This window comes from Saccharibacillus deserti, from assembly GCF_013618475.1.
Classification (GTDB): Bacteria; Bacillota; Bacilli; order Paenibacillales; family Paenibacillaceae; genus Saccharibacillus; species Saccharibacillus deserti.
This window is the reverse complement of the sequence record NZ_JABJVN010000008.1, coordinates 1-57,671: the sequence shown is the minus strand read 5'-3', so window position 1 is coordinate 57,671 and position 57,671 is coordinate 1. Positions and strand designations below refer to the sequence as shown.

The window sequence follows — 57,671 nt, the reverse complement described above, 5'->3', positions numbered from 1 at the left end:
CCCGCGGATACAGCCTTGTCCGCGGGAGTGCCCGTAGGCGCGGACGAAGCGCCGCGTTCGCCGGGCATGAAGTACACGCACTACGCGCCGAGCGGCCGGCTCGAAGTGGTGCTGGGCGCCGAAGAAGCGGCCGCGGACGAGATCCGCGAACGGCTCGCCGCCGCCCGGGAGCGCGGCGAGAAAACCGGGGTGCTCGCGTTCGACGAGCACCTGGAGTCTTACCGCGACCTGGCGGACGTCGCGCTGCCGTTCGGCAGCCTGCTCGATCTGCGGCAGGCGGCTTCGCGGCTGTATGCGGCGCTGCGGCGGTTTGACGAAGAAGGAACCACGTACATGCTGGCCGAAGGCTGCAGCGAACAGGGTATCGGTTCGGCCGTGATGAACCGGCTGAGCAAGGCCGCGGGCGGACGGATTCACCGGGTCTAACCCCGGGGAGTCTGTCCGCTGCCCGGAGACTGCCCGGCCGCTGTTCGCACCCAGATACAAATCCGCATTTTCATTTTCGGGTAAAGGAGACGGTTCGCTTGAAACGCATATTATTCGTATGTACCGGCAATACCTGCCGCAGTCCGATGGCGGAGGCGCTGCTGCGGCAGATGGCGCGCCAACGCGGTGTGGAACTGGAGGTGCGCTCCGCGGGCGTATCCGCTTCCCGGGGCGTACCGATGTCCCGCCATGCGGAAGCGGTGCTGCGCGATCACCGCATCGCCGATCGATTGACGTCTTCGCCGCTTGATGCGCAGTTGGTCGAGTGGGCGGATCTGATCCTTACGCTCACCGGATCGCACAAGAGCCATGTGCTGCGGCATTTTCCGTCCGCTTACGAACGGACCTACACGCTCAAGGAATATGTGGAAAACGATCCGAACGTACTCGGGGACCTTGAAGAGTTCGACAGCCTGACAGCGGCTTCCGAATTGTCGCGTGCCCTGGGCCAAGAACCCGAACCGGCGGCGCTGCAGCGAATGATCGAACTGCGGCAGCGTATTCCGCTGTTCGACATTTCCGATCCTTTCGGCGGCTCGCGCGACGATTACGAGTCGACGGCTGCCGAAATCCGTACCGCGCTGGACCGGCTGCTCGACAAGCTCGAACTAGAAGGCAGGCTGTAAAGAGGAAAAGCGATAAGCTTTAAGACTCGACGATATCAAACGAACTCCGGTACGTTTCAATACGCTTGAACGAAGCTTCCTGCTTCCTGACGGAATAGAAAGACGCCTAACGAACCCTCGTCACGCTATTTGAGGGTTTTTGGCGTTTTTGCCTTTTTAACGAATCGTAGTCACTCTATTTGGGAGTAAAACCGGTTTTTGAAGCTGATCGTGGCGAATAAGAGTCTGACGATTCGTTAGAAATCGGAGAAGCGGCTAAACCCGTGTTTAGCGTGATGGGGATTCGTTGGCTTTTTGAAACGGGGCTGCAGCGCTTACAAGTCCTTCAATCGGCTTCTTGCTCCCGGTCTCTCTCGATCGCCTGCTTGATCTCTTAAGCATCTTCCGATGCCTTCTTCCGAACGCCAAACGACCTCCGACGGTTTTCGTCCGGGTTTTCCTCGATTTTTAAGTTGATTTTTGCCGGTTGTTCCCTTATGATGAACTTAAATTTACAGATCCGGTGTAACTGGCGACAAATGTGGGTTCAACCACGATGGAGCACCGGAGTTATCGGCCGGTCGCCTGGGCAAAGAGCAGCTTCGCGTATTTTTTACGCGAGGTCGCTCTTTTTGTTTTTTTAACGGCGGGTTTCACCTGCACGGCGGCTTTCCTTTGTTTCCATTCGGCGTTATGATCGGTAGAGAAATGCCGGATACACCTGCGGCCGGTTTGACGGCGAATGCGACAGCGAAGGAGTGGGAGCATGGAGAAGAAACAAACAAGCGGAGATACGATCCGGGAACAGGCGGAGCTTGCGGTCCGGGAATTGGCCCAGACGGCGGGACTCAAGCCGGGCCGAATATTGGTTGTCGGCACGAGTACCAGCGAGGTAGCCGGACGTCATATCGGAACTTCGGGAGCGCTGGATGTGGCGCAGTCGCTGCTTGAAGGGATCGGTGCGGCGCAGGCCGAGTTCGGCTTCGACGTCGCTTATCAATGCTGCGAACATTTGAATCGGGCGCTTGTCTTGGAACGGCCGGTGCTTGAGCGTCTCAATCTGCGCGAAGTCTCGGCGGTTCCGGTTCCCAAAGCCGGCGGTTCGATGGCTTCCGCCGCTTACCGCGCCATGGCCGATCCGGCTTTGGCCGAGACGATCGAGGCTCATGCCGGAATCGATATCGGCGAGACGCTGATCGGGATGCATCTGCGGCGGGTAGCGGTTCCGCTGCGCTTGTCCGTGCGGCAGATCGGCGAAGCCCGCGTCAATGCCGCGCTGACCCGTCCGCCGCTGATCGGCGGAGAACGGGCGATGTACCGGATCCCCGAGGAAGCGGATTCGACTTTTTGCGAATAGCAGCAGCAAACCGGGCAGGTTCGGTGCAGAGCCTGCCCGGAAGATAAGCGTAGGCTTCGCCGCGGCGCGGCAGTGAAGTGAGCAGACACTTGTCCGATTTTATCCGATGACCCGTACAGACGATACTTTTCAAACCCAGGGAGGAACACGTAAACATGGAGAACTTGAGAAAAAGCGACCCGGCCGTACTGAAAGCAATGGGACTCGAACTGGACCGTCAAAAAGCCAACATCGAGCTGATCGCATCCGAGAATATCGTCAGCGAAGCGGTGATCGAAGCGATGGGCTCGGTGCTGACCAATAAATATGCCGAAGGCTACCCGGGCAAGCGCTACTACGGCGGCTGCGAGCATGTCGATATCGTGGAAGATCTGGCGCGCGACCGTGCCAAAGAACTGTTCGGCGCGGAACATGTCAATGTACAGCCGCACTCCGGCGCGCAGGCGAACCTCGGCGTCTATCTGGCCGCGCTCAAAGCGGGCGACACCGTTCTCGGCATGAACCTGGCCCACGGCGGTCACCTGACGCACGGCAGCCCGGTTAACGCTTCGGGTATCCTGTACAACTTCGTGGCGTACGGCGTACGCGAAGACAACTTCCGTATCGACTACGACGAAGTGCGCAAAGCGGCGTTCAAGCACCGCCCCCGCATGCTCGTAGCCGGCGCAAGCGCTTATCCGCGTACGATCGATTTCGAAGCTTTGGCTTCGATCGCCAATGATGTCGGCGCGCTGTTCATGGTTGACATGGCGCATATCGCGGGCCTCGTGGCTGCGGGTCTGCACCCGTCGCCGGTTCCTCATGCCCACTTCGTGACGACTACCACGCACAAGACGCTGCGCGGACCGCGCGGCGGCATGATTCTGTGCAAAAAGCCTTGGGCGCAGGCGATCGACAAAGCGATGTTCCCGGGCACGCAGGGCGGACCTCTGATGCACGTGATCGCGTCGAAAGCCGTCGCGTTCGGCGAAGCGCTGGACCCTTCGTTCAAAGTGTACGCGCAGAACGTGATCGACAACGCCCGCGTGCTGGCCGAGACGCTGATGGCGGAAGGCCTCGAGATCGTGTCGGGCGGTACCGACAACCACCTGATGCTGATCGATACGCGCGGCGTGGGCATCACCGGCAAAGAAGCCGAGCATGTGCTCGATTCCGTCGGCATCACGGTCAACAAGAACGCCATTCCTTTCGACACGGCAAGCCCGTTCATCACGAGCGGCATCCGTCTCGGCACGCCGGCCGCCACTTCGCGCGGCATGGACCAGGACGCGATGAAATCGATCGGACGCATCATCGCTTCCGTGCTGAAATCGCCGAAAGACGAAGCCGTTCTGTCCAAAGCAAGTGCGGAAGTCAAAGAATTGACCGACCGCTTCCCGCTGTACCCGAATCTGCAGTACTAATCTTACGTTTCGACGCGGTCTGTCCGACCCGCCCCGGCTTTTCCGAGCCGGGGCTTTTTGGCGTTTTTTTCGTGCATAACAACAGGAAGCGGTGGGAGAGATTCGAGGTTCTTGCCCGAAATTGAAAGAAATCCGGTAAAACGGGGTATATAAAAAGTACGTTTGATATTGCTCTATTGCTCGGAGATCGACAACATGCTGACAGAGGAGGGAATTTGGTTGAGCCGCAAAAAACTTTCGCAGCTGACACAGCAGCTCGTATTCGTGGGACCCACGACGATCTTTTTCGCTCTGATCGTCCTGATTCCGTTCCTGCTCGGAATCTATTACTCCATGACGAACTGGAACGGCGTCTCGCGGAATCTGGAATTCGTCGGGCTGAACAATTACGTTCATGTCTTCACGGCGGACCCGGAATTCCGCAACGCTTTCTGGTTTACGGTACGCTTTACGGTGGTAGCCGTTCTGCTGACCAATCTGCTGGGATTCTTCCTGGCCTATTTTCTGACCAAGCCGCTCAAGAGCAAAAATGTGCTGCGAACCGTCTTTTTCATGCCGAACATGATCGGAGGCCTGCTGCTCGGGTTTATTTGGCAGTTCATCTTCGTCCGCGGTTTCGCGGCGATCGGCGAAGCGACGGGGATCGGGTTTTTCAACCTTCCCTGGCTGGGAAATGAACCGACCGCTTTTTGGGGGATCGTGATCGTGTTCGTCTGGCAGTATGCCGGTTACCTGATGGTCATCTATATCGCTTCGTTGAACAACGTATCCAAAGACGTGCTGGAATCGGCCGAGATCGACGGAGCCAACCGCACGCAGGTACTTTGGAAGATCATTTTCCCGCTCGTCATGCCGGCCGTTACGGTCTGCTTGTTCCTGACGATCTCCTGGTCGTTCAAAATGTTCGACCTGAATCTGGCGCTGACCAACGGCGGACCGTTTAACGCAACCCGCTCCGTGGCGCTCGACATCTACCGCGAAGCGTTCACCAACAGCCGTCTCGGCCTCGGTACCGCCAAAGCGGTCATCTTCTTCGTCATCGTCGCGATCATCACGGCCATTCAGGTACGGGCTACCAAGAGCAGGGAGGTTGAAGCGTAATGGAACAAGAATCGAGATACCGCATAGGGACGCTGATCCTCGAGATTCTGCTTGTGCTCGTCGGCCTGCTGTTCCTGATTCCTTTTTATTTCCTGCTGTCGAACTCGCTCAAGACGTTCGGGGAGATTCTGTCCGATGCCGCGGCTCTGCCAAGCGCCCTGCAGTGGGAGAATTACAAAGCGGGCTGGGAAGCGATCCATTTCCCGTCGGCATTCAAAAACTCGCTCATCATTACCGTGGTCAGCAATCTGCTGCTCGTCCTGCTCAGTTCGATGGCCGCTTACCAAATGGTACGCCGTCCTTCGATGTTCAACCGGATTCTGTTCGGCGTGTTCGTCGCGGCGATGGTCATTCCGTTCCAGTCGATCATGCTTCCGCTGACGGACATTACGAGCCGATTCGGCCTCAGCGACAGCCTATGGGGACTTATCGTCTGTTATATCGGTTTCGGCGCCCCGCTGTCGGTCTTCCTGTTCCACGGCAGCATGAAGGCGATTCCGCTGGAAATCGAGCAGGCGGCGCGGGTAGACGGCTCCGGCACATACGGCGTCTTTTTCCGGATCGTCTATCCGATGATGCGCCCCATGTACGTGACGGTCATTATCTTGAACACGCTTTGGATCTGGAACGACTACCTGCTGCCTTCCCTGATCCTGACGAGCGAACATCTCCAGACCATTCCGATTGCCACCTACATGCTGTTCGGTCAATATACCAAGCAGTGGGACCTGGCGCTTCCGGCTCTTGTGCTCGGGATCGCTCCGGTCATCGTCTTTTTCCTGGCTATGCAAAAATACATTGTGTCCGGCATTGCGGCCGGCGCCGTGAAAGGGTAAGGGGGAGAATACAATGTCGAGCAAAAAACGCATGCTTCTGCCCGCTCTCGCCCTGGCCGTGACAGCCGCGCTTTCCGGATGTACGCAGGGCGGCAGCGCCGGCGAAGCCGGAACCAAAACAATCAATATCTATCAGGGCAAAGTCGAAATCTCGGATCAGCTGCAGGAAATGAAACAGGTGTACGAGAAGTCGCATCCCGGCGTGACATTGAATATCCAGTCGGTCGGCGGCGGCACGGATTACGCGGCTTCGCTCAAATCGCGTTTTTCCGCAGGGGCCCAACCCGACATCTTCACGATCAGCGGCTTCCAGGAGCGCGATCTGTGGCTGGAGTATCTGGAAGACCTGTCGGATCAGCCCTGGGTCGCCCACATGGATCAGGTGTCCAAAGACCCGATGAGCGCAGAAGGCAAACTGTACGGATTTCCGCTGAACTACGAGGGCTACGGTTTCCTGTACAACAAAGATATTTTCAAGGAAGCGGGCGTGACGGAAATTCCGAAAACGCTGAGCGAACTTGAAGACGCGGCAAAAAAGATCAAAGACGCCGGCTATACGCCGTTCGTCAACGCGTACGCGGAGTGGTGGGTGCTCGGCAACCATAACGTGAACGTTCCTTTTGCCCGGCAGGACGATCCCGAAGCGTTCATGACCAAGCTCGACGAAGGCAGCGCGGATATCGTGAACAACAAGATTTTCGACGGCTGGCTGGATCTGCTGGATCTGACGCTTAAATACGGCAATGCCAATCCGCTGACGACGGACTACAATACGCAGATGTCCACGTTCGCGAACGGCGAAGCGGCGATGACGCAGCAGGGCAACTGGGTGCAGCCGACGCTCGACGGAATCAATCCCAATCTGAACGTGGGGATGATGCCGATGCCGATCAGCGACGACGCGCAGGCCAACGACAAACTGTTCGTGGGCGTGCCGACCTACTGGGTCATCAACAAGGATTCGCCGGTCAAGGAAGAAGCGAAAGAGCTGCTCGATTGGATGGCCGGTACGCCGGAAGGGCAGCAGTTCCTGACCGAGAAATTCCAGTTTATCCCGGCGTTCAACCATATCAAGACGAACTCCGAAGAAATCGGACCTCTGGGCAGCGATCTGACCGCTTATATCCAAGGCGGCAAAGCGCTCAACTGGTACTTCCAGCAGCTGCCGATCGGAACGCCCCAGGACTACGCCAATCAGATGCAGTCCTATATTGCGGGCCGCGATACGCGGGAGCAGCTGCTGAACAACCTTCAAGCTTCCTACGACAATCTCAAAGTCCGATAACAATCCCGGGCCCAAAAAAGTTCCGCACAACGCCTTCGGCCGATCTTTTCGGCCGGGGCTTTTTCTGTGGGCGGCGGCGTTAGGGGAGGATTGGGGAAAAAGGACACGTTTTTGTGTCGGACCGTTTAATGCGGATGCACAAGGAGCGCCGGAGTGCTATAATGGACAAGATTTACGGTGCACCCAGGCCAGTCTTGTGCCGCGGGACCCTGCACCCGAAACGGAATTCGAGACGGATTTTCCGAAACCGGCGCCGGATAGACGGAGCCTAACCTTGTACGGAGGGACGAACCTTATGAGTAAACTGGTGATCTGCGATCATCCGCTGATCCAGCACAAACTGACTTTTATCCGAGATGTGAACACGAACACGAAAGATTTCCGGGAGCTTGTCGACGAAGTCGCAACGCTGATGGCGTACGAAATTACGCGCGAAATCCCGCTGGAGTCGATTCCGGTCGAAACGCCGGTTACGCAAACCGAGGGCAAAGTCATCTCGGGCCGTATGCTCGGCCTGGTACCGATCTTGCGCGCGGGTCTTGGCATGCTTGACGGCGTGCTGAAACTTCTGCCTGCCGCAAAAGTCGGTCACGTGGGTCTGTTCCGCGATCCGAACACGCTGCAGCCGGTCGAGTATTACGTCAAGCTGCCGACGGATGTCCAAGAACGCGAGCTGATCGTGATCGATCCGATGCTGGCAACCGGCGGTTCCGCAATCGCGGCGATCGACGTGCTGAAGAAACGCGGCTGCACCCAGATCAAAATGATGAACCTGATCGCGGCGCCCGAAGGCGTGAAAGCGGTGCAGGAAGCCCATCCGGACGTGGATATCTATGTGGCCGCGCTCGACGAAAGACTGGACGACCACGGTTACATCGTGCCCGGTCTCGGCGATGCGGGCGACCGTCTGTACGGCACCAAGTAAACGCAGGGAACACGAACTGCACCGGACTGCTCTTGTCTCAGGCTTCGCAGGAAACGCCTTATCGGCAGTCTCCCGCGTAGGCCGTGAAAAGCGGTGCGGTTTCCGTATTTGAAAAAGCGCTTTATTTAATGAAGGAATTCATTTGAGCATCGACCGGACCGGCTGCCCGAACAGCCGGATACCGAGCGGAAAGGTGAGCAAACAAACCGATGAAGAAAATCAAAGTCATGACCATTTTCGGCGTGCGCCCGGAAGCGATCAAAATGGCTCCGCTCATTCTCGAGCTGGAGAAGCATCCCGAAGAAATTGAATCGATCGTCTGCGTCACGGCCCAGCATCGGCAGATGCTCGACCAGGTGCTGGAAGTGTTCAAGATCACGCCCGATTACGATCTGGACGTCATGAAAGACCGCCAAACGCTGAACGAAATTTCGATCCGTGTCCTGCAGGGCCTCGAGCCGGTACTGCGCGAAGCGAATCCGGATATCGTGCTTGTGCACGGCGATACCCTGACAACGTTCCTGGCGAGCTACTCGGCCTTCATGCAGCAGATCAAAGTCGGCCACGTGGAAGCGGGTCTGCGTACCTGGAACAAACTGTCGCCGTATCCGGAAGAAATGAACCGCCAGCTGACCGGCGTTCTCGCGGATCTGCATTTTGCGCCGACCTCATGGTCCGGCGGGAACCTTGCCAGAGAGAACAAGTCAAAGTCAAGCGTTTTTGTCACAGGCAACACGGTTACGGATGTGTTTCAATATACCGTGCGGCCCGATTACACCCACCCGGTGCTCGATTGGGCCAAAGGCAAGCGATTGATTCTGATGACGGCCCACCGCCGCGAGTCGCAGGGCGAACCGCACCGCAATATTTTCCGCGCGGTCAAGCGGATCGCCGACGAGTTCGAAGACGTGGCGATCGTGTATCCCGTCCATCCGAGTCCCGCCGTCAAAGAGCCTGCCCACGAAATTCTCGGCAATCATCCGCGCATTTCGCTGATCGATCCGCTAGACGTCGTGGACCTGCACAATTTTTATCCGCATACCCATTTGATCCTTACCGACTCCGGCGGTCTGCAGGAAGAGGCGCCTTCGTTCGGCGTGCCCGTACTTGTTCTGCGCGATACGACGGAACGTCCGGAAGGCATCGAAGCCGGCACGCTTGAGCTGGTGGGAACGGAAGAAGAGAAGGTGTATCAACGGACTCAAGCCCTGCTTAGCGATTCCACCTTGTACGACTCCATGAGCCGGGCCGCCAACCCGTACGGAGACGGCAAAGCGTCGCAACGTATTGTCAATGCGATTCTTCACAGTTTCGGATTTAAAACGGAACGTCCGGAAGAATTTCACACAATAGACACAAATGGTCCCGAAGTTGCATTGTGATTTACCGGGTAAACAGTATACAGTATAGCTGTACGGTTAATACGCTTTCAAAAAAATGTTCCGTCGCGTTTCGGACGATCGCTTTCCCTTTGCCGGTATGCCGGATTTCGATTTTTCGCAGGTGAAGACGGCTTCTTTTGGGCAGAACAAAGTCTTGATCTGCAAGGGATTTCGGCAAAAAAGGAAAAGTTCGGCGAATTGACAATAACTCTTACTTTTCAGTAAAATGAATGAGGATTATGAGATTGACAAGCGATGGTGAAGTGTATGGCACCGGAAAGAAAAAGCGGCCCTTGGAAAGCGATTGGGCTTGTCAGCGCGATCGGTTTCGAACTTGTTTCGTTTACACTGCTCGGATTTTTTTTCGGGCGTTGGATCAACGAAAAAGCAGACGGTTCAAGTCTATGGATCGGTCTCGGCGTCCTGGCTGGATTGGCCGGTGGAGCCTTTGGCGTAGTCGTGCTTGTCCGTAAAGTTTTGGAGGGAAGCGATGACTAGCGAATTACCGAAATACATGCGGTGGCTTACACGCGTTACATATACACTCCTGGCGATCGGCGCTTGTTGGATGCTGATCGCTCCCCATCACCACCCGGTGGTATTGGGCATAGTTTTCGGAGCGAGCGTAAGCTGTATGAGCGCGTATTATTTGGGTCACCGGGTTCGTAAAATTACGGACGCGGTGTCGGAAGGAAGAAAGGCTCGGGGCGGTCTGGGCTTTGCCTGGAGAGCGATTGCGGCGATTGCGGCTCTTGTCGTCGCCATCGAATTTCCGCATGAGGTCAATTTGATCGCGCTGATGGCAAGCCTGGTTGCAGCCCCGATCATCCTGCTGATCATAGGCATTCTGGTCACGCGCAAGGATACCAAGGCAGAAGCCCTCTACTTTGAGGAAAAGCGGAGGGAGAAAGAGAAACTGGCTGAAGAAAGGGGTGAAAAAAATGCATGAAGCTCCAATAATTATGCTTGGAAATATGCGCTTCGATCTTTCCATCATTTTGATGTTGGTCGTAAGCTGCACGGTCGTGTTTCTGATTGCCAAGCTGGCAACCCGTAACATGTCCGTCGAAAATCCGGGCAAGCTCCAAAACTTCATGGAATGGGTCATCGAATTCGTTCAGAATCAGATTGCCGGAACGATGGACATGAAAAAAGGCAAACCTTTCGTGACGCTGGCCGTGACGCTTATCATGTTTATCTTTGTCAGCAACATGCTGGGCCTTCCGTTCGGTATCGTAATGCATCCTCACAGCGCGGAAGAAGCGACAATCTTCGGCCAACCGATCATTACCGCCGTGGAAGCGTTCAACACTGCAGCCGCCGCAGGACAGGAAGCTCACGTGGAGATCGCGTTCTGGAAATCTCCTACCGCCGACGTTTCCGTCGCAATGGCTTTGGCAGCGATGATTTTCATCCTAGTGCACTTCTTGGGCATCACAAAAAATACCAAGGCTTATTTCAAACACTATTTCGAGCCGTATCCGGTATTCTTCCCGATCAACCTGATCGAGCAGTTCTCTAGTCTCCTGACGCACGGCATGCGTCTCTACGGCAACATTTTTGCCGGCGAGGTTCTGATCAGCGTGATTTTGAAACTGGCAGCCGTCAACGTCGTAGGCATGATCGCTTCCATTCCTTTGATGGCAATCTGGCAAGGATTCAGTATTTTCGTAGGCGCAATCCAGGCTTTCGTTTTTACGATTTTGGCGCTTGTCTACATTTCCCAAAAGATCGAAACGCACGACGAGCATTAGCCTGATTCCAAAGGTTCACCGTTTTACGGGTCCAACGCAAGGATAAGGGGTACATAACCGCTGTCCAAGCTGGCTATATAAACAATTATTTTTCTAATACTTAAGGAGGCTTACACAAATGGATTTGGGAGCTATGGCATTGATTGCCGCTGCAATTGCAGTCGGTTTGGGCGCACTCGGCGCAGGTATTGGTAACGGTCTGATCATCAGCAAAACGGTTGAGGGTATCGCACGTCAGCCGGAAGCGAAATCGACTCTGCAAACGACAATGTTTATCGGTGTCGGTCTGGTTGAAGCCCTGCCGATCATCGGCGTAGTCCTGGCGTTCATCTTCTACGCCGCGGCATAACTTAAAATTAGTAGGGCGGGGATGGCACAGCCTCCGCGCCTTCTTTTTGGAATGAGTACTTTTTACGTATTGAAATAAACTTATCTATGTTCCGTTTATTGAACTGGGAAGGAGTGACTCAGATGGATATTGTATGGTCTTCTATATGGATTACGCTGCTCGCGTTTCTGATTCTCTACTGGCTGCTCAGCCGCTACGCGATCGGACCTCTGATGTCCGTCATGGAGAAGCGCCGGGAGTTAGTGCTGAGCCAGTTGAACGAGGCATCGGCGACGCGCGAAGAAGCGTCCGCATACGTGGAACAACAGAAAGAAGCTCTCCAGCAGGCGCGTAAGGAAGCTTACGACATTATTGAACAATCCAGACAAACCAGCGGCAAGCAGGCCGATCAGATGATCGCCTCGGCCAAGGAAGACGCGGTTCGCCTCAAAGACGAAGCGCTCCGCGACATCGAGAGCGAGAAGAACAAAGCCATGGCTGCCCTGCGCGGCGAAGTGGGACGCGTCTCTGTACAGATCGCTTCCAAGTTGATCGAAAGAGAGATCGACGAAAAATCGAACGAAGGCCTGGTCGATCAGTATCTGAAAGACGTAGGAACGAAGTCGTGAGCCGCGATACGCGGGTCGCGAAACGTTATGCGCGCGCGCTTTTCGAAGTGACTTTCGCCGAAGGCAAAGTCACCGAGACTCAGGCCGAGCTGCGTGCCATCGCTGAGGCTTTCGCGTCCGATCCGGCCCTGCGCAAGTTCGTATCTTCGCCCGGTGTATCCGTGGAAAACAAGAAAAAAGTGCTGAACAGCGCTTTTGAAGGCCGCGTATCCGTGCCGGTCATCCGTACGGTCGATTTGCTGATCGAACGGGGTCGGACACAGCTGTTCGGCGAACTGCGCGAGAGTTACGAGCAGATCTCCAATGAGGCGCTCGGCTTGGCCGACGCTATGGTATATACCGCTTTCCCTTTGACCGAAGAAGAAAAATCGGCAGCGGCTGTACGGTTTGGCCTGCTGACCGGCAAGAAAATCACGATCAAGAATATCGTGGACAAAAGCGTGCTTGGCGGCGCGAAAGTCGTTATCGGCAATACGCTCTACGACGGAAGTCTGGCGGGCAAGTTGGCCCGTCTCGAAAAGTCTTTTGAAAGACAAGCATAGTGACAGGGGGGAAACCACTTGAGTATCAGACCTGATGAAATCAGCACGCTGATTAAGAGCCAGATCGAACAATATCAAAATGAAATCGAAGTCGCCGAAGTGGGTACCGTTATTCAAATCGGCGACGGTATCGCGCGTGCGCACGGACTCGACAATGTATTGTCGGGAGAACTGCTTGAATTTTCCAACGGGGTAATGGGCATGGCCCTCAACCTGGAAGAAGACAACGTCGGTATCGTTATCCTCGGTCCTTACACGGATATCCGCGAAGGCGACCAGGTTAAACGTACGGGCCGCATTATGGAAGTTCCGGTTGGCGAAGCCATGCTGGGACGCGTTGTCAATCCGCTCGGACAGCCGGTCGACGGCAAAGGTCCGATCGATACCCCGCACTTCCGCCCTGTAGAAGGTTCCGCTCCGGGCGTTATCGACCGGAAATCGGTTCATGAGCCGATGCAGACCGGGATCAAAGCCATCGACTCGATGGTACCGATCGGCCGCGGTCAGCGCGAGCTGATCATCGGCGACCGTCAAACGGGTAAGACGACGATCGCAATTGATACCATCCTTAACCAAAAAGGCAACAACGTGAAGTGTGTCTATGTCGCAATCGGACAAAAGCAGTCCACCGTTGCCCAGGTCGTGGAAACGCTGCGTCGTACCGGCGCTCTGGAATACACGGTTGTCGTTACGGCATCGGCTTCCGATCCGGCTCCGCTCCAGTACATTTCCGCTTACGCGGGCTGCGCAATGGGCGAATACTTCATGTACAAAGGCGAGCATGCGCTGGTCATCTACGACGACTTGTCGAAACAGGCTGCCGCTTACCGCGAATTGTCCCTGCTGCTCCGCCGTCCTCCGGGCCGGGAAGCTTACCCGGGCGACGTCTTCTACCTGCACTCCCGTCTGCTGGAACGCGCAGCCAAGCTGAGCGATGCCCGCGGCGGCGGTTCGCTGACGGCACTGCCGTTTATCGAAACGCAGGCTTCCGACGTGTCGGCTTACATTCCGACAAACGTGATCTCGATCACCGACGGGCAGATCTTCCTGGAATCGGACCTGTTCTATTCCGGTCAGCGTCCGGCGATCAACGTCGGGATCTCGGTATCGCGGGTAGGCGGTTCCGCGCAGATCAAGGCGATGAAGAAAGTTGCCGGCACCCTGCGCCTGGATCTGGCTCAATACCGCGAGCTGCAGGCTTTCTCGCAGTTTGGTTCGGACCTCGACAAATCGACGCTCTCCCGCCTCAACCGCGGTGCGCGTATGATGGAAATCCTCAAACAGGGCGTGAACCAGCCTCTGTCGGTCGAACAGCAGGTCGTAAGTTTGTACACGGCCGTCAAAGGCATGCTCGACGATATTCCGGTTGCCGACGTTCGCCGTTTCGAACGCGAGTTCCTCGCGTACATGACGACCGAACATCAAGCGATCCTGGACTCGATCATCCAGACCAAAGACTTGACGTCCGACAACGAGAAGGCACTGGTTGCCGCAATCGAAAAGTTCAAAAAAGGATTTGCGACATCGGCGTAATCGCAGCTGCGCAGGTCTTTAAGATAAGCCCTCGGGCTGCGAATGGGTAAAGCCGCATCCTCTCCGCAAGGGGAGAGCGGCTTTGCGCGTACGTTTCCTGATCGGGCATGATGCTTACGAAGTGACTTTGCTTCGCAAAGTCTGTGGTAGATGCTTACGAAGTGACTTTGCTTCGCAAAGTCTGTGGTAGATGCTTACGAAGTGACTTTGCTTCGCAAAGTCTGTGGTAGATGCTTACGAAGTGACTTTGCTTCGCAAAGTCTGGAGGTGAACAAAATGGCAAAAGGAATACGCGAGATCAAGCGTCAGATCAAGAGTACCCAGAATACCCGCCAGATCACCAAGGCGATGGAGATGGTAGCAGCTTCCAAGCTGCGCCGTGCGCAGGAGAAGACGGAAGCGGCTCGTCCGTACTCCGAGAAACTGCGTGAAGTGGTAGCGAGTATCGCATCCGCAAGTACGGGAATCCGTCATCCGATGCTGGAGAAACGGGAAGCCCGCAAAACGGCTTATCTCGTCATCACTTCGGACCGCGGTCTGGCCGGCGGTTATAACGCGAACGTTCTGCGCCGCGTATCCAACGAGCTTCGCGATCGGCATACGTCTCCGGACGAGTACGTGCTGTACGTGATCGGCCGCAAAGGCCGCGATTACTTCCGCAGACGCGGGATCGAGATCGCGGAAACGGTAACGGAATTGTCCGATTCGCCTTCTTTTGCGGATATCAAAACGGTGGCCGCACGTGCGGTACGGGATTACGAGCTGGGACATACTGACGCCCTATACTTATGCTATAACCAGTTCGTGAATGCACTTACTCAAATTCCGCAGGTTGAAGCCCTTCTGCCGATGGAGCCGGTCTCCTTCGATGGCGGCGCGCTGCAGTCCTACGAATTCGAGCCTTCGGCGGAAGTCGTACTTGGCGAGCTGCTGCCGCGTTATGCGGAAACGCTCATTTACAAAGCCGTATTGGAAGGCAAAGCGAGCGAACTTGGAGCCAAGATGACCGCAATGGGTTCGGCAACCAAGAACGCATCCAAGCTGATCAACGAATATACATTGACTTACAACCGGGCGCGCCAGGCGGCCATTACCCAGGAAATTACCGAAATCGTGGCGGGCGCGAGCGCCGCACAAAGCTGAAGCTTGTAGGAGGGAAAACCAAGCATGAATACAGGACGCATCATCAGCATCACGGGTCCGGTTGTCGACGTGGAATTCGAACGTGGTCAGCTTCCGGAAATCCTCAATGCGCTCAAGGTTCAAAAAGCGACGGAAAACGGCCAGACGATCGAACTGACTCTCGAAGTTTCCAACCATCTGGGCGACAACACGGTGCGCTGCATCGCGATGTCTTCCACCGACGGATTGACGCGCGGAAGCGCGGCGGTCGATACGGGTGCTCCGATCACCGTACCGGTCGGCGAAGTTACACTGGGCCGCGTATTTAACGTTCTCGGTCAGCCGATCGATGAAGCGGGCGAAGTGGTAGCTGCCGTCAGCAACCCGATCCACCGTGAGCCTCCCAAGTTCGACGAACTGTCGACACAGGCTGAAATGCTCGAAACCGGCATCAAGGTTATTGACCTTCTGGCTCCATACGCAAAAGGCGGTAAAATCGGTTTGTTCGGCGGCGCAGGCGTAGGCAAAACGGTTACGATTCAGGAACTGATCAATAACATTGCCCAGGAACACGGCGGTATCTCGGTATTCGCAGGCGTTGGCGAGCGTACGCGCGAAGGCAACGACTTGTACCACGAAATGAGAGAGTCCGGCGTTATCAGCAAAACGGCGATGGTGTTCGGCCAGATGAACGAGCCTCCGGGCGCGCGTCTTCGCGTCGCTCTGACGGGTCTGACCATGGCGGAATATTTCCGCGATCAAGAAGGCCGCGACGTTCTTCTGTTCGTCGACAACATCTTCCGCTTCACCCAAGCCGGTTCGGAAGTATCCGCCCTGCTGGGCCGGATGCCGTCGGCCGTAGGTTACCAGCCTACGCTGGCCACCGAAATGGGTCAGCTGCAGGAACGGATCACTTCGACCAAAACCGGTTCCGTAACGTCGATCCAAGCGATCTACGTACCGGCGGACGATTATACCGACCCGGCTCCGGCGACGACTTTCGCCCACTTGGATGCAACAACCAACCTGGAGCGTAAGATTTCCGAAATGGGTATCTTCCCGGCCGTCGATCCGCTGGCTTCGAGTTCGCGGATTCTGGCTCCGGACGTCGTAGGCGAAGAGCACTACGACGTTGCCCAAGGCGTTAAGCAGCTGTTGGCCCGCTATCGCGAGCTGCAGGATATCATCGCCATCCTCGGCATGGACGAGCTGAGCGAGGACGATAAAGTCATCGTATCGCGCGCACGTAAAATTCAGCGCTTCCTGTCGCAGCCTTTCCACGTTGCCGAAGCTTTTACGGGCCTCAAAGGCCGTTATGTGCCGGTTAAGGAAACGATCCGCAGCTTCCGCGAAATTCTCGACGGCAAGCACGACAATCTGCCGGAAGCGGCATTCCTCTTTGTCGGCACGATCGAAGAAGCCGTTGAAAAGGCGAAAACCCTGTAAGCTTCCAAGCTTCGGGTGAGGAGGGATAGAAGTGAGCACCTTTTTGCTGGAAATCGTCACGCCGGAGCGTCTGATTTACTCCGATAATGTCACCAGTATCATCGCCAAAAGCGTAGAAGGCGATATGGGCGTCCTGCCGGGCCACGTAGCCACGGTCGCTCCGCTTCAAATCGGCGCGCTTACCGTGCAGCATGACGGTAAACGTTCGCATATCGCTGTGCACGGCGGATTTCTTGAAGTCCGCCGCGACAAGGTCGTTGTACTGGCCGAAAGCGCCGAACTGCCGGAAAGCATCGATGTCGATCGCGCCCGCGCAGCGAGAGAAAGAGCCGAGCTGCGTCTCGAAAGCGGCAAAATGCACCAAGACGAAGTTGATTTCCGCCGTGCGGAACTCGCTCTCAAACGTGCCATGACTCGAATCGGAGTCACTTCGACGGATTCCGTCAACCAATAAAGCGAGGCCGGTCTCTTCGGAGATCGGCTTTTTTTTGCCTCAAGTCTTATTTCCCCGGAAATACCAACCGATAAAAGAAAAGGACTCCGGAACCGCTTGGTTCGGATGTAACGCTTACATTTTTTAAGCGAGCAAGCAAAAGGCAAAGAACGGGCATCTATGGGAAGTTATGGGCGTCTTTTTGTAAAAATTGTTTGAAATGTGCTGGATTCTTCGCTCACTTCCCAGTATTATAGAGGAGTCCGCAAAAATACAGATGTGCGGATGCAAAGCAAGGCCAGACGAATGAAAGGAGTGAAGAAGATGGGGAGAAGCGCCCTCGAATCTTTCTCGCAAACCGGGGTCTCCGGCATTCTGTCTATGGTCGTATCGCTGGGCTGTATCATTCTGGCCTGGTGGGCACTGCAGAATTTGAAGCTCGACTTGATTACCCGTCATCCGCAGAGTCCGCAGGGGAAAATGCTGCATGTACTGCTGGCGATTGTGCTCGGGCATTTCGTCGCGAAATTCATGTTGGATTACATCGGATGGTCGCAGCTGCTTAGATTGGGCTTTTAAAGTCATGAAATTGTTTTAAGTCGGAACGCTTGGGTTAATCAGTGATTAGGTTTGTTTGGCCCCATTAATCAAAAGATGTACCGGTTTTTCTAAACCGGCATGTGCACAATACCACAAACACAAACAATTAAACGCAAATTAAACGCGCGGAGGGAATACGTAGATGAGCAAATTTATCGTCCGCGGCGGCAAACGATTGACCGGAACCGTCAAAGTTAGCGGTGCCAAAAATTCGGTGCTTCCTATCATCGCTGCCAGTCTATTGGGACAAGAAGGAGTTAGCGTCATCTCTGATGCGCCTCCTCTTGACGACGTTATGACCATTAACAAAGTTTTGGAATCGTTAGGAGCGGGCATTACATACCAGGATGAAGTCATCCGCGTAGATGCACGGAATCTGACTTCATGCGAAGCGCCTTACGAGTGGGTAAGCAAGATGCGCGCCTCCTTCCTCGTAATGGGGCCTTTGCTTGCGCGTCTGGGTTCTACGCGAATCTCGATGCCGGGCGGCTGCGCGATCGGAACACGTCCGATCGATCTGCATCTCAAAGGATTCGAAGCGATGGGAGCGACCGTTACATTGGGCGAAGGATATGTCGAGGCCAAAAGCGACGGCAGACTCCGCGGCGCGAAGATTTATCTCGACGTAGCCAGTGTAGGCGCGACAGAAAACATTATGATGGCAGCTACAATGGCTGAAGGCACAACGACGATCGAGAATGCGGCGAAAGAGCCGGAAATCGTCGACTTGGCCAACTATCTGAACGCTATGGGTGCAGTGGTTCGCGGCGCAGGTACGGGCACGATCCGTATCGAAGGCGTCGAGAAGCTTATCGGCGCTCCGCACACCGTTATTCCGGACCGGATCGAAGCGGGTACCTACATGGTAGCGGCTGCGATTACGGGCGGCAACGTCTATGTGGAAGGCGCTATTGCCGACCATCTGGGACCTGTCGTAGCCAAAATGGAAGAAATGGGCGTTACGGTCCTGCCGGACGAGAACGGAATCCGCGTGATTGCCGACAAGCCGCTTCGGGCTGTCGATATCAAGACACTTCCGTACCCGGGCTTCCCGACCGACATGCAGTCGCAGATGATGGCTCTGCTGCTCAGCGCAACCGGAACAAGCGTCGTGACCGAAACGGTATTTGAAAACCGCTTCATGCACGTCGACCAGTTCCGTTTGATGAACGCCGAGATCAAAGTCGAAGGACGTTCTTCGTTCGTCAGCGGCGAAACGAAGTTTGTCGGCGCCAAAGTAACGGCGACGGATCTTCGTGCGGGTGCAGCTTTGATCTGTGCCGGTCTAGTGGCGGAAGGTACGACGGAAGTTGGCGGTACGCATCACATCGACCGCGGCTACGTCAATCTGACCGAAAAGCTGGTAGGTCTTGGAGCGGATATCTGGCGCGTTTCGATGCCGGAAGCCTCCAAGGAAGCGGCAGCGGTACCGGAAACGGCTGTACGCAGCGAGTCGCCGGCTTTCACCGTTCAACCGACCTGGGCTTAACCTTTCCCGTTCATTCCTTTCGCTTTGCAAATCCAAGTTCTCTTGAACTTGGATTTTTTGCTTTTTTAGCCCCGATTTCCGCGGAATGCCCGTTGATGTAGGACCTATAAATATGGTATGTTAAAAGCTGGTAGTTTCTAGGGCGCCGACGGAAGCGCGCAGTAAAAAAAGCCGAATAACAAGGATGCTGGAGGCCGCGAAAAGACATGTTGAGCAAGGATATCGGGATCGATCTGGGCACGGCGAACGTGCTGATTTACGTGAAGGGCAAGGGAGTCGTGATCGACGAGCCGTCGGTTGTGGCCGTGGAGAGAGAATCGAAACGCGTTCTGGCTGTCGGCGAAGAAGCACGCCGCATGGTCGGACGTACGCCCGGCAATATCGAAGTGGTGCGTCCGCTGCGCGACGGCGTCATCGCGGACTTTGATATTACGGAAGCGATGCTGCGTTACTTTATCAATAAAGTAGGCGGACGAAGCTGGTACAGCAATCCGCGGATTTTGATCTGCGCGCCGACCAATATTACTTCCGTCGAACAAAAAGCGATCCGTGAAGCGGCCCAGCGTACCGGAGCGAAAGACGTTTACCTGGAAGAAGAACCCAAAGCGGCGGCAATCGGCGCAGGCATGGATATTTATCAGCCAAGCGGCAATATGGTCGTCGATATCGGCGGCGGAACGACGGATGTGGCCGTGCTGTCGATGGGGGACATCGTGACATCTTCCTCGATCAAAGTGGCAGGCGACACTTTCGACGAATCGATTATCCGTTACATTAAAAATAAATATAAGCTGTTGATCGGCGAACGGACGGCGGAGGATCTCAAGATCAATATCGCTTCCGTACATCCGGACGGCCGTCAGGCGGAAGTGGATATCCGCGGACGCGATATGGTCAGCGGTCTTCCTCGCACCGTATCGGTGACTTCGGCCGAGGTCAAGGAAGCGCTGGACGAATCGGTTGCGCTGATCGTCAGTGCCGCCAAATCGGTACTGGAACGCACGCCTCCGGAATTGTCCGCCGACATTATCGACCGCGGCGTCGTTCTGACAGGCGGAGGGGCCCTGCTGCACGGCCTGGACGATCTGCTCGCACACGAGTTGAGAGTGCCGGTCTGGACCGCGGAAGATCCGATGCACTGCGTGGTCAAAGGTACGCAGAAGATGCTCGACCACCTCGATCAAAGAGCCAAAAAAAAGTTTTGAAATTCGCTTAACTATTTCCCGGATCTGCCGATATATAATACAACAAGGCCGGGGGCTTTTTTTACGGAGCCCCAGCCGCATGGACACGGACGATGACAGCCTGACTATTGCACCTCCAGAAGTCAAACCGCATCCGCGATATCGGAAAGGGGAACACATCGAATGCTTAGAGGATTATATACGGCTACCGCAGGTATGATGACGCAGCAGCGCAGACACGATACGGTTACACAGAACATTGCCAACCTGAACACCACAGGCTACAAACAGGTGGAGAGCACGGCACGTTCTTTCCCGGAGGTAATGGTCGCTCTGCAAAACGGTGATGAAGGCCGCGATAACCGTCAGGTCGGCAAGCTGAATACCGGTGTGTTTGCCGAAGAGAGCATTTCGATGATGGTTCAGGGCGACGTGACGGAGACTCTGTCTTCGGACGATTTGGCGCTCGTTTCCGATATGCAGGTCGTGAATCCGCAGGGCGGAAACGTGGTGTTTGATGCTTCAGGCAAAGCGATTCAGGCAAACGGCGATATCATTTACAAGCCTCAGGCTTTCTTTAACGTAGAAAACCCGCAGGGCGGCGTAAGCTATACACGCGACGGTGATCTGCATTTGTCTTCGGACGGGCGTTTGGTGACTTCGATGAATCGTAACGTACTCGGACAGGACGGACAGCCAATCGTGCTGACCGGTTCGATGGACGACTACTGGGTGAGAGAGAACGGAACGATCTTCAACAAAGCGACAGGCGCGGCATCCGGACGGGTCGGCATCACGGTTGCGGAACAGGCGAACGGACTGACCCGCGACGGCGAAGGGCTGTTCACGGAGAAAACGCAGGGAGCGGCTTCGCTTCGCGCAGCGACGGACGCCGATCAAATCGATGTGAAGCAAGGGCATCTGGAGCGTTCAACGGTGGACGCGGCGCAGTCGATGGTCGACATGACAGCGGCACTCCGGGCTTACGAAGCCAACCAGAAGGTTGTGCAGTTCTACGATAAGAGCTTGGAAAAAGCGGTTAACGAAGTCGGAAGAGTATAACTAAGGAGGCACATTCATGAATAACTCGATGATCAGCGCTGCGGTGACAATGAACGGCCTCCAGCGCAAGCTCGACCTGATTTCGGACAATATCGCCAACGTCGACACGGTCGGCTACAAAGCCAAACAAGGCAGCTTTCAAGACACGCTGACCCGCGTACAGAACCAGGGCAAAGACTTCCAACTGGACGGCCGCCGTACGGATGCCGGTTTTAACCTCGGTTTCGGTGCCCGGATGAGCGAAGTGACGATCGACCTGACCCAAGGACCGCTCAAAGAAACCGGCAGTTTGTCGGATATTGCGATTGAAGGCAACGGGGTTTTCGAAGTTCAAGTCAATGGAGAGAAAGCCTGGACCCGCGAAGGCGGATTCCAATTGGCTTCGCTCGGCGACGATGCCCGGAACGTCTACCTGATGACCAATCAGGGACACCCGGTTATGGGCACTAACGGCCAGCCGATCCGGATTCCTGCCAATTCCAAACTGCAGGTTGACGGCGACGGTACGGTACGCGCTCTGAATCCCAATGGTACGAGTACACCGGCCGGCCGGATTTCCGTGGCACGGGTAGACCGTTCGGAAGGTCTCGTACAGACCGACGGCAACGTCTTCGTTCTGGCGGAAGGCGCAAACGAAGCGGAAGTGCTGACGAATACGGGAGTGACCGCTCAGGTCAGACAGGGTTATGTGGAACAGTCGAACGTCGATTTAACCGCGCAGATGACCGATCTGCTGCAGGTTCAAAGAGCGTATCAATTGGCTGCCAAAGCCCTCACATCCAGCGATACGATGGCGACACTCGCCAACGGGATCCGTCAATAACGGAATTCCAAGTCAATAAGCTTCATTATGAAAGAGTCCGAAGCTCCGGATTGATTCCGGGGCTTCGGACTTTGCGGCAAGGAGGAGTCGAAGTGGAAAAGGTGATGGATGAGCAAAGCGAAGTTCCCGTACGCCGCAAAAGAACGTTTGGCAGACGGATGCTTCGGTTTACTCTTTTTCTGCTTTTTTTCGTGTTGTGTCTGGCCGGAGGTATGGTGTTCGGTTATGTCTATATGGGAAAACAGGAATGGCAAGAAGCGCTTCGGCCCGAAACGTGGAGACATGTGTTCGACCTCGTTTTCGCTCCCTAGCCTTATGATTTTCGCCCTTGATCGGGATTGATGGAAGAAAGAGCCGTATCCAAACGCGAATCCGAGCCGTTCTTCGGGTCTTTGCGACCGGACGGCTCTTTTTGTGCTGCGGTTTTCCGCGATTTCTTTTTGCTGCTGGAAACTGTATAATGATGGGGGAAATTGCCGAAGGGAGTTTTGCATGTGATTTTGGATTCGCAGCAGATTCAAGAAATTATTCCGCACCGCCCGCCGTTCTTGTTGGTGGATCGGATTCTGGAGGTCGAACCGGGCAAAAGTGCGGTCGGCATTAAAAACGTAACCGTGAACGAACCTTTCTTTGCCGGGCATTTTCCGGGTTATCCGGTCATGCCGGGGGTATTAATAGTGGAGGCTCTCGCCCAGGTCGGAAGCGTCGCGATGATGATCGTGGAAGAAAACCGCGGCAAGCTCGGTTTTTTTGCCGGCATCGACGGGTTCCGTTTCCGCGGCCAGGTCAAGCCCGGCGACACGCTGCGGCTTGAGGTCGAAATGACCCGCTTCAAAGGAATGATCGGAAAAGGACACGCCGTGGCGAAAGTGGACGGGAAAGTAGTAGCCGAAGGCGACATGATGTTTGCGCTCGCGGACCGCGAATAATCGTACGGCTGCCTCTTCACCCCAACAATCCGGACAGGGAGGTACAAGAAATATGTTAAACGAAAAAACCGCGGCGGTAGTCAGCCAATGGCTGGAAGACCCAAGCATCGACGAACAAACCAAGCAGGAGCTGCGCGCGCTGGAATCGCAGCCGGATGAGCTGGAAGATCGTTTCTACCGGGAGCTCGAATTCGGAACGGGCGGACTTCGCGGCGTAATTGGCGCGGGAAGCAATCGCATGAACCGGTACACGGTCGGCAAAGCGACCCAGGGTCTGGCGGAGTACATACTCGAAACGGCGCAGGGCAAAGACGGGCAACCGTCTGTTGTCATTGCGCACGATTCACGCCACTTTTCACCTGAATTTTCTCTGGAAGCGGCTCTTGTCTTAGCGGCTAACGGAATCGTAGCCAAGCTTTATCCTTCTCTTCGCACAACGCCGCAGCTGTCGTTTTCGGTGCGTCATCTGCAGGCCGATGGCGGCATCATGGTTACGGCGAGCCACAACCCGCCGGAATACAACGGCTACAAAGTCTACAATCATGAAGGCGGACAGCTGATTCCCGACGAAGCGGAACGTGTGATCAGTCTCGTACAGGGCGTGCAGTCGTTTTCCGCAATCAAACGGATCACCCGCGAAGAAGCGGAAGCGCAGGGACTTCTGGTCTGGCTCGGCGATGCGGAAGACGAAGCCTTTATCGGGACCGTAGCCGGTCTGTCCTTGAGCCGCGAGCAGTTGGCCGCAGGCCAGGGAGACGATCTTCAGATCGTCTTTACGCCGCTGCACGGTACTGGCAACCTGCCGGTGCGCCAGGTATTGGAGAAAATCGGGTTCAAGAATGTGGCGGTTGTGCCGGAGCAGGAGCAGCCGGACGGGGATTTCCCGACGGTCAAATCGCCGAATCCGGAAGAACGTGAAGCCTTTACGCTCGCCATGAAGCTCGGCGAAGAGCTGAATGCCGATATTTTGATCGGCACTGATCCCGACTGCGACCGGATGGGCGCTGTCGTACGCAACAAAGAAGGACAGTATGTCGTCCTGAGCGGCAACCAATCCGGGGCGATCATGGTCGATTATGTGTTGGGACGTATGCAGGAAGCGGGTACGCTGCCCAAGAACGGAGCGGTAATCAAGACGATCGTAACCAGCGAGATGGGTGCGGCGATTGCCCGTCATTATGGAGCGGAAGTGCTGAATACCCTGACCGGGTTCAAGTATATCGGAGAAAAAATGACCCAGTTCGAACAAACGGGCGAGCACACTTTCCTGTTCGGTTACGAGGAAAGCTACGGTTATCTGGCCGGCAGTTATGCCCGCGACAAAGACGCCGTGCTGGCATCGATGCTGATTGCGGAAGCGGCGGCCTATTACAAAACGCAGGGCAAAACGCTGTACGATGTGCTTGAAAGCCTGTATGCGCAGTTCGGGACGTTTATCGAACGTCTGGAATCGCGCACGATGAAAGGCAAAGACGGTCTGGCCAAGATTCAATCGATCATGTCCGACTGGCGCGAGAATCCGCCGACGGAAGTCGCCGGCGTCAAGGTCGTACAGACTCTTGATTATGCGCAGGGTATCGACGGCCTGCCGTCGGAGAACGTGCTGAAGTATATCCTGGAAGACGATTCTTGGTTTGTCCTGCGGCCTTCGGGAACCGAACCGAAGATCAAAGTCTACTTCGCGGTACGCGGCGATTCGCTGGCGGGCGCGGAAGAATCGGTACAGCGCCTTGTTACGGCAGTGACAAGCCGAGTAGACGCCTAAACTCTATGATTCTGTTTGGCAGTTGATATCAGCCCGGCCGCACTCCGGAATTTGTAGGGAAGCGGCCGGATTTCCGGAAGTCCCGACGATGCCTCTTGCCGAAGCGCGCCGAAGCGGCGCGTTTCGGCAGGAGGCGTCTGACTTATCAACTTGAACAATGCCGGGATTTAACGCCCGGCAAGGAGGTATATCGAACTTGAGTCAGAAATGGCGGCAGTGGAATAAGGCTGCAGTAAAAGGATTATGGATTCTGGTGATTTTGGGGATCGTCGCATCTCTCCCGGTGGCTTATGATCGGATCCGGACAGAAGGAACGTCCAAAAATGTGGAAATGGTTTTCGATTACCGGGATCTGATTCAACTTTCGTCTTATCAAGGAAATCCCAACGCATTTATCAAAGAGCAGCTTAACGTATTGAAAGATGCCGGGATTCATACCATGGCGGTCTACGAAGCAACCCTGACCGAACTGTCCAACGCTCGCAGAATCACCGTATACAGCGAGCAGGATATGGCCCGTCTGACCGGCAAGATACTGACGGCCAACGAAAATGCTACATACTTGCTGTTTACGGATGCGGAATCCCAGCAGCAGATCGAACCGATCATTCGCAGCGCTTTTGACAGCCAGGAAATCGCGGTCGAAGATTGGACGTTTAACGATCGAAACGGTCTGAAGATTGCGACTCCGCTGCAAAATGCCGTATTGAAACCGATGGAGCCGGATCCAATCTCCATGAAGCAGATCGAAGCGGCCGGATTCCAACTGCTTCCGCGTCTGGGTAACAGCTCGGTTTACAACGAGGAGGCGCTTGCGTCTCTGCTGGATCGCTTCAAAGCGATGGGCGTTGACCGCATCTTGTTCGAAGGCGAAGAAGTGCCGGGATATGCGGAAGAACCGGATGAGCGGCATCTGGATCATTTTGCGGAACTTCTCAACGAACGCGGAATCGGCATTGCCGCGATCGAGAATCTGCGGGGCGCACAGCGCGGTTTCGAGACGCTGGCCAAGGAAACCAATTATAATGTGGCCCGTCTGTATTCGCTCAGCGGACGAGACTCGGCCCTGGATCCGGAAATTCTCTCCGATCGTTTCGCACTTGCGGCGAAAGACCGGAATATTCGTATGATGTTCATCCATACGGCGGTACAGACGAATAGTGTCGAAGGCCGGATTACCGACACGCTCGAGAATATCGTCGAAAGTCTGGAAGGACCGGAAGGCGCGATCCAGCGTATTCAGAATTACGGTTTCGAGATGGGAACGGCGTCTTCGTTCGAAGTGGCCGAAATGGCCGGACAGAACTATTTCCGCTGGATCTCCATCCTCGGTGCAGTTGCCCTGATTGCGCTGCTCGTATCGATTTTTGTTCCTCCGCTTACGCTGCTTTCTTTTGTAGCGGGATTGATCGGAGCCGTTGGGCTGTATGTGCTCCGTCCGCATATCATGGAACAAGCCCTGGCTTTGTTTGCGGCCATCAGCGCTCCGACGATCGCGATGGTGTTCGCGATACGCAAAATCGACCGTCTCCATGAGAACGGACGGAACTTTAGCGTGGGCAGACGATTGACGCACAGCATCCTGCTGTTCCTTCGTACAAGTGCCATGGCTTTGATCGCAGTTCCTTTTATTATCGCGCTCTTGAACCACGTCACCTATCAGTTGGTACTCGATCAGTTCCGGGGAGTCAGTCTGCTGCACTTGGCACCGATCGCGCTGACGGCTCTGTATGTGTTCTTCTATCGTAAAAACTCGGCTTTCGGAAGCGTCGGCAAGATTATGCGCATGCCGATTACGTTCGCTATGGTAGCCATCGCTCTGGTCGCGGCCGTTGCCGGCTGGTACTATCTGTCCCGCACAGGCAACAGCGGCAGCGCCAGCGGACTTGAGAAAACGTTCCGTACCCTGCTTGAAAATACGGTAGGTGTTCGGCCGCGCTTCAAAGAGTTCCTGATGGGACATCCGATCTTTATTGCCGGAGTATTTATCGCTCTGAAATATCGTCATGCGATCTACATTATGATTATTGCGTCTATCGGCCAGCTCTCCATGGTTGATACGTTCGCACATATTCATACGCCGGTCTGGATCTCGTTGGTCCGCGACCTGCTCGGCATGGGACTCGGCATTATTGTCGCTCTTGCCTTTGTGCTCGTATGGCAAATCATCGAAAGGTGTTGGAAGAAATGGTCGCCGCTGCTCGCAAAATTGTAATCTCGGGCTACTACGGATTCCGCAACAGTGGGGATGAAGCGGTACTCAAGTCGATTCTGACCGCTTTGGAGCAAGAAGGAAAAAGAAGCGGTATCGCGTTTGAACCGATTGTCCTGTCCGGGGACCCTTCCTGGACTTCGGGCATATACGGCGTCAAAGCGGTACACCGGATGAGCATGAAGGAAGTACGCCAGGCCATTCGGGAAAGCGACGGGTTGATCAGCGGCGGCGGAAGCCTACTGCAGGATGCGACCAGCTCGAAAACAATTCCTTATTACGTCGGCATTATCCGATTGGCTCAATGGATCGGCAAACCGGTCTTCATCTATGCGCAGGGGGTAGGCCCGGTCAGCCGCAAGCTTTTTTATCCCCTGATTCACGGTGCTTTCAAACGCAGCCATTATATCTCGGTTCGCGATCAGGAGTCGGCGCAGCTGCTGCAATCCATGCGAATGGACGGCAAACGCATCGAAGTGGTTCCGGATCCGGTCATGGGACTGCCGCTTCCGACAGGCGCCGTTTCGAAATTCCCCGCCGAAAAACCGGGAGATCTGCCGAAGATCGGGGTCTCGGTCCGGTTTTGGAATTCGGACCGCGCCGAGCTTTCGGGAATCGCCGAAGGCCTTCGCAAATTGGCAGAGAGCCGGAATGTCCATTTTTGTTTCCTGCCTTTCCATCTGCCGGATGATGAAGCGGCTTCCAACTACGTGATTGAGCGTATGGGCGACGTCGCTTCGCTCGGCTCCAAGATTACAACGCGCCAGACGGAAGATCCGCAGGCGATGCTGCTCGAAGTCGGCCGCTGTTCGGCGCTTGTCGGAATGCGTCTGCACAGCCTGATTTATGCCGCATCGCAGCGTGTGCCGCTGGCAGGTATCTCGTACGATCCGAAAATCGATAATTTCTTGAGCCGTCTGAAGGTTAAAGCGATCGGTACGAGCGAAGAAGTTCGTCCCGAACGGTTGTCCGAAGAATTGGCCCATCTGCTGGATGAGGCCGAGAGCTGGAAAATGGACCGGGAGCCGCTGATTGCCGCGCTGCAGGCGGAAGCGGCTCGTCCCGCGCGGGCGATCGCCGAATATTTTGCACAAAAAGGATGAGCGAAACCTATGAGTCAAACCCAGCGTGAGGATGGAATCGGACAGGTGCCGGTTACCCGAATCCTTGGAGTGAATGTGTCGAAGTTGGATATGGCGGGAACCGTAGAGGTTCTCGAACGCGCCGTGGCTTCCGGCAAACCGCATCAGGTCATTACCGCAAACCCTATCATGATTATGGCCGCACTCGAAAGTGAAGAGAATATGCGGGCCATGCGTGAAGCCGAACTGATCGTACCGGACGGTGCGGGGGTAGTCTGGGCGGCGGAAGAACTCGGGGATCCGGTCGCCGAACGCGTCGCCGGCTTCGATCTGCTGCACGAACTGATGAAGCGAGGCGAGCAGTTGGGATGGACCGCTTATTTGCTTGGCGCGGCGGAAGAAGTGGTTCAGGAAGCGGCCAGCCGGTTACAGAAACAATATCCGAAAGTTCGAATCGTGGGCGTCCGCAACGGTTACTTCGGAGAATCGGAGAATGCCGAAGTCATCGGGAATATTCGCCAAGCCAATCCCGATCTGCTGTTTGTCGCAAGGGACGCCAAGACGCAGGAACCCTGGATTGCCCGCCACAAGCATGAACTTGGAGCTGCGGTCATCATGGGAGTAGGTGGAAGTTTCGATGTCATTTCCGGCAAAACGAAACGCGCTCCGGTCTTCATGCAGAAGATGAGACTGGAATGGTTCTATCGTTTGGCCAAGGAACCTTCGCGTCTGCCGCGCATGATGGCACTGCCGCGGTTCATGCAAAAAATCAAAAAAATGAAAAAAAGCGTCAAATAAGCAGGGAACTACGGATGAATCCGTATATTCGTGCTGGTATTCGGCCGCGGGGCGCGGTATAATGATTCCCGGTTGAAACACATTGGAGGTTTGAGACAATTATGTTCATCGTCTATATTCTCGGTTTCGTACTTGCGCTCGGATTGGCTCTCGGTCTGACGCCGTTGGTCAAACGCTTCGCCATTAAGGTGGGAGCCGTAGACGTACCGAACGCCCGTAAAGTGCATACGCGCATCATGCCAAGACTTGGCGGACTCGGGATTTTTCTCGCTTTTGTCATCGCGCTGCTGGCCGTCATGCCTTTTCTACCGTTCGAATTGTCGCAGCGAGACGGGAACTTCATCAAAGCCTTCCTTGCGGGCGGTGCGATCATCGTACTGACCGGCGCCCTGGACGATCGTTTCGATTTGAACGCCAAACTCAAATTTCTTATTCAGATCGCCGCGGCTTCTGTCGTCGTATTCGGATTCGATATCAAAGTCAATTTCGTGAATATCCCTTTTATGGATGCTTATTCTTCGCTTGAAAATTGGATCGCCATTCCGCTGACCATCTTCTGGATTGTCGGCGTGACGAATGCGGTCAACCTGATTGACGGTCTGGACGGCTTGGCAGCGGGTGTATCCGGTATCGCGATCGGTACGATCCTGGTGATGGCACTGATCAACGGCAATCTGCTCGTTGCTCTGCTCTGTCTGCTGCTGCTCGGCGGGATTATCGGATTTCTGTTCTTCAATTTCCATCCGGCCAAGATCTTCATGGGCGATACGGGCTCCTTATTCCTGGGATTCAGTCTGGCCATGCTTTCGCTGCTCGGTTTTAAACAGATCGCCGTATTGTCCTTCATCACGCCGCTAATCATTATCGGCGTGCCGCTGTCGGATACCTTCTTCGCAATTGTGCGCCGCAAGCTTCAGAAGAAGCCGATTTTTGCGCCGGACAAAGGCCACCTCCATCACTGCCTGCGCGAACTCGGATTCAGCCATCGCCAGACGGTGCTGATTATCTATGGAATCGCGGCATTTTTCGGAGTCCTGGCCGTCATTCAATCGGCTTCGGCCATGTTCGAGGCAAACTGGGTGACTTTCGTCGTCATCTGCGTGATGATGTTCTTTATGCAGATCGGCGCGGAGGTCATCGGGCTGGTCGGACAGACCAAGCGGCCCGTTCTGCAGTTCCTTTCCCGGCTGCGGGTCAAACCGGAAGACCGCACGGAACCTTAAGCGAATGTTTAAGCGAAAAAGCCTTACTTCATCGTTCAATCGATGGAGTGAGGCTTTTTTAATTCATAAATTAAGGGGTTTTTATAACATATCGCGTCGACCTGGCCGATAAAAAATATAATGACGCATAGTAACAGGAAATGAGGGAGATCCATTGGAGAATGGCAACAACAACACGGCGTTCACTGAACGTACGTCGAAAAGGGGAGCTGTACACGTGGGTAAACAAGGCATTAAGTCTCTGCTGAGCTTAATGATGGCAGTCGTATTGATCTTCACGCTGCTTCCGGTCTATCCGGCAGCCGCTGCAGGGGGAAGCCTCAAGATAACGAACCTTAGCCCCGATCGGAAAGCGCCGACAAACAGTGCGAACGGCAAAGTGGATATCATCGGTACTTTCCAAGATGTAAATACTTCTACAATTACTTATGTAATCGAGTCCATGGTCGGAGAGAAAGTTGTAGGAAGCAGCAGCGGCGGCGACCGTCAACCCGATACAGGAGATAACAAAACATTCAAATTTTATCAAGTCAGCGTGAAATCCGGACTTAACCGGATTACGGTTAAAGCGACGACGACAACCGGCCAGGAAGTTTCCAACCAGGCCTATGTTACTTTCATCGATGCGCCTAACCTCTCTTCGGTAAAAGTTGGAGCCGATGATACGCAGGAAAATGTACCTTTTGTCGTGTCTTCGCAAACGCCTTCCATTACGGTGGAAGCGCCGAACGCGATAGACGTTCTGCTGAACGGCAACTCGATGTTCAGCGGCGGGGCGGGAACATTCTATGCGACGCCTACGTTGACACAAGGATCGAATAAACTGACGTTTGAGGTAAAGTCCACGACTTCTTCTTATGCAGAAACGCGTACCTTGGTTTATTACGACGGGAACGCACAGGTTTACAACACGAGTATCGGAACGACTTCGATCGAACCGAATACGACCGTATCCGGTGCTCCGGCGGGGCAGATTTCCGGTGAAGTGGTACTGGCTATGCCGGCCGGAGGAGCGCCGACCGGTCCGATCAGCGGGAAGATCACATTCAGCAAAATCGTTTCCGGCGCAGCTCAAGTGTATCCGGATTTCAATGAAGCTACAGTCACATTGAACAAAAAAGATACGGTAGGTACGTCGTTGGTTATTTACAGCTTCCAGACAACGGACAGTTTGCAGGCGCTGGATTCCGGTGCCTATCAGATCGACCTGAACGTAAACGGACAGCGGGCCACTGTGAATTTCAAAGTTCGCGGAACCAACGATGCCTACATCAAGAATATTTACCAACTTTACGGAGTAACGAACACGGACAGCAGCGTCAGTGCCTACAGCAGTAAAGTGGCTTTTGATGCGGGAACAACGCCATACGTTTCCGTACCGGAACTCCCGCTCTGGATTGCGGTGGATATAGCCAATGCGGCTACAGTAAATATCAAAGTCGACGGTACTGCTATTCCCGCGAGTAACTATAAGCCGTTTACCGATGCAAGCGGCACCAGCTATAACATTTATCAAATCTCTAAACTCAAAAGCGGACGTCAAACGCTGACCTTCGAATCCGGCAGCGACTCGATCTCCGTGCCGATCAACTATCAGTCGGCTCCGTATATCCAGGTAACGAACCTTTATAATGAACAGGTCTTTACGAGTGCGGACGAAATCGAATCCGTACAGGGCCGCCTGATCAACTTTACGTCCGATACCAATACGATCACCGTCGGCTACAGCGGACGCACCAAAACGGTGACTTCCACTGACGGAACCTTCTCGCTCAACTCGAAGGAATTCCCGCTGACTCTGACGCCGGGGTCCAACACGCTGACGCTGTCGGGCACAACGGACGGCAAGAAAATCACGACTACGTTGAATTTGTTCTTTATCGAGAATGACAGCATCCAAATCGAGAACTTCCATCCGCTTCCGGTCGATGCGCTGAAACAGGATAACGCTTTGTTCATCCCGGGCGAAGCCGATCAGTACACCACCAACGAACTGTCGATGGACGTGGAATACTCGATCGCTCCGGCCGATACGGCGGACGAGATGATTATCCGTTTGGATGGCAACAAGAAAGAAACCCGTTTGACCCGCGGAACAGGAACTTCCTGGTCGCAGTCTACGGGAGAACTGAAGATCAGCCCCAAAGCGGGAACCGTAAACGGCTTCATTATTGAAGACCTGGCCCTTCCGACAACAGGTGATCTCAAAGTAACGGTATATGTCCGCAAAGGCACATCGACGACTTCCAAGACTTTGACCGTAACGCGCGAACTTCGTCCGTATACGATCTTGTCCCCGAAACTGCCGAACGAGAGCGTCATTACGCAGAACTTCATTGACGTCAGTATTCAGGCAGAAGGGGCAACAAGCATCTTGGTAGGCAAACAGGCTTTGGAAAAAGGCGAGAAAGACATTTTCCGCGGCCGTTTGACAGGCTTGAAAGCGGGCAAAAACACAATCAAATTTACGGTAACTTCCGGAACGACCAAGACAAACGGTTCGTTCGACATCAATTACTCTTCCGAGATTGTGCAGGGCGCACAATACAGCACGGTTATGCCTTCGGGCGGAAAGCTCAAGCTCTTCAAGGGCGATCTGCAAATTTCGCTTCCAAAAGGCACGCTTCTTAGAGAAATCAATCCGATGCCGGGCAGCCAGTCCCCGACAATCAGCTTGTTCGACAAACAGGAACTGCTGGTCGGAATCGCAAGTCCGCTCGACGGACGCACGCTTAAAATCTACAATCAAGTCAATGTAAGCGACGGCCAGGGCGGATACCGCGACGGCCAGCTGAAACTGTTGGAATCCAACGGTACGATGGTCAGCCGCATGGTGCCGAAGCCGCACTTCGGTTATGCTTCCAGTCTGTACTGGACCGACGCCGGATATTTCGCCTCGACTGCGACCAGCGACGATTACAAGACCATTCCGGGCAACCAGCCGTACACGACTCCCGGTTTTGAAAGCCGTTCGGCCAAACAATGGCTGGAACCGACACAAACGGGTACCATCACGATCAAGTATGATCCGAAACTGGTCAATGCTTCCGCCGGAAACCTCGGCATCTGGAAATTGAACGGGAACGAATGGGTCAACCTGGGGGGGACTGTCAACAAATCCGCCAAGACGGTTACAGCTCCATTTGACGGATTTGGGTACTACGCGGTATTCGGTCTGCGCTACAGCTACGGCGATGTCATCTCCCAAGCCGATCTGCGCGAATCCGTAGAAGTGATTATGTCCCGCGGCGTCATGAAAGCAAAAGACGCCAATGAATTCGGAGTCAACGAAGTCATTACACGCGGAGAATTTGCAACGATGCTGGTCAAAATGCTCAATATTCCTCTCGACTACGATGAAGACATCACCAAGCGTACCTTTGACGATGTCGGACCTGTAACGAACCAGTACATGGATTACCGGTATATCGAGACGGCTGTACGTAAAGGGATCATCCGTGGTACGGGCCCGAGGGTATTCATGCCTTACAATACGCTCAGCCGCGAAGATGCGACCATGATGATCGCAAGAGCGATGAATCTTAAACTTACAGATAACAAGAAAGCCAAAGCCGGACTCGAAAAATCGTTCACGGATGCAACGACGATCAACGCGAGTTATGCAGGAGCCGTTCTTGCCGTAACCAAAGGCAAGTACATGGAAGGAAAAGCGAATAAACTGGAAGAAGGACAAAAGAAGGCAACTTACCGCTTCGACCCGAAAGCTACGTTTACACGGGCCGAAGCTGCGGATATTGCCGTCCGAGTCATGACCAAGATGAAGTCTTTATAAACCGTAAATCGGAATAAACGCAACTAAATCAAGGAACGGAGCGTCTCTATACTTTGGAGGCGCTTCGTTCTTTTTCATGCCGGCGGGCTTCCGTGGAAACATTGTCCAAAATGGTTTTTGTAATTTGAAGCGTTTTACGTTAAAATAGCGAATAACAATACTATCTGTGAGGGTGAATATGGGTACGATGAAACCGATTAAGTCGAAAGCTCAGATTGATTATATGAAGGCCAAAACGAAATTCGAAGAGCGTTCCAAGGTATTGGAAGCTCGCGTAGCGGAAGAGCAGAAGGAACAGGAAGTTGAACAGGAGATCATGGAAAAGCTTGTGTTGGAGACCGGATTCCATGATGCCTTCAACGAGCTGGCCGAAGCGGAGAACGAATTGATCTCCTGGTCCCATTCCACGATCAAGCATGACAAAACTTACAAAGACAACAAAAGGCCGATCGACGAAATGTACGAGAAGCTCGACTCCGATCCGCAGATGCGGGCAAGAATCATTCAGCTGGCGCTTCGTATCCGATAAACGCCGGAAATCTTCTATGGGGTATAGAAATTGTAAAAAGCGCCGGCTTCGGCGCTTTTTGCGTTTATAGAGACGATGGAAGGTTTAAGTAAAAAAGTAGGCAGGCTTGAAATGGAGTTCGTTTATTCGTTTTATAGACAGCTTCAAAAAAAACGAAAAAAAACTTTTAAAAGATCGCAACTTTTTTGTAACCTATTGCGTCTAAGTCATTGAGTGTCAAAACAAGGCGGTTAAAACTCCTGGTTTTCCAAACTTTGGCCGTAAATCCGTAAAGTTGTGTGCGCTTGTGCGAAATTGGACTTTACGAGGGTTAGCGACCAATGTATAATACGGGAAGCGGGATTGGGCATCCTTTGTTTTGGGCTTACTTATCCGACACCATCGTTTTTAAGTTTCTGTGATACCCGTCACAGACCTCATTTATACTTAAACCTGCTCAACTCTGGAAAGGGGGTGCAATCAGCTAATGAGTAACATGAGCGAATGCGAACCAACTACAGACAAAAAAAACACAGTTACACTCCAAGGAGGAGAACACAAAGGTATGAAGAAAATTGTATCCCTGGCCCTTTCTACGGCTATGGCTCTCTCGATGTTCGCTTCGGTCAGCTCCGCAGCAACAATGACTACGCAAGAAAAGTATGACGCACTGGTAACTCAAGGAATCTTCGCTGGTTACCCTAACGGCCAAGCTTACCTGGACAAAGACATGACTCGCGCGGAATTCGCAAAAGTCGTAGCTCTGCTCACTAACCTTGACACTACGGCTACTGGTACTAACTCTTACCAGGACAAAAACTATGCGAACGCTTGGTACAAATCTTACGTGGAAGCCGTAACTAAAGCCGGCTACATGAAAGGTACAACAACTGGAGCTAAAAAACTGTTCAACCCGAACGGTAAAGTAACCGTTCAAGAAATGGCGGCTACACTGGTACGCGCAGCTAAGCTGGAAATTCCTACTACAGGAATCAACAACACAGCATCGGCTTGGGCTAAAGGTGAAGTACAAGCAGCAATCAACGCTGGCCTCGTAAGCGGAACAGCTAACTTCTCGGCAGCTGCAACTCGCGGCCTGCTGGTTGACACGGCTTACGCTTACCAAACTGCAGTAGTTAAACCGGCTGTAACTTCTTATGAAGTAACAGACAACGGCGCAACTGTAGTGTTCACACTGGTTAACGGCGAGAAAGTAACAGTTAAACCTGCTACTGCTCTTAAGCCTAACGTAGCCACAACAGTAACATTCACTTACGCTGGCAAAGAGTACAGCGAAAGCGTAACTTGGAAAGTTACTACTGCAACTGCAGCAACTGCAGCAGCAGCAACTAACCTCAAAGAAGTTGACGTAACGTTCAACGGTGAAGTTAACGCATTGACTGCAGAAGATGCTGGCAAATACGCGATTACTTCGTTGGCTTCGGACGCTGTTGAGTCCGCTGACCTGCTCGAAGGCAGCAACGTTGTTCGCCTGACACTGAAAGACGGAGTTAAATTCGTCAACCAAAACGATTACACAGTCACAGTTACTGGTGTTACTGCCGGTACGACTACACTGCCTACAGCTAGCCTGACGTTCCGTCCTCTGGACAACGTTCTGCCTACTGTCCAAGCCGTTAAAGGCCTGGGAACAAAAGCAGTTAAAGTAACCTTCTCCGAGCCAGTAGACGTTGTAAACTCCAACAACTTCCAAGTTAACGGTGTTGCATTCGTAGGTTCGGTAGCAAAAGCTGGTAACGATCGTGAAGTTATCCTGCGTCCTTACACTGCATTCCCAGTTGGAACGCACACTCTGACTTCTTCGCTCGTAACTGACTATGCTGGCCTGAAATCGTTGAGCGGAACTAACGAATTCACAGTTGCAGTAGACACTGAAGGTCCTACAGTAACTGAAATCCAAGCTACATTGGAAAAAGCAGTAATCACTTTCAATGAAGATGTGGATATGAATACAGTAGCAAGAACTGACTTCTACTGGGTATCCGGTACGACTAACCACTATGCTAACAGCGTAAAACAAATTTCGGGCAACAAATACGAAATTACTTTCAACGAAGCTGATCGCCTTCCAGCAGCCGCAACTACACTGTTCATCGACAGCGTAAGCGACTACTCGGGCAACGTGAACACAGTGAAGCAATTCACAGTGAACGCAACAGTTGACCAAACTCGTCCTGTTGTAACTGAAGTTAAGTTCAACAACACAAACGACGATACGCTGACTGTTAAATTCAGCAAAAAAGTACAACTGCCTGCTAACGGCAGCTTCGTAATCACAAATGCAAGCGGTACGGTTCAACCTGTTGAACTGGTGAGCTTGGATGCAGCTGGCACTACTGCAACTGTAAACTTTGTGAACGACAACCTTGCTTCCGGTTCGTACACACTGAACGTCTCCGGCGTTAAAGATACGACTCTGCTGCAAAACACAATCGAGCCTTACAAAGCTAACTTCTCCGTAGGCGATACAGTTAGACCTAAGGTATCGGGCGATGTTTACGGCGTAAACTCGACTACAGCAAACAGCACGATCACTATTTCGTTCAACGAAGCTATGGATCCTACAACTCTGTCCGATCCTAACAACTACCTGCTGACATTGGCTAATGGTGGCGGACAAGTTAGACTGCCTAGCACGTCGAACATCCGTATCGCTAACGATTACAAGTCGGTAGTAATCACACTGCCTTCCACAATCAACAACCAACCGGCAAAAGTAGGCGCAGTTACTCCAGTTGTTGCAAATACAACTTACGTAACACAAATCAGCCTGATCGGTTTGGAAGATGCTGGCGACAACCTGATTGAAAATGCAGGAACTGCTCTGCCGGTCGTAATTACGGCTTCTGCTACAATCACTGGCGTTAAGCAAACTAACGAAAACACGATTGAAGTAACATTCAATCAAGCTATCGAAAATGCTAGCACTAACGCATTCGCAGTAACAGGAACAACAGTTAGCGGAGTAACGGTTAGCGGTAATACGGTAACTCTGACTACAGCTAACCTGGGTACAAACAGCAACGTTACTGTTAACGTAGCTGATCCTACACGCATCCAAACAGTTTCGGGTATTGCAGCTGCAGCTAGTGCTACTCCTGTAACTGCAACAGATGCTGTTGCACCTAAGGTTCCGACTACTGTAACGAGCCTGGTTTACACAGCAGCTGGAATTCAGCTTCCATTCTCGGAAAATCTGTCCGCAACTAACGCTGGACTGATTGCTGAAGACCTGATCGTTCTTAACACAGTTACTGGAGATCGTGTAAGTCCTCAAGATTACACTACTACAGTAGTACCTGCTACAGCGACAGCTTCCGCTTACGTAAACATCGTACTTGATGCAGACGTAGCTGGACGTCAATTCTCCGTAGCGGTTCGTGCAAACGCAGTGTACCTGAAAGATGCTACTGGCAACGTTGCAGCAGCTCAAGGACCTTTCGTAACACGCGCTTTCCAATAATAATTTCTAATCATCATTGAAAGAAGCCCCCTGACGAGGGGGCTTCTTTTTTTGTTTTATTTGACACTTCCCTTCCGATCCGCTACGATTACAAGCGAGGATGGAATCATTGACCTTTCCCGATCTAAGGAAAAGGTTCGTTTTTTGTATACGGGAAATTTTGAAATGGAACTTAGGGAGGTACACGCTTATGTCTCTTCAAGGACGGCGTTTGTTTACATCCGAATCCGTAACGGAAGGTCACCCGGATAAGATCTGTGACCAAATTTCCGATGCGGTATTGGACGCATTTTTGGTAAATGATCCGAATGCGCGGGTCGCTTGCGAGGTTGCGGTGGCAACCGGTCTGGTACTGGTCATCGGTGAAATCAGCACTAAATCGGAGTATGTCGATATCCCTGCGATCGTTCGCAATACGATCAAAGATATCGGATATACCCGTGCCAAATACGGATTCGATTATAATACCTGTGCCGTGCTGACGTCGCTTAATGAGCAGTCGGCGGATATTGCTCAAGGGGTTAACTCGGCTTTGGAAACACGTGATCCCGAGCAAATGAAGCTTGAGACGGAAAATATCGGAGCCGGCGACCAGGGGCTCATGTTCGGTTTTGCTTCGAACGAGACGCCGGAACTGATGCCGCTTCCGATTGCTCTTTCGCACCGTATTGCCCGCCGTTTGGCGGAAGTGCGCAAAAACGGAACGCTGGAGTACCTGCGCCCGGACGGCAAAACGCAGGTTACGGTGGAATATGACGGAGACAAGCCTGTTCGTGTGGATGCGATCGTGGTATCCACGCAGCATGCCGAAGAAATCACACTGGAGCAAATTCAGCGGGATATCAAAGAACATGTGATTGCGCCGGTTGTACCGGCCGAACTGCTGGATGAATCCACGCAGTATTTCATCAATCCAACCGGTCGATTCGTCATCGGCGGACCGCAGGGCGATGCCGGCCTGACCGGCCGAAAGATTATTGTCGATACCTATGGCGGCTATGCGCGTCATGGCGGCGGGGCTTTCTCGGGCAAAGATCCGACGAAAGTCGACCGTTCCGCGGCCTATGCCGCCCGCTATGTAGCGAAGAATCTGGTCGCGGCCGGCCTGGCCGACAAGTGCGAGATTCAACTCGCTTATGCGATCGGGGTAGCCAATCCCGTATCAATCAGTGTAGACACCTACGGAACAGGCAAAGTCAGCGAGGAAACGTTGGTGAAGCTTGTACGCGACAATTTCGATCTGCGTCCGACCGGTATTATTCGTATGCTGGATCTTCGCCGCCCGATCTACAAGCAGACAGCCGCTTACGGTCACTTCGGCCGTACGGACGTCGATCTTCCCTGGGAACGCACGGACAAGGCGGAAGACTTGAAGAACCAGGCTGGCGCATAAATTCAAACGTCAGCTTCAAAGATTGCCCTTTCATTAAGGCCTCCCTCGAAGGGAGGTCTTTTTTGCATAGGATCTTTTTTGCCCGCTTACCCGGCTAATCATTTTATTCCCTCTTTCCGATATAAAAAAGACTGTCTTTTTTAGGAATCCGGGGGGAGAGATCGAGTAATGAAGAACAAAATCGCATGGGGACTAATATCCCTGATGCTGGTTCAGTTGGCTGCACCGGCAGCGCTGGGCACTTTTACCGGTGATCGCGAAGGCTATACGGCGGCGGCCTCGGCGGAAACGGAAGCGGAAGCTTTGGTCAAAACGTTTTCGCCTGCCAGCAGATCGCTCAACGTTTCATTGACACCCGGCTTTTTGCTGACTTTTGACCGTGCGGTGAAGTTGGCCGACGGCGCAGCGGAAAAAAGCTTTATTTTGAAAAAACAAAGCGACAATACGATTGTACGCAGCATTAAAGGCAAAGAGCTTCAGTTCCAAACGGATGGCACTCAAGTCGTCGTCCCTACCAACCAATTGAAGCTTGAACCGGATACCGGTTATTATCTGTTGGCAGATACGGACCTGCTGATTCCTGTGTTGACGGAGATGGAAACGCAGCAGGAAATGACCGCCAAAGCTTGGTCGGGGATCACAAGCGGAAGTGCGTGGACGTTCAAGACAGGAGCAGAAGCGGATACGACGGATCCCGAGCTGACTGCCGTCAGCCCGGCCAACGGCACAATCGGAGTGAAGAACGATGTGACGTTGGGATTGACGTTTACGGAAGCGGTAGCGGCGACGGAAGGCGATATTGTCTTGACCGCCGACGATCCTGCACTGCCGGCCGGCAGTACGGTGAAGATTCCCGTCCTGTCGGAGAAGGTACGCGGATTAGGCACCGCCAATGTCTCGATCAAGCCGGGAGCCGATGTCTTAAAGCCCGGGATTCGCTATCGTGCGCATATCGATGCCAATGTGTTTACGGATTTGTCGGGACGACTGTATCCCAAAGCCGTAGATTGGACGTTCCGGATGCAATCGTCCGATAACGTGCCGCCAACCATTCAAACCCAAAGTCCGCAAAACGGACTGGCGGGCGGAGCAACGGAAGGCAAGCTGTCTATTCAATTCAGCGAACCGGTAACGGCAAATGCAGGTACGGAAGCGCAGCCGAATAAAGGCGGCGTATCGATTTATCGTTTGAACGACGGCAAGCTGATGCAGACGCTGGCGCCAAGCGCTTTTACCCTGGACAGCGAAACGGGCAGAACCGCATCAGCTCCTTACAAGGGTCTCGAACGGGGAGTCACCTATTATGTGCTGGCCGATCCGGATACGTTCCGGGATCTGGACGGGACTCCGTTTGCCGGGATTGCGACTTCGCGGGAATGGACGTTCACGACGACGGGAGATGCGCTTGCCTTGTCCGCGCTTACGCCGCCGGCGGGAGCGACAGGCGTAACGGCCGGATCCGCGCTGCAGCTGACATTCAGCCGTAATGTGTATCCGAACAGCGGAGCCGGCGAACTCCAGATCCGCCGAAGCGACGGAATTACAGAAGCCGTATCTATGAATTCGGGACGGATTACGGGAGGGGGCACCAAAGTCCTGACCATTACCCCGTCTGCACCTCTTGCGACCGGTTACACGTATACCGTTGAAATTCCGGCCGGTTTGTTGGCGGATGCGGAAGGCAACCTGTATCCGAAGACGGGTCAGCCGCTGACGTGGAATTTCTCGACAACGGCCAACAATACCCTGCTGCAGCTGGCATCCATTAATCCGGCGGACCGCAGCACAGGGATTTCGCTCGATACGAAACCTGTGCTGCGCTTTAACCGGAGCGTATCGCTGAGCGGTACCGGCATTACGCTGTATCGGAGCGGCGGCGCCAAAGTCGAGTCCGAAGTAACGGTGAACACGGCCAATACAACGGAAGTCGTGATAGCTCCCAAAGAAAAACTCGCGCCGGGAACCTTCTATTATATCGATGTGGAAAACGGAGCGGTTCACGACCGGGTGAACACGGGGATTACTTTTGCCGGATTAAAAGGAAGTACGTCTTGGAGTTTCCAGACTTCTTCTTCCGATAATGTGCTGCCGGTGATTCAAGCGGCCAAGTTGGACAGCCCGACCTTGATTCGGTTGGCGTACAACAAACAGCTGGATTCCGCGCAAACGCCTTTGCTGGCCAGTTATACGGTATTCGTAAACGGAGAGAAACGTACGCCCGGCAGCGCTTATATCAGCGGCGACAGTGTGTATATCCGTTTGGATACCGGAGTCGCGGTCGGCCAGGATGTAAAAGTGTCTTATGATCCGGCTGTACGGCCGTTGATCGACACCAAAGGGAACGCGGCGGCTGCTTTGTCTTCGTATGCGGTAACCAACAGTATCGACAGCGCGCTGCCCAAGCCCAAAGACGGCAATGTGTACGGCAGCATGGTCACTCTTATTTTCGAGAACAGTCTGAGAACGCCTTCCGCCCAAGCCTACGGCCAGTTCAGCGTCACGGCTGACGGTCGCACTTACGAGGTGAGCTCGATGAGCGGAAGTTCCCAGGCGCTTCTGCTGTACCTGAATGCGGCCGTGCCCGACGGTGCCGTCGTCAAAGTGAATTATAAACCGAATGGGGCACCTCTCCAGGATGACCGGGGTCAAAACATTTCCGCCTTTTCGGACTTTAACGTCCGCAATCTGATGGATACCCGTCCGCCCGAGTTTACTCATGCCGAGCTTGCCGGGACCGAATTGGTGCTGAACTACAATGAATCGCTGCGTACGGACGGGGTGCCGATGAACAGCCAGTTCTCGGTGCTGTCGAACGGAACGCCGGTATACGTGAACAGCGTGAAGATTGAAGGCAGCAAGGTACGTTTGACGCTGGCCTCTTCATTGATTGCCAACGGAAATATTACGGTCTCTTATGTGCCGGGAACGTTGAAGCTTACCGATCTCAACAGCAATGCAGCCGGATATCTGAATCTCCAGCCTGTCGATGCGGCTTCCGGTACCAGCGGAATTCGGACGGCTACCGGCAAAGGGGCACAGATTGCGGTTGCGTTTACGGGATCGCTGTTCACGCCGGATGAAGCGGCTTATAAGCAGTTCTCGGTGACGGCGGACAATAATGCGATTGAAGTCCTCTCTTCTTCGTTTGCAGGCAGTACGCTAACTCTCAAGCTGGGTACGGAACTGCGCGCCGGTCAAACCGTGACTCTGTCCTACATGGCAGGCGGCAATCCGCTTAAGAATGTGTCGGGTACGCAGGTTATCGGCTTCAACCGTATGGCTGTCCAGAATTTGACCGGTACGGCGGGAACGGCTGAGGGTCAAACGGCGCCCGAAGCAGGCGGAGGAACGGTACTGCCCGCTTCGGACTTTGGCAAAGAAATGCTGATTCTCGAGCGGGCGGCCGCGGCTTCTTCGGATACCGCGTCGACGTTCAATACCAATACGCATCGGTATACGCTTTTGGCTCCTGCACTTAAGCAGGCTCTCGAATCGGCGCACACGCGCAGCGCCAAAAACGGCGCCGTAGTCTTTGAAGTTCCGGAAGCGGAAACGGCCGGGATCGTATCGGTTCCGGTTCAGACGCTCAGAGAGGCCTATGCCCAGCATAACGGTCTTTCCTTTGCGGTTCGGTTCAAAGACATGGTGTATGAGCTGCCGTTGTCTTCGTTGAGCAGTTTGAGCGCAGGTACGGAGATGCTGAACATTCAGATCGAATCAATGCCTACGGCATCCGTGGGACGCACAGTAACGATGCTCAGCGACGCCAATGCCCAAATGCTGACCAATCCGGTTGATATTCGCGTGACAACCGGTACGACTTCGGGCGTATCGACCGTCTCCGAAGAAGCCGGAGTCCGGGGAATCTATCGCATGAAGCTGAATGTCAATGCACCGGCTTCCCGTACGGCGGTCGTTTACTTCGACGCCAATGCGACGGCTCCGACATTCGTTCCGAGCAAGTCGAGTTCCCAAACGGCGGGGATGCTGTTAACCGGAAGCTTTGCGGGCAGCCGGACGCTGATTCCCGTCAACTCTACGATTACCGTAGCGGGAGCCAACGGACATTGGTCCCAGGGCATCGTCAATGAAATGGGAGCCAAATACGTGCTCAGCCCGACGCTGACCGGCGCTTTTCTGCCGAAAGCCAACATCACGCGGGGAGAATTTGCCGAGCTGATTACCCGGGGGCTGGGACTGAGCAGCGATGCGGTGTCCGCTTCGGTCTTCAGCGATATCGGTTACAGCAAAGTGCCGATCGGAGCGATCGGCGCGGCGGTCAAAGCGGAGATCGTCACGGGCTATCCGAACGGAACCTTCCGTCCCGGCGATTCGATTACCCGGGAAGAGATGGCGATCATGATGATCCGGGCTTTGAATTATGCGGGGACGAGTGTCACGCTGAACGGCAGTCCGGCGCAGGCTTTGTCCGCTTTCAAAGACAAAGCCCAGATCAAGTACACCGACGAAGCGGCCAAAGCGGTACAGGCCGGCATTATCGAAGGGTCGAGCGGCGGCCGTTTCAATCCGAAAGGAAATGCGACGAAGTCCGAAGCGGTTGTCATGCTCGCCCGGACTCTGCAAAAAGCGGGTTACGTGAACTAAAGCCGGTTTTACCAAAGCGATCGATTCCTTAAAATTTTAAGGAATCGATCGCTTTTCTCTTTTTATTTCATCGAAGTAAGGTAAAATAAGGTGTTGCATCATAGATAAAGGATCGAGGGACCGGGTTCAGGCCGATGGGCTTGCCGGTTTTTATAGATCTATAGGAACTTTTGTCCGCCGTTACAGTCTATTATCTATAGTGGCGTATAAGATTGGGTGCAGGCCTACACGTATACATACGCGAACGAATCTGTATAGATAGGGAGCGAAACCGAACATCATGAACAAGCAGGGCAGCAACACGTTGAGAGCAGGCAGGAAATGGATGATCGCGGTACTGGCCGGAGCACTGGTCGTACAGCCTCTGGCCGTACCGGGTTGGGGAGCGCTTACGGGTGCGCGGACGGTATCTGCGGCGGCAGCCGTGTCGATCGACAAGATGTCGGAAGAAATTTTGACATCGGGCGCGAAGCTGTTGACCTATAAATATTCCGTGCCCCGTTCGGGGAAAACGGCAGCAGGATTGGCGGATGTGATCCAGGTGGATCTGCAGAACCCTTACGTCAAGCTGGATGTGATGACAGGCCGAGGCGGCAAGTTCACGACCCTGCAGACCGTCAGCGGGATGGCCAAAGAAACAAATGCCGTTGCCGGCGTGAATGGAGACTACTTTAATACGGCTGCGGAAGGCGCTCCGATGGGAGCCCAAGTGTCGAACGGGGTTCTGATGTCCAGCCCTTCCGAACTCCAAGGCATGTATGCGTTCGGCGTGACCAAAGACCGCAAGCCGTTGATCGACCAGTACGACTTTTCGGGAACGGTAACGGCAAACAGCGGGCAGCCGTTCGAGTTGGCCGGCATCAACCTGGTCTCCTATACCATTGAAGCGGACAAGAGTCTTAGTCATGTGAATGCGATGTACATCTATACGGATGCCTGGGGTAACGAGCAGCGTCCCAAGAACAGTTCGACTACGCCTTCCGAAGCGCTGGTAGAGAACGGTGTCGTCACCAAAGTCTCGCTTGGCAAAGCGCTGGCAGGGACCGTGCCCAAAGGCGCGTATATTTTGCGGGCACACGGAACGGCGGCGGCTTATTTAAAAGAAAACCTGACCGTCGGAGCGAAAGTGCAAACCGACTACAGCCTCGTATCCAAAACGACAGGTCAAAAACTGGATCCGACTTCGCTCGAAGTCATGATCGGCGGCCATACGATACTGGTGGATAACGGTCAGCCTTCTTCGTTCTCCCGAAATGTCGATTCGATCGGCGGTTACCGGGCCCGTACCGCGCTTGGCTATTCGCAGAGCGGCCGTTATGCCTATATCGTTACGGTGCAGGACAACAGTGCAAGCAGCGGCATGTCTCTCGGGGAACTGCAGTCCCTGATGACCAATATAGGCGTCTGGAAAGGCATCAACCTGGACGGCGGCGGCTCGACGACCATGGTCACGCGCCCGCTTGGCGAAGAACAGGCGCAGCTGACCTTTACGACCGAGTATGGCGGAGAAGTTCAGCGCAGCGTAGTCAACGGGCTGGGCGTTTATACGACGGCTCCGGAAGGCAAGCTCAAAGGCTTTGCGGTCAGCGGCAAGAAACAGCTTCTGATCGGAGAGACGGTGAGCTACAGTGTCAAAGGCTACGATACGTACTATAATCCGATTGCCGCTGCCAATATCAATCCGTCCTGGAAATCGAACAATGCGAACGTAGTCGTCAGCGGCGGTACCGTGACAGCGAAAAAGCCCGGAACAGCTACGCTTACGGCATCGAGCAGCGGAGTCGCTTCCACGCTTCAAGTCGAAGTGTTGGGTGCCGACTCGTTGAGGAGTCTTAATCTTGGAGCCGTATCCGCGCCGCTCAAAGCCGGTACGGTAGTGCCTCTTTCGGCAGCGGCCATGCTGAAGAACGGCAGTACCGTCAGCATCGACCCTGCGGCGCTCAAATGGGAATTCGTCGGGTTCAAAGGCAGTATCAAAGACGGAGCACTGAATGTGACTTCGGTCGACAGCGGCGCGAAGACCGGCTATGCGATCGCAAGTTACGAAGGGTTCGAGACGATGCTTACGCTTGCCGACGTCGAAGAGACCGATTGGGAAAACTTCGAAACGGCCAAGTCCGGCCTTACTTTTACAGGCAGCCCTTCGGCGGTGACCGGCAGCGCGCAGATCAAAGCGGGAAGCGGTACCCACTCGAACTCGAAGGTTCTTCGAATCGATTACGACATGACGGCGGGAACCGGCAGCAAATACGCGTACGCCAATCTGAACGGATCTTCGGGACAGACGCTGACTTCGGGCGCAAGTTCGATGAGTCTGGATCTGCTGGGAGACAACAGCTACAACTGGCTTCGTGCCGAGATCGTGGATGCCGGCGGCAAGACGGTTTACGTCGATCTGGCGAAGAGCCTTAACTTTACGGGTTGGAAAAGGCTGACCGTCAATTTGAACCAATACGGAAATATTGCGTATCCGGCCAAGGTCAAACGCATTTATGTGGTAAACTTGGCAGAAGGGCAGGATGAACGTTCGTCCAGCGGTTTTGTGGAGATCGATAACATCAAGACCACGTCTCCGGCCGCATCCGGCTCGTTTGGACTTCCGACCGGTATCCGTGCCAAAATGACCGTAGGTTCGAAGACGCTGCTGACGAACGCGGTATCCAGCACCATGGATGCGGCTCCGGTTATTCGCGGAGGCGTCACGTATCTGCCGGTCAAATACCTTACCGATGCGTTTGGCGGAACCTCGGGCTGGAATGCCAAGACGGGTACCATCCGTATTCTGCGCGGCGATGAACTGCTTGTGTTAAACTTGAATAAAAAGGACTATATTCTAAATGGAAAGCTTAAAACAGCCGACGCGGCAACGATAAGTGTATCAAATAGGACTTTAGTCCCGGTTAGGCTGGTTTCAGAGCAGCTTGGTTTGTCCGTAAAATGGGAACAAGAAACGAAGACTGTGACTATCGAGTCATGATACGATAGGTTCTGAACGATCACCGGATCTGAACGTGAATCCAATACATGGTGAACGCCGGAGAGAATGGAGTCGATTTTGCCCGTGGATTTCCAAGCGGATGCTTTAGACCGAGTCATCAAAAATGCCATTCAAGTCGTCGAAGACAGCAAGTATCAAATTTTTGAGATATTGGATCAGTCCCGTGCCGAACTCAACTCGCTCACCGAGGAACTGCAGAGTGTAATTCAACAAACTTCGGATACCGTCGACAAGGTGGATGATCTCGAAGGGAAATTCCGTCTTTCCCGTATCCGGCTCACGGAAGTAAGCCGGGATTTCGTTAAATATACGGAGAATGATATTCGGCAGGCTTATGAGCGGGCGACGCAGTTCCAGTTGGAGCTTTCGGTGTACAAGGAAAAAGAAGCTTATTTGAGAGCACGGCGTGACGAGCTCCAACTTCGAGTGCGGAATTCGGTGAATTCCATCGAACGCGCGGAGACGTTGGGTTCGCAAATGAGTGTCGTTACCGAATACTTGTCCGGCGGAGAAGTCGGACAGGCGACCAAAATGTTGGAATCCGCCAAAACCCGCCAAATGGTCGGTTTGAAAATCATTCTGGCTCAGGAAGAAGAACGCAAACGCATTTCCAGGGAAATTCATGATGGTCCGGCGCAACTGATGGCTAACCTGGCGCTCCGGACCGAAATCGTCGAACGCATGCTGGGGAAACAGGAATACGGCCGCGTTCAAGAAGAAGTGGCGGATCTCAAAAAGCAGGTGCGATTCAGCCTGGAAGAAATCCGCAAAGTCATTTTTAATCTCCGGCCCATGGCGCTTGACGACCTCGGATTGATTCCGACGCTTCGCAAGTATACGCGCGACTACGAGGACAAGAACCGGATTCGCACCGTATTCGAGACGAGAGGCAAAGAGTATCGGCTTTCTTCCGCAATGGAGGCTGCCGTCTTCCGTTTGATCCAGGAGGCGCTCACCAATGCGGCCAAGCATGGAGACCCTACTCATGTCGTCGTCGAGATCGCCTACCAGACGCAGCTTGTCAAAATCTCGATTCGGGATAACGGACGCGGCTTTAACACGGAAATCTTGGAACAAAAGGCGAACCAGCATACGCACTTCGGTTTGATAGGAATGCGGGAAAGAGTCGAGCTGCTTGAGGGAAGAATGGAGATCGAATCAGCCGAGAATCAAGGAACCAAAATCGTGATCCATATCCCGACGAATGTAGAAAATGGAAAGGGGTATGAAGATGGAGAGCATGAACTCGGAACAAATTAAAATTAAAGTGCTTTTGGCTGACGATCACCAATTGTTCCGTGAAGGATTGAAAAGGATTTTGAACATGGAGGACGACATCGAGGTGATCGGCGAATGCAGCGACGGCATCCAGGTGCTTGAATTCTGCAACGCCTACAAACCCGACGTTATCCTGATGGACATCAACATGCCCAATGAGAACGGTGTGGAAGCGACAGCAAAACTCCGCGAAATTTTCCCGGATATCAAAGTGATCATGCTGTCGATCCACGATGATGAAAGCTATGTCTTCGAGACGCTTCGCAAGGGAGCAAGCGGTTATCTCTTGAAAGACATGGAAGCGGAATCGTTGATTAACGCGATCCGCAGCGTAGCCGCCGGTCACGCTTATATCCATCCGAAAGTGACAGGCAAACTGATTCAACAGCTGCAAAGAATGACGTTCACGAACGAGCGCGGAACTTTGTACGACAATCAGCGGGATGAAGAAGCCGGCGTCAAGTTTATCGGCGGCGAAGACAATCCGCTCACGCGTCGGGAAGCCGAAGTGCTCCGTCTGATGTCCGAAGGCAAGAGCAACAAAGCCATCGGGGAATTTCTGTTTATCAGCGAGAAAACGGTCAAAAACCATGTCAGCAGTATTCTGCAGAAGATGGAAGTCGAAGACCGGACGCAGGCCGTAATCAATGCGATCAAAATGGGTTGGGTTACGCTGTAAACTGGCGTTTTCCGCAAAAGGGAGAAGACATCCTTCATTTTATGAGCGAAAGTAGGGAATTGATAAGCGATCCCAGTACAGCGGATCCGACTTTTTTTGTCGGAAGATGCTTGCTAATTGTTAGTAAGTGAATAAAATAACGTGAAAGCCGGACGGTTTCAAGCGAAAACGGCTTCAAGGAATGAAGCACACTCCTTATACGCTCAAACGGGCGAAAAGGATGTGCTTTTTTTTGTGATTTTTTGCGAAAATGCGAAATGGGGGAACCATGATGAAAGCGGCGCTGTATGCGGCAGGAAGCGAAAACGGATTACGGCTTTATTTGTCTCTGGATCTGAGAGTGGACAGGGTGTGGTGGGAGAGCGAAGCGGTCGTGCCTTCGCCCGGCTCTGCGAATCGGATGAAACATGGACCTGAAAGCCTTCAGGGACAGGGGGTGGAGATCCTTTCTTTGGGCATGCCGCTGCAATGGGCTTCCCGCTTGTCCGGAAAGTCTCTTCCCCCGGCATTCTTGGACTGGCATGCGGCTGCCCGCGAGCGGTGGATCCGCGGCGCTTTGAAAGGAGAATTGAACAGGGAAAAGCCGGACAGCGTCTCTTCGCTGATCGGATTTGCAACACAGCAACGGGTTCAAGGGAGCGGCGCTCTGCACGGGGAGAGATGGGGGAGTCGGCCGGACGAATTTGACGCGGAGAGTCCTCTGCCGGGCCCTCGTTGGAAGCTGCGGCTGTCGGAACATGCCGATACCTTGGTTCGTTTAATGGAAGGAAGATCCCTGCTGAGCGGCGAGATGATCTCGATGCTGCAGGAATTGGCGCCTGAACTGGAGGCGGATTGGAGATCCGCTGTCCAGTTGGCTTATTTGCAGCAGCGGATCAAGCTGGGCGGTGCCGTGGCGAAGGAGAGAAAATCAAGCGGTGCAAAAGCGGGTTTCCCGGCAGAAGACAGAGGGGGCCGCCCGGCCGGAAAGATCCGGATTCGCCCCGCCGGCCGCGGATTGCCCGCGCATCGCTGCATGCGCTGCGGCAGCGCAGCTGTGGGCGGACCCTGCGCCGCCTGCGGTTCGGCGGACTGCGCACGCTGCGAAGCGTGCCGCGCGCTGGGGCGCAGCCGCTCCTGCGGGCTGCTGCTGCAGGGCCCGCCGCGCGCAGATCGCGGCGGGCGGGGCCTTCCGGGCGCTGCGCGGCCCGGAAGCGGGCCTACGGCAGCTTCGCTGCCGCAGGCCGCTCTGCGCGCAAGGCTCGCGCGCTGGAAGCTCAGCCCGGCGCAGGCCGCCGCGGCCGAGCTTGCGGTCCGGTTCCTCGAAACGGAACCGGGACCTGCGCGGCCCGGCAGGGCCGGGCGCGAACTGCGGCGCGGCGGCGGATTCTTCGCCGCGCGGGCCGAGGCAGCCGCCGCAGCTTCCGGCGGCCGGCGCCCGGACACTTCCGGTTATGCCGCTTCCGATCCGGCCAGCCGCTTTCTGCTGTGGGCCGTTACGGGAGCCGGCAAGACGGAAATGCTGTTTCCGCTGATCGAGAGCGTACGCAGGCGCGGCGGACAGGTCCTGGTCGCTACGCCGCGGCGCGATGTCGTACTGGAGCTGGCGCCAAGGCTGCGGACGGCTTTTCCCGATGAAGCGCCGGCCGCTTTATACGGAGGATGCGAAGAACGCTGGCGCCGTGGCGGTATTACTCTGGCCACTACGCATCAATTGATGCGTTTTGCCGGAGCCTTCGATCTGGTCGTGATCGACGAACTCGACGCTTTTCCTTTTCACGGCGATCCGATGCTGGCTTACGCCGCAGAGAAATGCCGGGCGGCCGGCGGCAGAACCGTGTACCTGTCCGCCACGCCTCCGCGATCTTTGCAGGCGCTGGTCCGAAACGGGCGGCTGGCCTGTGCGAAAGTTCCGGTACGCTACCACCGGTACCCGCTGCCGGTGCCCGAGCTGCTGCGTATCCCTTCGCTTCCGGACTGCCTGCGCCGGGGACGCCTGCCGGATCCGCTGCTGAAGCGCTGGCGGCACTCGCTGGAGCGCGGAGCGCAGATCTTTATTTTCGTTCCGAAGATCGTACATGCGGAACCTCTTGCCGCTCTGCTGCGCCGGATCTTTCCGGGCATACCTGTCGGCGCCACCTCTTCGCAGGATGAAGAAAGAAGCGGCAAAGTCCTGTCGTTTCGCTCGGCGGACGTGAGGATCCTTGTGACGACGACGATCCTGGAACGGGGGGTAACCGTTCCGCGAAGCGACGTCTACGTGTGGGGAGCGGACAGCGGACTGTTCGATGAAGCGTCGCTGGTCCAGATGGCCGGCCGCGCCGGGCGTTCGGGCGACGATCCGCGGGGCCGCGTCGTATTCGCGGCCCCGCAGAAAACCCGGGCCCAAGCCGGCGCCCGCCGCCAAATTCGGCGGATGAACCGATTGGCCGCTCCTTTTTTGCTGCCCGAAGCCCGCAAAGGGTTTGGGAGGGCGGCTCAAGCCGCCCGCCTGCCGATCAAGACCAAGATTTCTCCGCCCGGGTCACCGCGGTCCGCCGAAGCCGAATCAAGCCGAACCCCCGAACGATGAGCAGAGACAAAAAGATTTTTGCCGCCCTGCGGAGGCTGTTGTCTCCGCGTCTTGAGAGCTGCCTGGTCTGCGGACGTTCTGCCCGGGTAGGAGCTTCGCTTCCGCTATTGTGCGAATACTGCGCGGCCAAGGTTCCCCGGATCGTCGAGCCGCGCTGCCCGATCTGCGGGCGCGCGCACGGCTGTCCCGATTGTCTGCGGCCGGAAGCCTTGCTCCGGGCGTTTGTCCTGAACCGGAGTGCGGTCCTGTACGATACCGTCATGCGCGAATGGATCGCCGAATACAAATACGGCGCCCGGGAAGGGTTTGCCGAGCCGTTTTCGATCCTGCTGGAACAGACTTATCAGCGGATGCGGCGCGAATTGTCAAAGCCTTTCCCTCAATCCGGTCCTTTTGCTTCGCCGCTGTCCGTATTCGATTCATCGCGCCGTTCTTCCGTTTGGAACGCGGATTGGATTACCTGGGTTCCGCTCAGCGCAGAGCGCCTCGAAGAACGCGGGTTCAACCAGGCGGAGCGGCTTGGGAGGCTGCTGGCCGGGCGTCTGCGCCTTCCTGCCGGAGAGCTGCTGGCCCGTACCGTGCATACCGGCAAGCAAAGTTTCAAGACACGCGCCGAGCGGCTGCGGAATTTGGAAGGGGCCTTTTGCTTGGCTCCTAATTTAGACCCCCGGTTTTTTAAACAATGGGACTCTATAGGAAATAGGAAAGATCCCCAAGGGTCTTTTCCTATACGCATCCTATTGATCGACGATATTTACACAACCGGAACGACGGCCGCCGTCTGCGCCTCCGTACTCAAGACGCTGGAGACCGGCTTCAAACGCCCCGTTCTTGTGTACAGCCTGACGCTTGCCCGCTCGTAAAAGCGCTTGTAATCACTGCGCTTTGCGTTAAAATGATAGGAGAAGTGCCGAACTTTAACAGATAGATGACAGATATCCGATATATAAGCTTGGAACATGCCGCTGCATCGGCAAAGAACGACAAGGAGGCAACCCCCTATGAATTTGGCAAACTGTCCGCGCTGCGGCAAGGTTTTTGTAATGAACTTCAAAGGAATCTGCGCGAACTGCGCGAAAGATATCGAGAACGAATATGAGGCTTGCGTCAAATATCTGCGTGAAAACAAAGGCGCGAATATGCAGGAATTGTCCGAAGAGACCGGAGTTGCCGTCAAGCAGATTACAATGTTTATCCGGGAAGGCCGCATTTCGATCGCCAACGCGCCAAACCTCAGCTACGCCTGCGAAGTGTGCGGAACCTTTATCCGCGAAGGGAATATGTGCGATTCTTGCCGTACAAAATTGGCCGGAGATCTTCGCGAAGCCGGCAAAGAGAAGGCGGACGCTCCTCAGAAACAGGGCGGTGGCGCTTATAAAACGGTCGATCGGTTCAGAAGAGACTAAAAAATCCGTGCTTTCTTACCCAGCAATAGGAACTCCGAAACGGAAATAGCCCAAATTTACGCTTGACAATTTAATTTTTTTCTTTGAATAGCTCTAAACATTGTTTGAACAGGCGCCGATAAACTTATTATAAGCTTATCGGTGCTTTTACTTAGACGGCGAAAATCAAACCTTCAGGAGGTTATCATATTATGAAAATCAACGACACAACTCGAATCGGTGCCCTTAATCCTTACCAACGGACAAGCGAAACACAGCGTACCGAAGAAACCAAGAAATCGGCCCGCAAAGACGAAGTGACAATTTCCACGGAGGCGATGGAGATGCTGCAAGCAGCAAAGAAGCCGGCCGACAGCGAGCGCGCTGCACGCATCCAGGATCTGAAGCAGCAGGTCGCTGCAGGAACTTATTCGGTGGATGCGAATAAAATTGCCGAAAAGCTCTTACCATATCTGGCGTAATAACCGATAAAGGTTATAACGGAATGGGGGACTTTTTCAGAGACCCGGTCAATCCGGCGTTTTTGAAGAAGTCCTCTTTTTAAAATATTCGGAAAGAAAGGTGAACGATCGTGGCACTAAAGCCGTTAATCGGACAGCTGGAGCAGCTGAACCGTTCCCATCTTGAAATGATCGAAATTGCCGGGGCGAAAAAGGAAGCCGTCATCAAAAACGAAATCGACGTATTCATCGCCACGATGAACCGCGAATCGAAGCTGCTCAAACGCATTCAGGCGGAAGACGAGCAGCGCGGCGAACTGGCTTACGCCTTCATGCAGGAACGCGGCATCAAGTCCCGGCTTAAACTGACGATCGCCGAGATTTCCCGGCTCGTTTTCGATCCGGACGAGAAACGGGAGCTGCTGGACGTGCACGCTCGCCTTTCAAACACCCTGATGCGTCTCAAACAAATCAACGATACGAACCGCCAGCTGATCGAGCAGGCCTTATCTTTTATCGACCTTTCAATGGAACTGATGTCTTATCGCCCCGAGCAGGAAAATACTTATCAGCACCCGGCTGCCCAGTCCTACGGTTACGGCCGTTCGGGCATGTTCGACCGACGCAGTTAACGAGTAAAGGAGAGAACTCATGACATCTACTTTTCATTCTTTGGAAACGGCCAAACGCAGCTTGTTCACTCAGACGACGGCGCTGAGCACGACCGGACATAATATCGCGAACGCGAACACGGCGGGCTATTCCCGCCAAGTCGTCAACACGAAAGCCACGACGGCGTTCGAAACGCCGGGACTGCGCAATTGGGTCAGCCCCGGACAGCTCGGCAGCGGCGTGGAAGTGACTTCGATTACCCGCGTGCGCGAATCCTACCTGGACGATCAATTCCGCGGCGAGAACAGCGGGCTCGGCGGCTGGACAGTGCGTCAGGAGACGCTCGGCAAGCTGGAAGCCATCGTGAACGAACCTTCGGAGACGGGCCTTAGCGCCGTCATGAACAATTTCTGGTCGGCCTGGTCCGACTTCAGCAAAGATCCGCAGGACATTACGAACCGGAAAATCATCAAGGAAACGACGCTTGCCATGACGGATTCCCTGAATCAGACTTCGAAACAGCTCGATGCGATGAAGACCGACCTGACCGCCAATATCAATTTGAAGGCGACGGAAGTCAATTCGCTGCTGAAGACGATTTCCGACCTGAATGCGGGAATCAACAAAGTCGAAAGTCTGGGCAACAATGCAAACGATCTTAGCGATCAGCGCGATTATGCGGTCGATCAACTGTCCAAGATTGCGAACGTTACGGTGACCAAGTTGGATACCGGTTACCAGATCGCGCTTGGCGGCGTCGAAGCGATCGGAGCTGCCAATAACGTGGTGCCTGTAACGGAAGCGACTTTAAAAGCCGCCTACGACGGTGGAACGCTGGATAAAGGCGAAGTGTACGGCATGTTCGTGTCGCGCGACGATTACGTCGTGGACTACCAGGACCAGTTGAACACGTTGGCCAATACGCTGGCAAACGGCAAGTTCGAAGTGACACTTCCGGCGGGAAGCGTGCTTCCGGACGGAACGACGCTGAGCGTGGTCAATGCCGACGGCACGGAGACCAGCACGACGTTCTCGAATACGGCCAACAACCGGACGCTGAACGGCGATCTCAAAGTCAAAGTGGACGGGATCAACGGACTGATGAAAGTCGGCTATACGATCGACGGGACGACGCCGTCGGCGGGCGTTGATCTGTTCACGGGTACGGGCGCCGGGGGCATTACCTTAAACCCGCTAATCCAGAACAATCCGAACCTGATCGCTTCTTCTTTCCGCGTGACGGGAGTAGGAACGACCGGCGAGTCCGTCGTGACCGGCAATGCGGGCTTGGCACTGATCATGGCCGACATGAAAAGCATGAAGTTCGACTTCGGCAGCGCGGCTTCCGAGCCGGTCACGATCGACGACTACTTCGGTTCGATTACGGGCCAGCTTGGCGTGCAGTCGAAAGAAGCGGCTCGTCAAGCGCAAAACGCGACCGATCTGTCCGATCAGGTCGAAACGCTCAGACAGTCGGTCAGCGGCGTATCCATGGACGAAGAAATGACCAACCTGGTCAAATTCCAGCAGGCTTACAACGCGAGCGCCCGCTTCATGACGACGTTCGACGAGATGCTCGACAAACTGATTAACGGCACCGGCACGGTCGGTCGCTAATTTCCAAGGAGGAATTGACCCATGACCATTCGGATGACGTCCAATATGATGAGCTCCACGCTCCTCGGAAACTTGAATAAAAATATGTACAAAATGGACAGCTTGGAAAATCAGATCTCCACGGGCCGCAAAATCACCAAACCTTCTGACGACCCGGTCGGCGTGACCTATGCGCTTCGTTACCGTTCGCAGCTGGCCGGCAACGAGCAGTTCCAGCGAGCGACAGACACGGCGCAGAGCTGGTTGGACGAAACGGACAGCCAGATGGGCAGTGCCGGCGATGTCATGACAAGGCTAAAAGAACTTATGGTACAAAGCAGCACCGGTACGTATTCCGAGTCGGACATGAAGGCTGCTGCAAGTGAAGTGGAGCAATTGAAAAAGCAGCTTGTTGATATCGGCAACAGCAAATTTAGCGGCAAGTTTATTTTTAACGGCCAAGATTATGGAAGTATTCCCTATCCTACTGCGGCGGGAACGGATTATGCTCAAGTAGAAACGGATAATACGGCGGTAAAATACGTGATTGGCGAAAATATTCAATTTCAAATCAATACGTCGGGCAATGAGTTTTTCGGTATGAAAGGCGATACGGATAATGTATTTGCCGTGATGGACCGAGTAATTGCCGCCATGAATTCCGGCGACCAGAGCAATATAACGGCAGAAATGGGCGGCGTAGAATCGCGAACCAATAAGATGCTTGCAGCCCGTTCGGAAGTCGGCGCGCGCACAAACCGTGTCGAGCTTGTTAACAGCCGTCTTTTGGATCAGGAAACGAATACGACAACACTGCTTTCCAAAACGGAAGATTTGGATGTCGCAGAGGCTTTAATCAAAGCGACCAGTGCCCAAACGGTTTACGAAGCTGCACTCAAGTCTTCGGCTAATATCATGAGTACTTCCCTGATCGACTTTATGCGTTAAGAATAGGGATATTGTTGAATTTTTATGACTGAACAGATAATCTGAAGCTATGGACAACGATCCGTAGCTTTTTTTAAATCGCGAGGAGGATCTAGCATGGTACAAATTCAATCCGTCCATTTGGGCGAGCTCACTGTGGGCGAAGAAGATCTGATTACGTTCCCAAAAGGAATTCCCGGTTTTGAAGAGGTTACGGAGTATGTGCTTTGCGATGTGGATGGCACCTACAGTTATTTGCAGGCCGTTAATCAGGCGGAATTGGCTTTCATTGTCACGGACCCGTTTGTACATTTTCCGGATTACGAGTTTGAACTTTCCGATGAATTGATCAATGAACTTGGCATTACGGAAGAAAAAGGAGTCGCGGTTCGCTGCATTGTAACTTGGAACAGCAATCCGGCCCGTACGACCATCAATCTGTTGGCTCCGCTTGTTTTTAATACTTCCGACAGTTTGGGGCGTCAGATTGTGCTGCAGAATACTTCTTACCAAACCAAACATTTTCTGAATCAGCCATCCCAAGATGAAAGCGGGGGAGTCTAATGCTGGTACTTTCAAGGAAAAAAGGAGAGTCTATTGTAATCGGAGACGATGTAGAGCTGACCGTACTCTCTGTGGAAGGCGATACGATCAAGCTTGGAATCAAGGCTCCGAAGCAGGTGGAAATTTTCCGCAAGGAAATTTTGGCTTCTGTTCAGGAAAATAACGAGAGCGCGGCTATCGATCCTAAACAATTTCTCGCTTTGCTTCAAACGCAAACCAAAAAAGATTAAAAAAAGCGAGAATTTTTGTATGAACTATTCATCAAACCGAAAAAGACAACGATATATATATTAAGGCAGGGGAGCGGCACGGAGCTGGTTTCTGTGAGTAGACCCAAGCTTAAAAACCACATGGATGTGGGAATAACCAAATTCAGGGAGGAAACAAATCATGATTATCAACCACAATATTCAAGCCGTCAACACGCACCGCAACATGGGACTGAACAGCGCGGCAGCGAGCAAGAACATGGAAAAACTGTCTTCGGGTCTTCGCATCAACCG

49 protein-coding genes and 1 riboswitch (1 of these 50 running past the window's edge) are annotated in these 57,671 nt (G+C 54.1%); all 49 genes read left to right on the top strand.

The annotated features are described in order from the left end of the window. Positions 1 to 426 carry the 3' portion of an L-threonylcarbamoyladenylate synthase gene (locus HOP44_RS18265; RefSeq protein WP_172256298.1) on the top strand. It extends 771 nt beyond the left edge of the window, so 426 of the gene's 1,197 nt are visible here — the last part of the coding sequence; the start codon falls outside the window, past its left edge; it ends in the stop codon at positions 424 to 426. Between the two features lie 98 nt (positions 427 to 524). Beyond that, positions 525 to 1,112, top strand: coding sequence for a low molecular weight protein arginine phosphatase (locus HOP44_RS18260; RefSeq protein ID WP_172256023.1), 588 nt, complete (start codon positions 525 to 527; stop codon positions 1,110 to 1,112). Positions 1,113 to 1,606: 494 nt separating this feature from the next. Then, positions 1,607 to 1,689, top strand: a riboswitch (ZMP/ZTP riboswitch). Positions 1,690 to 1,857: 168 nt separating this feature from the next. Continuing rightward, positions 1,858 to 2,448, top strand: coding sequence for a TIGR01440 family protein (locus HOP44_RS18255; RefSeq protein WP_172256021.1), 591 nt, complete (start codon positions 1,858 to 1,860; stop codon positions 2,446 to 2,448). A 155-nt stretch (positions 2,449 to 2,603) separates the two neighbouring features. Then, positions 2,604 to 3,851, top strand: coding sequence for a serine hydroxymethyltransferase (locus tag HOP44_RS18250; protein ID WP_172256019.1), 1,248 nt, complete (start codon positions 2,604 to 2,606; stop codon positions 3,849 to 3,851). 219 nt (positions 3,852 to 4,070) lie between these two features. Next, a complete protein-coding gene (locus HOP44_RS18245; RefSeq protein WP_172256017.1) occupies positions 4,071 to 4,952 on the top strand; it encodes a carbohydrate ABC transporter permease in 882 nt (293 codons plus the stop codon). Then, a complete protein-coding gene (locus HOP44_RS18240) occupies positions 4,952 to 5,788 on the top strand; it encodes a carbohydrate ABC transporter permease (protein WP_172256015.1) in 837 nt (278 codons plus the stop codon). The genes HOP44_RS18245 and HOP44_RS18240 overlap by 1 nt, the downstream gene beginning before the upstream one ends. Positions 5,789 to 5,801: 13 nt before the next feature. Next, positions 5,802 to 7,073 (top strand): ABC transporter substrate-binding protein, encoded by a 1,272-nt coding sequence (locus tag HOP44_RS18235; RefSeq protein WP_172256013.1) that lies wholly within the window; start codon positions 5,802 to 5,804, stop codon positions 7,071 to 7,073. A gap of 295 nt (positions 7,074 to 7,368) precedes the next feature. Then, the gene (upp, locus tag HOP44_RS18230) at positions 7,369 to 7,998 is read left to right on the top strand and encodes a uracil phosphoribosyltransferase (protein ID WP_172196349.1); all 630 of its coding nucleotides are present in this window, start codon (positions 7,369 to 7,371) and stop codon (positions 7,996 to 7,998) included. A 209-nt stretch (positions 7,999 to 8,207) separates the two neighbouring features. Then, on the top strand, positions 8,208 to 9,380 hold the full coding sequence (wecB, locus tag HOP44_RS18225) for a non-hydrolyzing UDP-N-acetylglucosamine 2-epimerase (RefSeq protein ID WP_172256011.1): 1,173 nt from the start codon (positions 8,208 to 8,210) through the stop codon (positions 9,378 to 9,380). Positions 9,381 to 9,635: 255 nt separating this feature from the next. Beyond that, a complete protein-coding gene (locus HOP44_RS18220; RefSeq protein WP_172256009.1) occupies positions 9,636 to 9,878 on the top strand; it encodes an AtpZ/AtpI family protein in 243 nt (80 codons plus the stop codon). Then, complete coding sequence (locus HOP44_RS18215; RefSeq protein WP_172256007.1) at positions 9,871 to 10,329, top strand: ATP synthase subunit I; 459 nt, start codon at positions 9,871 to 9,873, stop codon at positions 10,327 to 10,329. Before HOP44_RS18220 ends, HOP44_RS18215 begins: the two co-directional genes overlap by 8 nt. After that, positions 10,322 to 11,134, top strand: coding sequence for a F0F1 ATP synthase subunit A (gene atpB, locus HOP44_RS18210; protein WP_172256005.1), 813 nt, complete (start codon positions 10,322 to 10,324; stop codon positions 11,132 to 11,134). Before HOP44_RS18215 ends, atpB begins: the two co-directional genes overlap by 8 nt. A gap of 124 nt (positions 11,135 to 11,258) precedes the next feature. After that, a complete protein-coding gene (gene atpE / locus HOP44_RS18205; RefSeq protein ID WP_087798618.1) occupies positions 11,259 to 11,483 on the top strand; it encodes a F0F1 ATP synthase subunit C in 225 nt (74 codons plus the stop codon). Positions 11,484 to 11,605: 122 nt separating this feature from the next. Further along, positions 11,606 to 12,091, top strand: coding sequence for a F0F1 ATP synthase subunit B (gene atpF, locus HOP44_RS18200; RefSeq protein ID WP_172256002.1), 486 nt, complete (start codon positions 11,606 to 11,608; stop codon positions 12,089 to 12,091). Then, positions 12,088 to 12,633 carry a F0F1 ATP synthase subunit delta gene (locus tag HOP44_RS18195; RefSeq protein ID WP_172256000.1) on the top strand — a complete coding sequence of 182 codons (546 nt, stop codon included), beginning with the start codon at positions 12,088 to 12,090 and terminating at the stop codon, positions 12,631 to 12,633. The genes atpF and HOP44_RS18195 overlap by 4 nt, the downstream gene beginning before the upstream one ends. A gap of 18 nt (positions 12,634 to 12,651) precedes the next feature. After that, positions 12,652 to 14,166: a F0F1 ATP synthase subunit alpha gene (gene atpA, locus HOP44_RS18190; protein WP_172255998.1), complete on the top strand. Its 1,515-nt coding sequence runs from the start codon at positions 12,652 to 12,654 to the stop codon at positions 14,164 to 14,166. Between the two features lie 276 nt (positions 14,167 to 14,442). Beyond that, positions 14,443 to 15,309, top strand: a complete 867-nt coding sequence (gene atpG, locus HOP44_RS18185; protein WP_172255996.1) for an ATP synthase F1 subunit gamma — start codon at positions 14,443 to 14,445, stop codon at positions 15,307 to 15,309. Between the two features lie 24 nt (positions 15,310 to 15,333). Beyond that, complete coding sequence (atpD, locus tag HOP44_RS18180) at positions 15,334 to 16,734, top strand: F0F1 ATP synthase subunit beta (protein WP_172255994.1); 1,401 nt, start codon at positions 15,334 to 15,336, stop codon at positions 16,732 to 16,734. 31 nt (positions 16,735 to 16,765) lie between these two features. After that, positions 16,766 to 17,188 (top strand): F0F1 ATP synthase subunit epsilon, encoded by a 423-nt coding sequence (locus HOP44_RS18175; protein WP_172255992.1) that lies wholly within the window; start codon positions 16,766 to 16,768, stop codon positions 17,186 to 17,188. A 285-nt stretch (positions 17,189 to 17,473) separates the two neighbouring features. After that, positions 17,474 to 17,746, top strand: coding sequence for a DUF1146 family protein (locus HOP44_RS18170; protein WP_425501896.1), 273 nt, complete (start codon positions 17,474 to 17,476; stop codon positions 17,744 to 17,746). A 163-nt stretch (positions 17,747 to 17,909) separates the two neighbouring features. Beyond that, on the top strand, positions 17,910 to 19,256 hold the full coding sequence (murA, locus tag HOP44_RS18165; protein WP_172255988.1) for a UDP-N-acetylglucosamine 1-carboxyvinyltransferase: 1,347 nt from the start codon (positions 17,910 to 17,912) through the stop codon (positions 19,254 to 19,256). A gap of 206 nt (positions 19,257 to 19,462) precedes the next feature. Continuing rightward, positions 19,463 to 20,461 (top strand): rod shape-determining protein, encoded by a 999-nt coding sequence (gene mreB / locus HOP44_RS18160; protein WP_172255986.1) that lies wholly within the window; start codon positions 19,463 to 19,465, stop codon positions 20,459 to 20,461. A 162-nt stretch (positions 20,462 to 20,623) separates the two neighbouring features. Continuing rightward, positions 20,624 to 21,502, top strand: coding sequence for a flagellar hook-basal body protein (locus HOP44_RS18155; RefSeq protein ID WP_172255984.1), 879 nt, complete (start codon positions 20,624 to 20,626; stop codon positions 21,500 to 21,502). 16 nt (positions 21,503 to 21,518) lie between these two features. After that, the gene (locus tag HOP44_RS18150) at positions 21,519 to 22,325 is read left to right on the top strand and encodes a flagellar hook-basal body protein (protein WP_172255982.1); all 807 of its coding nucleotides are present in this window, start codon (positions 21,519 to 21,521) and stop codon (positions 22,323 to 22,325) included. Between the two features lie 92 nt (positions 22,326 to 22,417). Continuing rightward, a complete protein-coding gene (locus tag HOP44_RS18145; protein WP_343059952.1) occupies positions 22,418 to 22,636 on the top strand; it encodes a DNA-directed RNA polymerase subunit beta in 219 nt (72 codons plus the stop codon). 186 nt (positions 22,637 to 22,822) lie between these two features. Further along, positions 22,823 to 23,254, top strand: a complete 432-nt coding sequence (gene fabZ, locus HOP44_RS18140) for a 3-hydroxyacyl-ACP dehydratase FabZ (protein ID WP_172196402.1) — start codon at positions 22,823 to 22,825, stop codon at positions 23,252 to 23,254. 52 nt (positions 23,255 to 23,306) lie between these two features. Continuing rightward, positions 23,307 to 25,019 (top strand): phospho-sugar mutase, encoded by a 1,713-nt coding sequence (locus HOP44_RS18135; protein WP_172255980.1) that lies wholly within the window; start codon positions 23,307 to 23,309, stop codon positions 25,017 to 25,019. A 157-nt stretch (positions 25,020 to 25,176) separates the two neighbouring features. Then, positions 25,177 to 27,234: a DUF5693 family protein gene (locus tag HOP44_RS18130; protein WP_425501895.1), complete on the top strand. Its 2,058-nt coding sequence runs from the start codon at positions 25,177 to 25,179 to the stop codon at positions 27,232 to 27,234. Beyond that, on the top strand, positions 27,207 to 28,334 hold the full coding sequence (gene csaB / locus HOP44_RS18125) for a polysaccharide pyruvyl transferase CsaB (protein ID WP_172196368.1): 1,128 nt from the start codon (positions 27,207 to 27,209) through the stop codon (positions 28,332 to 28,334). Before HOP44_RS18130 ends, csaB begins: the two co-directional genes overlap by 28 nt. Before the next feature lie 9 nt (positions 28,335 to 28,343). Continuing rightward, entirely contained in the window at positions 28,344 to 29,111 is a 768-nt protein-coding gene (locus HOP44_RS18120) for a WecB/TagA/CpsF family glycosyltransferase (RefSeq protein WP_172255976.1), read from the top strand. Between the two features lie 101 nt (positions 29,112 to 29,212). After that, on the top strand, positions 29,213 to 30,334 hold the full coding sequence (locus tag HOP44_RS18115) for a glycosyltransferase family 4 protein (protein WP_172255974.1): 1,122 nt from the start codon (positions 29,213 to 29,215) through the stop codon (positions 30,332 to 30,334). A 217-nt stretch (positions 30,335 to 30,551) separates the two neighbouring features. Further along, positions 30,552 to 34,127 carry an S-layer homology domain-containing protein gene (locus HOP44_RS23185; protein WP_172255972.1) on the top strand — a complete coding sequence of 1,192 codons (3,576 nt, stop codon included), beginning with the start codon at positions 30,552 to 30,554 and terminating at the stop codon, positions 34,125 to 34,127. A 187-nt stretch (positions 34,128 to 34,314) separates the two neighbouring features. Next, the gene (locus HOP44_RS18105; protein ID WP_172255970.1) at positions 34,315 to 34,656 is read left to right on the top strand and encodes a hypothetical protein; all 342 of its coding nucleotides are present in this window, start codon (positions 34,315 to 34,317) and stop codon (positions 34,654 to 34,656) included. Positions 34,657 to 35,200: 544 nt separating this feature from the next. Continuing rightward, the gene (locus HOP44_RS18100; protein ID WP_172255968.1) at positions 35,201 to 38,119 is read left to right on the top strand and encodes an S-layer homology domain-containing protein; all 2,919 of its coding nucleotides are present in this window, start codon (positions 35,201 to 35,203) and stop codon (positions 38,117 to 38,119) included. A gap of 190 nt (positions 38,120 to 38,309) precedes the next feature. Continuing rightward, a complete protein-coding gene (gene metK / locus HOP44_RS18095; RefSeq protein WP_172255966.1) occupies positions 38,310 to 39,512 on the top strand; it encodes a methionine adenosyltransferase in 1,203 nt (400 codons plus the stop codon). Between the two features lie 168 nt (positions 39,513 to 39,680). Then, a complete protein-coding gene (locus tag HOP44_RS18090) occupies positions 39,681 to 44,117 on the top strand; it encodes an Ig-like domain-containing protein (RefSeq protein WP_172255964.1) in 4,437 nt (1,478 codons plus the stop codon). A 280-nt stretch (positions 44,118 to 44,397) separates the two neighbouring features. After that, entirely contained in the window at positions 44,398 to 47,094 is a 2,697-nt protein-coding gene (locus HOP44_RS18085) for a stalk domain-containing protein (RefSeq protein WP_172255962.1), read from the top strand. 84 nt (positions 47,095 to 47,178) lie between these two features. After that, the gene (locus tag HOP44_RS18080; RefSeq protein ID WP_172255960.1) at positions 47,179 to 48,375 is read left to right on the top strand and encodes an ATP-binding protein; all 1,197 of its coding nucleotides are present in this window, start codon (positions 47,179 to 47,181) and stop codon (positions 48,373 to 48,375) included. Continuing rightward, positions 48,347 to 49,072, top strand: a complete 726-nt coding sequence (locus HOP44_RS18075) for a response regulator (RefSeq protein WP_172196378.1) — start codon at positions 48,347 to 48,349, stop codon at positions 49,070 to 49,072. The genes HOP44_RS18080 and HOP44_RS18075 overlap by 29 nt, the downstream gene beginning before the upstream one ends. 268 nt (positions 49,073 to 49,340) lie before the next feature. Then, positions 49,341 to 51,623 (top strand): helicase-related protein, encoded by a 2,283-nt coding sequence (locus tag HOP44_RS18070; RefSeq protein ID WP_425501894.1) that lies wholly within the window; start codon positions 49,341 to 49,343, stop codon positions 51,621 to 51,623. Beyond that, complete coding sequence (locus HOP44_RS18065; RefSeq protein WP_172255958.1) at positions 51,620 to 52,486, top strand: ComFC family protein; 867 nt, start codon at positions 51,620 to 51,622, stop codon at positions 52,484 to 52,486. The genes HOP44_RS18070 and HOP44_RS18065 overlap by 4 nt, the downstream gene beginning before the upstream one ends. A 138-nt stretch (positions 52,487 to 52,624) precedes the next feature. Further along, positions 52,625 to 53,029 (top strand): TIGR03826 family flagellar region protein, encoded by a 405-nt coding sequence (locus tag HOP44_RS18060; RefSeq protein WP_172255956.1) that lies wholly within the window; start codon positions 52,625 to 52,627, stop codon positions 53,027 to 53,029. A 191-nt stretch (positions 53,030 to 53,220) separates the two neighbouring features. After that, complete coding sequence (gene flgM, locus HOP44_RS18055) at positions 53,221 to 53,490, top strand: flagellar biosynthesis anti-sigma factor FlgM (RefSeq protein WP_172255954.1); 270 nt, start codon at positions 53,221 to 53,223, stop codon at positions 53,488 to 53,490. 110 nt (positions 53,491 to 53,600) lie between these two features. Next, the gene (locus HOP44_RS18050) at positions 53,601 to 54,101 is read left to right on the top strand and encodes a flagellar export chaperone FlgN (RefSeq protein ID WP_172255951.1); all 501 of its coding nucleotides are present in this window, start codon (positions 53,601 to 53,603) and stop codon (positions 54,099 to 54,101) included. 19 nt (positions 54,102 to 54,120) lie between these two features. Next, the gene (flgK, locus tag HOP44_RS18045) at positions 54,121 to 55,698 is read left to right on the top strand and encodes a flagellar hook-associated protein FlgK (RefSeq protein WP_172255948.1); all 1,578 of its coding nucleotides are present in this window, start codon (positions 54,121 to 54,123) and stop codon (positions 55,696 to 55,698) included. Between the two features lie 21 nt (positions 55,699 to 55,719). Further along, entirely contained in the window at positions 55,720 to 56,625 is a 906-nt protein-coding gene (gene flgL, locus HOP44_RS18040) for a flagellar hook-associated protein FlgL (RefSeq protein ID WP_172255945.1), read from the top strand. Between the two features lie 96 nt (positions 56,626 to 56,721). Beyond that, positions 56,722 to 57,168, top strand: a complete 447-nt coding sequence (fliW, locus tag HOP44_RS18035; protein ID WP_172255942.1) for a flagellar assembly protein FliW — start codon at positions 56,722 to 56,724, stop codon at positions 57,166 to 57,168. Then, positions 57,168 to 57,398 (top strand): carbon storage regulator CsrA, encoded by a 231-nt coding sequence (gene csrA, locus HOP44_RS18030; RefSeq protein ID WP_172255939.1) that lies wholly within the window; start codon positions 57,168 to 57,170, stop codon positions 57,396 to 57,398. The genes fliW and csrA overlap by 1 nt, the downstream gene beginning before the upstream one ends. 160 nt (positions 57,399 to 57,558) lie before the next feature. Beyond that, positions 57,559 to 57,671 (top strand): flagellin N-terminal helical domain-containing protein (locus HOP44_RS18025; protein ID WP_484592906.1); only part of this gene is annotated, 113 nt, incomplete at its 3' end.

Coding starts and splice junctions, on each gene's coding strand:
- HOP44_RS18255 (WP_172256021.1), top strand. CDS start 1,858: ATGGAGAAGAAACAAACAAGCGGAGATACGATCCGGGAACAGGCGGAG.
- HOP44_RS18250 (WP_172256019.1), top strand. CDS start 2,604: ATGGAGAACTTGAGAAAAAGCGACCCGGCCGTACTGAAAGCAATGGGA.
- HOP44_RS18240 (WP_172256015.1), top strand. CDS start 4,952: ATGGAACAAGAATCGAGATACCGCATAGGGACGCTGATCCTCGAGATT.
- HOP44_RS18235 (WP_172256013.1), top strand. CDS start 5,802: ATGTCGAGCAAAAAACGCATGCTTCTGCCCGCTCTCGCCCTGGCCGTG.
- upp (WP_172196349.1), top strand. CDS start 7,369: ATGAGTAAACTGGTGATCTGCGATCATCCGCTGATCCAGCACAAACTG.
- wecB (WP_172256011.1), top strand. CDS start 8,208: ATGAAGAAAATCAAAGTCATGACCATTTTCGGCGTGCGCCCGGAAGCG.
- HOP44_RS18220 (WP_172256009.1), top strand. CDS start 9,636: ATGGTGAAGTGTATGGCACCGGAAAGAAAAAGCGGCCCTTGGAAAGCG.
- HOP44_RS18215 (WP_172256007.1), top strand. CDS start 9,871: ATGACTAGCGAATTACCGAAATACATGCGGTGGCTTACACGCGTTACA.
- atpB (WP_172256005.1), top strand. CDS start 10,322: ATGCATGAAGCTCCAATAATTATGCTTGGAAATATGCGCTTCGATCTT.
- atpF (WP_172256002.1), top strand. CDS start 11,606: ATGGATATTGTATGGTCTTCTATATGGATTACGCTGCTCGCGTTTCTG.
- atpG (WP_172255996.1), top strand. CDS start 14,443: ATGGCAAAAGGAATACGCGAGATCAAGCGTCAGATCAAGAGTACCCAG.
- atpD (WP_172255994.1), top strand. CDS start 15,334: ATGAATACAGGACGCATCATCAGCATCACGGGTCCGGTTGTCGACGTG.
- HOP44_RS18170 (WP_425501896.1), top strand. CDS start 17,474: ATGAAAGGAGTGAAGAAGATGGGGAGAAGCGCCCTCGAATCTTTCTCG.
- murA (WP_172255988.1), top strand. CDS start 17,910: ATGAGCAAATTTATCGTCCGCGGCGGCAAACGATTGACCGGAACCGTC.
- mreB (WP_172255986.1), top strand. CDS start 19,463: ATGTTGAGCAAGGATATCGGGATCGATCTGGGCACGGCGAACGTGCTG.
- HOP44_RS18155 (WP_172255984.1), top strand. CDS start 20,624: ATGCTTAGAGGATTATATACGGCTACCGCAGGTATGATGACGCAGCAG.
- HOP44_RS18150 (WP_172255982.1), top strand. CDS start 21,519: ATGAATAACTCGATGATCAGCGCTGCGGTGACAATGAACGGCCTCCAG.
- HOP44_RS18135 (WP_172255980.1), top strand. CDS start 23,307: ATGTTAAACGAAAAAACCGCGGCGGTAGTCAGCCAATGGCTGGAAGAC.
- HOP44_RS18130 (WP_425501895.1), top strand. CDS start 25,177: ATGCCGGGATTTAACGCCCGGCAAGGAGGTATATCGAACTTGAGTCAG.
- csaB (WP_172196368.1), top strand. CDS start 27,207: ATGGTCGCCGCTGCTCGCAAAATTGTAATCTCGGGCTACTACGGATTC.
- HOP44_RS18120 (WP_172255976.1), top strand. CDS start 28,344: ATGAGTCAAACCCAGCGTGAGGATGGAATCGGACAGGTGCCGGTTACC.
- HOP44_RS18115 (WP_172255974.1), top strand. CDS start 29,213: ATGTTCATCGTCTATATTCTCGGTTTCGTACTTGCGCTCGGATTGGCT.
- HOP44_RS18105 (WP_172255970.1), top strand. CDS start 34,315: ATGAAACCGATTAAGTCGAAAGCTCAGATTGATTATATGAAGGCCAAA.
- HOP44_RS18100 (WP_172255968.1), top strand. CDS start 35,201: ATGAAGAAAATTGTATCCCTGGCCCTTTCTACGGCTATGGCTCTCTCG.
- metK (WP_172255966.1), top strand. CDS start 38,310: ATGTCTCTTCAAGGACGGCGTTTGTTTACATCCGAATCCGTAACGGAA.
- HOP44_RS18090 (WP_172255964.1), top strand. CDS start 39,681: ATGAAGAACAAAATCGCATGGGGACTAATATCCCTGATGCTGGTTCAG.
- HOP44_RS18085 (WP_172255962.1), top strand. CDS start 44,398: ATGAACAAGCAGGGCAGCAACACGTTGAGAGCAGGCAGGAAATGGATG.
- HOP44_RS18075 (WP_172196378.1), top strand. CDS start 48,347: ATGGAGAGCATGAACTCGGAACAAATTAAAATTAAAGTGCTTTTGGCT.
- HOP44_RS18070 (WP_425501894.1), top strand. CDS start 49,341: ATGATGAAAGCGGCGCTGTATGCGGCAGGAAGCGAAAACGGATTACGG.
- HOP44_RS18065 (WP_172255958.1), top strand. CDS start 51,620: ATGAGCAGAGACAAAAAGATTTTTGCCGCCCTGCGGAGGCTGTTGTCT.
- HOP44_RS18060 (WP_172255956.1), top strand. CDS start 52,625: ATGAATTTGGCAAACTGTCCGCGCTGCGGCAAGGTTTTTGTAATGAAC.
- flgM (WP_172255954.1), top strand. CDS start 53,221: ATGAAAATCAACGACACAACTCGAATCGGTGCCCTTAATCCTTACCAA.
- flgK (WP_172255948.1), top strand. CDS start 54,121: ATGACATCTACTTTTCATTCTTTGGAAACGGCCAAACGCAGCTTGTTC.
- flgL (WP_172255945.1), top strand. CDS start 55,720: ATGACCATTCGGATGACGTCCAATATGATGAGCTCCACGCTCCTCGGA.
- fliW (WP_172255942.1), top strand. CDS start 56,722: ATGGTACAAATTCAATCCGTCCATTTGGGCGAGCTCACTGTGGGCGAA.
- csrA (WP_172255939.1), top strand. CDS start 57,168: ATGCTGGTACTTTCAAGGAAAAAAGGAGAGTCTATTGTAATCGGAGAC.